The 56,674-nt window shown below is 56.4% G+C and carries 55 protein-coding genes (1 of these 55 running past the window's edge); 29 read left to right on the top strand and 26 right to left on the bottom strand.

Going from position 1 to position 56,674, the window contains the following annotated elements; translation table 11 throughout:
• The 6 genes from CPH65_RS22900 to CPH65_RS22875 form a co-directional block, all read right to left on the bottom strand.
• Positions 1–235, bottom strand: a protein-coding gene (locus CPH65_RS22900) for an IS630 family transposase (protein ID WP_096171592.1) (it extends 832 nt beyond the left edge of the window). Within the gene, positions 1–235 belong to an annotated coding region that runs on past the window's edge; the region does not span the whole gene.
• Between the two features lie 255 nt (positions 236–490).
• A complete protein-coding gene (locus CPH65_RS22895; protein ID WP_096176007.1) occupies positions 491–871 on the bottom strand; it encodes a hypothetical protein in 381 nt (126 codons plus the stop codon).
• Between the two features lie 162 nt (positions 872–1,033).
• Positions 1,034–2,998, bottom strand: a complete 1,965-nt coding sequence (locus CPH65_RS22890; RefSeq protein WP_096176006.1) for a lipopolysaccharide assembly protein LapB — start codon at positions 2,996–2,998, stop codon at positions 1,034–1,036.
• 82 nt (positions 2,999–3,080) lie between these two features.
• On the bottom strand, positions 3,081–3,584 hold the full coding sequence (locus CPH65_RS22885) for a hypothetical protein (RefSeq protein ID WP_096176005.1): 504 nt from the start codon (positions 3,582–3,584) through the stop codon (positions 3,081–3,083).
• Positions 3,585–3,588: 4 nt separating this feature from the next.
• Positions 3,589–3,894, bottom strand: coding sequence for a rod-binding protein (locus CPH65_RS22880; RefSeq protein WP_096176004.1), 306 nt, complete (start codon positions 3,892–3,894; stop codon positions 3,589–3,591).
• Positions 3,894–5,003: a flagellar basal body P-ring protein FlgI gene (locus CPH65_RS22875; RefSeq protein ID WP_172891568.1), complete on the bottom strand. Its 1,110-nt coding sequence runs from the start codon at positions 5,001–5,003 to the stop codon at positions 3,894–3,896. Before CPH65_RS22875 ends, CPH65_RS22880 begins: the two co-directional genes overlap by 1 nt.
• 327 nt (positions 5,004–5,330) lie before the next feature.
• Here CPH65_RS22875 and CPH65_RS22870 point away from each other — a divergent pair, with 327 nt between their 5' ends.
• Entirely contained in the window at positions 5,331–5,765 is a 435-nt protein-coding gene (locus CPH65_RS22870; RefSeq protein WP_096176003.1) for a flagellar assembly protein FliX, read from the top strand.
• Positions 5,766–5,909: 144 nt separating this feature from the next.
• Positions 5,910–6,326 (top strand): RNA polymerase-binding protein DksA, encoded by a 417-nt coding sequence (gene dksA, locus CPH65_RS22865; protein WP_096176002.1) that lies wholly within the window; start codon positions 5,910–5,912, stop codon positions 6,324–6,326.
• Positions 6,327–6,598: 272 nt separating this feature from the next.
• Here dksA and flgH read toward each other — a convergent pair whose 3' ends face one another.
• The 4 genes from flgH to CPH65_RS22845 are packed head-to-tail and all read right to left on the bottom strand — an operon-like array spanning position 6,599 to position 9,931.
• Positions 6,599–7,333 (bottom strand): flagellar basal body L-ring protein FlgH, encoded by a 735-nt coding sequence (flgH, locus tag CPH65_RS22860; RefSeq protein WP_371359469.1) that lies wholly within the window; start codon positions 7,331–7,333, stop codon positions 6,599–6,601.
• 17 nt (positions 7,334–7,350) lie between these two features.
• Positions 7,351–8,367: a flagellar basal body P-ring formation chaperone FlgA gene (flgA, locus tag CPH65_RS22855; RefSeq protein WP_096176000.1), complete on the bottom strand. Its 1,017-nt coding sequence runs from the start codon at positions 8,365–8,367 to the stop codon at positions 7,351–7,353.
• Positions 8,368–8,377: 10 nt separating this feature from the next.
• Positions 8,378–9,163 (bottom strand): flagellar basal-body rod protein FlgG, encoded by a 786-nt coding sequence (flgG, locus tag CPH65_RS22850; protein ID WP_096175999.1) that lies wholly within the window; start codon positions 9,161–9,163, stop codon positions 8,378–8,380.
• 27 nt (positions 9,164–9,190) lie between these two features.
• The gene (locus CPH65_RS22845; RefSeq protein ID WP_096175998.1) at positions 9,191–9,931 is read right to left on the bottom strand and encodes a flagellar hook-basal body complex protein; all 741 of its coding nucleotides are present in this window, start codon (positions 9,929–9,931) and stop codon (positions 9,191–9,193) included.
• A 293-nt stretch (positions 9,932–10,224) separates the two neighbouring features.
• Here CPH65_RS22845 and CPH65_RS22840 point away from each other — a divergent pair, with 293 nt between their 5' ends.
• From CPH65_RS22840 to CPH65_RS22820, 5 genes are all read left to right on the top strand, one after another.
• Complete coding sequence (locus CPH65_RS22840; RefSeq protein ID WP_096175997.1) at positions 10,225–10,728, top strand: flagellar basal body-associated FliL family protein; 504 nt, start codon at positions 10,225–10,227, stop codon at positions 10,726–10,728.
• Between the two features lie 20 nt (positions 10,729–10,748).
• Positions 10,749–11,912 (top strand): flagellar motor switch protein FliM, encoded by a 1,164-nt coding sequence (gene fliM, locus CPH65_RS22835; RefSeq protein ID WP_096175996.1) that lies wholly within the window; start codon positions 10,749–10,751, stop codon positions 11,910–11,912.
• A gap of 1 nt (position 11,913) precedes the next feature.
• Positions 11,914–12,462, top strand: coding sequence for a DUF6468 domain-containing protein (locus CPH65_RS22830; RefSeq protein WP_197703908.1), 549 nt, complete (start codon positions 11,914–11,916; stop codon positions 12,460–12,462).
• Entirely contained in the window at positions 12,459–13,154 is a 696-nt protein-coding gene (locus CPH65_RS22825; protein ID WP_096175994.1) for a MotE family protein, read from the top strand. The genes CPH65_RS22830 and CPH65_RS22825 overlap by 4 nt, the downstream gene beginning before the upstream one ends.
• A 243-nt stretch (positions 13,155–13,397) precedes the next feature.
• On the top strand, positions 13,398–17,396 hold the full coding sequence (locus CPH65_RS22820; RefSeq protein WP_096175993.1) for a lipopolysaccharide assembly protein LapB: 3,999 nt from the start codon (positions 13,398–13,400) through the stop codon (positions 17,394–17,396).
• A gap of 67 nt (positions 17,397–17,463) precedes the next feature.
• Here CPH65_RS22820 and fliP read toward each other — a convergent pair whose 3' ends face one another.
• Positions 17,464–18,195 carry a flagellar type III secretion system pore protein FliP gene (gene fliP, locus CPH65_RS22815; protein WP_096176585.1) on the bottom strand — a complete coding sequence of 244 codons (732 nt, stop codon included), beginning with the start codon at positions 18,193–18,195 and terminating at the stop codon, positions 17,464–17,466.
• A gap of 137 nt (positions 18,196–18,332) precedes the next feature.
• A complete protein-coding gene (locus CPH65_RS22810) occupies positions 18,333–19,652 on the bottom strand; it encodes a flagellar biosynthetic protein FliO (protein ID WP_096175992.1) in 1,320 nt (439 codons plus the stop codon).
• 258 nt (positions 19,653–19,910) lie between these two features.
• Between CPH65_RS22810 and flgB the strand changes: the two genes are divergently transcribed.
• The 7 genes from flgB to cckA all read left to right on the top strand — a co-directional run bounded on the left by flgB (position 19,911) and on the right by cckA (position 26,214).
• Positions 19,911–20,372, top strand: coding sequence for a flagellar basal body rod protein FlgB (gene flgB / locus CPH65_RS22805; protein ID WP_244574671.1), 462 nt, complete (start codon positions 19,911–19,913; stop codon positions 20,370–20,372).
• A gap of 51 nt (positions 20,373–20,423) precedes the next feature.
• The gene (gene flgC, locus CPH65_RS22800) at positions 20,424–20,834 is read left to right on the top strand and encodes a flagellar basal body rod protein FlgC (protein ID WP_096175991.1); all 411 of its coding nucleotides are present in this window, start codon (positions 20,424–20,426) and stop codon (positions 20,832–20,834) included.
• Between the two features lie 74 nt (positions 20,835–20,908).
• Entirely contained in the window at positions 20,909–21,226 is a 318-nt protein-coding gene (gene fliE / locus CPH65_RS22795; RefSeq protein WP_244574670.1) for a flagellar hook-basal body complex protein FliE, read from the top strand.
• Positions 21,227–21,328: 102 nt separating this feature from the next.
• Positions 21,329–21,592, top strand: coding sequence for a flagellar biosynthesis protein FliQ (fliQ, locus tag CPH65_RS22790; RefSeq protein ID WP_096175989.1), 264 nt, complete (start codon positions 21,329–21,331; stop codon positions 21,590–21,592).
• Positions 21,593–21,628: 36 nt separating this feature from the next.
• Positions 21,629–22,390 carry a flagellar biosynthetic protein FliR gene (gene fliR, locus CPH65_RS22785; protein ID WP_096175988.1) on the top strand — a complete coding sequence of 254 codons (762 nt, stop codon included), beginning with the start codon at positions 21,629–21,631 and terminating at the stop codon, positions 22,388–22,390.
• A 55-nt stretch (positions 22,391–22,445) separates the two neighbouring features.
• The gene (flhB, locus tag CPH65_RS22780) at positions 22,446–23,531 is read left to right on the top strand and encodes a flagellar biosynthesis protein FlhB (RefSeq protein ID WP_096175987.1); all 1,086 of its coding nucleotides are present in this window, start codon (positions 22,446–22,448) and stop codon (positions 23,529–23,531) included.
• Positions 23,532–23,598: 67 nt separating this feature from the next.
• Positions 23,599–26,214: a cell cycle histidine kinase CckA gene (gene cckA / locus CPH65_RS22775; protein ID WP_244574483.1), complete on the top strand. Its 2,616-nt coding sequence runs from the start codon at positions 23,599–23,601 to the stop codon at positions 26,212–26,214.
• A 102-nt stretch (positions 26,215–26,316) separates the two neighbouring features.
• Here cckA and CPH65_RS22770 read toward each other — a convergent pair whose 3' ends face one another.
• The 3 genes from CPH65_RS22770 to CPH65_RS22760 form a co-directional block, all read right to left on the bottom strand.
• The gene (locus CPH65_RS22770) at positions 26,317–27,234 is read right to left on the bottom strand and encodes a pseudouridine-5'-phosphate glycosidase (RefSeq protein WP_096175986.1); all 918 of its coding nucleotides are present in this window, start codon (positions 27,232–27,234) and stop codon (positions 26,317–26,319) included.
• Positions 27,231–28,181 carry a carbohydrate kinase family protein gene (locus CPH65_RS22765; protein ID WP_096175985.1) on the bottom strand — a complete coding sequence of 317 codons (951 nt, stop codon included), beginning with the start codon at positions 28,179–28,181 and terminating at the stop codon, positions 27,231–27,233. Before CPH65_RS22765 ends, CPH65_RS22770 begins: the two co-directional genes overlap by 4 nt.
• A 228-nt stretch (positions 28,182–28,409) precedes the next feature.
• On the bottom strand, positions 28,410–29,909 hold the full coding sequence (locus tag CPH65_RS22760) for a CoA-acylating methylmalonate-semialdehyde dehydrogenase (RefSeq protein WP_096175984.1): 1,500 nt from the start codon (positions 29,907–29,909) through the stop codon (positions 28,410–28,412).
• Positions 29,910–30,061: 152 nt separating this feature from the next.
• On the opposite strand from CPH65_RS22760, the gene CPH65_RS22755 reads away from it, so the two are divergent.
• Positions 30,062–30,943, top strand: coding sequence for a LysR family transcriptional regulator (locus CPH65_RS22755; RefSeq protein ID WP_096175983.1), 882 nt, complete (start codon positions 30,062–30,064; stop codon positions 30,941–30,943).
• On the opposite strand, the gene CPH65_RS22750 is transcribed toward CPH65_RS22755, so the two are convergent.
• Positions 30,930–31,679, bottom strand: coding sequence for an ABC transporter permease (locus CPH65_RS22750; protein WP_096175982.1), 750 nt, complete (start codon positions 31,677–31,679; stop codon positions 30,930–30,932). The genes CPH65_RS22755 and CPH65_RS22750 overlap by 14 nt on opposite strands.
• A 235-nt stretch (positions 31,680–31,914) precedes the next feature.
• On the opposite strand from CPH65_RS22750, the gene CPH65_RS22745 reads away from it, so the two are divergent.
• From CPH65_RS22745 to CPH65_RS22735, 3 genes are all read left to right on the top strand, one after another.
• Positions 31,915–32,445: a CBS domain-containing protein gene (locus tag CPH65_RS22745; RefSeq protein WP_096175981.1), complete on the top strand. Its 531-nt coding sequence runs from the start codon at positions 31,915–31,917 to the stop codon at positions 32,443–32,445.
• A 177-nt stretch (positions 32,446–32,622) separates the two neighbouring features.
• Positions 32,623–33,381 (top strand): SDR family oxidoreductase, encoded by a 759-nt coding sequence (locus tag CPH65_RS22740; RefSeq protein WP_197703906.1) that lies wholly within the window; start codon positions 32,623–32,625, stop codon positions 33,379–33,381.
• Entirely contained in the window at positions 33,378–33,821 is a 444-nt protein-coding gene (locus CPH65_RS22735; protein ID WP_197703905.1) for a nuclear transport factor 2 family protein, read from the top strand. Before CPH65_RS22740 ends, CPH65_RS22735 begins: the two co-directional genes overlap by 4 nt.
• 94 nt (positions 33,822–33,915) lie before the next feature.
• Here CPH65_RS22735 and CPH65_RS22730 read toward each other — a convergent pair whose 3' ends face one another.
• The 3 genes from CPH65_RS22730 to CPH65_RS22720 are packed head-to-tail and all read right to left on the bottom strand — an operon-like array spanning position 33,916 to position 37,405.
• The gene (locus tag CPH65_RS22730) at positions 33,916–35,178 is read right to left on the bottom strand and encodes a cyclopropane-fatty-acyl-phospholipid synthase family protein (RefSeq protein ID WP_096175980.1); all 1,263 of its coding nucleotides are present in this window, start codon (positions 35,176–35,178) and stop codon (positions 33,916–33,918) included.
• The gene (locus tag CPH65_RS22725) at positions 35,175–36,041 is read right to left on the bottom strand and encodes a DUF1365 domain-containing protein (RefSeq protein ID WP_096175979.1); all 867 of its coding nucleotides are present in this window, start codon (positions 36,039–36,041) and stop codon (positions 35,175–35,177) included. The genes CPH65_RS22730 and CPH65_RS22725 overlap by 4 nt, the downstream gene beginning before the upstream one ends.
• Positions 36,038–37,405 carry an NAD(P)/FAD-dependent oxidoreductase gene (locus tag CPH65_RS22720; RefSeq protein WP_096175978.1) on the bottom strand — a complete coding sequence of 456 codons (1,368 nt, stop codon included), beginning with the start codon at positions 37,403–37,405 and terminating at the stop codon, positions 36,038–36,040. The genes CPH65_RS22725 and CPH65_RS22720 overlap by 4 nt, the downstream gene beginning before the upstream one ends.
• A 210-nt stretch (positions 37,406–37,615) precedes the next feature.
• On the opposite strand from CPH65_RS22720, the gene CPH65_RS22715 reads away from it, so the two are divergent.
• The 7 genes from CPH65_RS22715 (at position 37,616) to alaS (ending at position 46,390) form a co-directional block, all read left to right on the top strand.
• Entirely contained in the window at positions 37,616–38,170 is a 555-nt protein-coding gene (locus CPH65_RS22715; protein WP_096175977.1) for a sigma-70 family RNA polymerase sigma factor, read from the top strand.
• Positions 38,167–38,841 (top strand): ChrR family anti-sigma-E factor, encoded by a 675-nt coding sequence (locus CPH65_RS22710; RefSeq protein ID WP_096175976.1) that lies wholly within the window; start codon positions 38,167–38,169, stop codon positions 38,839–38,841. Before CPH65_RS22715 ends, CPH65_RS22710 begins: the two co-directional genes overlap by 4 nt.
• A gap of 10 nt (positions 38,842–38,851) precedes the next feature.
• Positions 38,852–39,586: an SDR family NAD(P)-dependent oxidoreductase gene (locus CPH65_RS22705; RefSeq protein WP_096175975.1), complete on the top strand. Its 735-nt coding sequence runs from the start codon at positions 38,852–38,854 to the stop codon at positions 39,584–39,586.
• Positions 39,583–41,019: a deoxyribodipyrimidine photo-lyase gene (locus CPH65_RS22700; protein ID WP_197703904.1), complete on the top strand. Its 1,437-nt coding sequence runs from the start codon at positions 39,583–39,585 to the stop codon at positions 41,017–41,019. Before CPH65_RS22705 ends, CPH65_RS22700 begins: the two co-directional genes overlap by 4 nt.
• 139 nt (positions 41,020–41,158) lie before the next feature.
• On the top strand, positions 41,159–42,034 hold the full coding sequence (locus tag CPH65_RS22695; protein WP_197703903.1) for an SMP-30/gluconolactonase/LRE family protein: 876 nt from the start codon (positions 41,159–41,161) through the stop codon (positions 42,032–42,034).
• 242 nt (positions 42,035–42,276) lie between these two features.
• A complete protein-coding gene (gene recA / locus CPH65_RS22690) occupies positions 42,277–43,347 on the top strand; it encodes a recombinase RecA (RefSeq protein ID WP_096176578.1) in 1,071 nt (356 codons plus the stop codon).
• Positions 43,348–43,732: 385 nt separating this feature from the next.
• Positions 43,733–46,390, top strand: coding sequence for an alanine--tRNA ligase (alaS, locus tag CPH65_RS22685; protein ID WP_096176577.1), 2,658 nt, complete (start codon positions 43,733–43,735; stop codon positions 46,388–46,390).
• Between the two features lie 560 nt (positions 46,391–46,950).
• Here the strand turns inward: alaS and CPH65_RS22680 are convergent.
• Entirely contained in the window at positions 46,951–48,162 is a 1,212-nt protein-coding gene (locus CPH65_RS22680) for an NADP-dependent isocitrate dehydrogenase (protein WP_096176576.1), read from the bottom strand.
• Positions 48,163–48,582: 420 nt separating this feature from the next.
• Here CPH65_RS22680 and CPH65_RS22675 point away from each other — a divergent pair, with 420 nt between their 5' ends.
• The 4 genes from CPH65_RS22675 (at position 48,583) to ttcA (ending at position 52,184) form a co-directional block, all read left to right on the top strand.
• Positions 48,583–49,314: an RNA methyltransferase gene (locus CPH65_RS22675; RefSeq protein WP_172891567.1), complete on the top strand. Its 732-nt coding sequence runs from the start codon at positions 48,583–48,585 to the stop codon at positions 49,312–49,314.
• Between the two features lie 54 nt (positions 49,315–49,368).
• Positions 49,369–50,244 carry a glutamate racemase gene (gene murI, locus CPH65_RS22670; RefSeq protein WP_096175974.1) on the top strand — a complete coding sequence of 292 codons (876 nt, stop codon included), beginning with the start codon at positions 49,369–49,371 and terminating at the stop codon, positions 50,242–50,244.
• 236 nt (positions 50,245–50,480) lie between these two features.
• Complete coding sequence (rpsD, locus tag CPH65_RS22665; RefSeq protein WP_096175973.1) at positions 50,481–51,098, top strand: 30S ribosomal protein S4; 618 nt, start codon at positions 50,481–50,483, stop codon at positions 51,096–51,098.
• Positions 51,099–51,251: 153 nt separating this feature from the next.
• Positions 51,252–52,184: a tRNA 2-thiocytidine(32) synthetase TtcA gene (gene ttcA, locus CPH65_RS22660; protein ID WP_371359468.1), complete on the top strand. Its 933-nt coding sequence runs from the start codon at positions 51,252–51,254 to the stop codon at positions 52,182–52,184.
• A 93-nt stretch (positions 52,185–52,277) separates the two neighbouring features.
• On the opposite strand, the gene grxD is transcribed toward ttcA, so the two are convergent.
• From grxD to purS, 6 genes are all read right to left on the bottom strand, one after another.
• The gene (grxD, locus tag CPH65_RS22655) at positions 52,278–52,598 is read right to left on the bottom strand and encodes a Grx4 family monothiol glutaredoxin (protein WP_096175971.1); all 321 of its coding nucleotides are present in this window, start codon (positions 52,596–52,598) and stop codon (positions 52,278–52,280) included.
• A gap of 104 nt (positions 52,599–52,702) precedes the next feature.
• The gene (locus tag CPH65_RS22650; RefSeq protein ID WP_096175970.1) at positions 52,703–52,936 is read right to left on the bottom strand and encodes a BolA/IbaG family iron-sulfur metabolism protein; all 234 of its coding nucleotides are present in this window, start codon (positions 52,934–52,936) and stop codon (positions 52,703–52,705) included.
• Between the two features lie 271 nt (positions 52,937–53,207).
• Positions 53,208–55,412: a phosphoribosylformylglycinamidine synthase subunit PurL gene (gene purL, locus CPH65_RS22645; protein ID WP_096175969.1), complete on the bottom strand. Its 2,205-nt coding sequence runs from the start codon at positions 55,410–55,412 to the stop codon at positions 53,208–53,210.
• Positions 55,409–56,098, bottom strand: coding sequence for a phosphoribosylformylglycinamidine synthase subunit PurQ (gene purQ / locus CPH65_RS22640; protein WP_096175968.1), 690 nt, complete (start codon positions 56,096–56,098; stop codon positions 55,409–55,411). Before purQ ends, purL begins: the two co-directional genes overlap by 4 nt.
• 42 nt (positions 56,099–56,140) lie before the next feature.
• Entirely contained in the window at positions 56,141–56,296 is a 156-nt protein-coding gene (locus CPH65_RS24170; protein WP_172891566.1) for a phosphoribosylformylglycinamidine synthase-associated small membrane protein, read from the bottom strand.
• A 71-nt stretch (positions 56,297–56,367) separates the two neighbouring features.
• On the bottom strand, positions 56,368–56,607 hold the full coding sequence (gene purS, locus CPH65_RS22635) for a phosphoribosylformylglycinamidine synthase subunit PurS (protein ID WP_096175967.1): 240 nt from the start codon (positions 56,605–56,607) through the stop codon (positions 56,368–56,370).
• Positions 56,608–56,674: the final 67 nt, after the last annotated feature.

Below are 56,674 nucleotides of genomic sequence, written 5' to 3'. Positions count from 1 at the left end.
TTGCTTTGATGTCGACAAGACCATCGGTGCCTTGCTCATTGAAGCGAAGAACCCAATCTCGCAAAGTCTGGCGGTCCATACCGCCGACTTTGGCGGCATCAGCACGGTTCATGCCGTCATAGACAGCCGCAATGGCCAGTAGGCGGCGGCTCTGTTTGGCATTGCGGCATCCTTTGGCAAGACGGCGCAAACTATCGGCGTCAAAAGCATCGCTAAGAATCAAAGCGGCAGACATGGCAAAATCTCCTTTGCCATGTTGAATCACGCCAGTGCTAAAAATGGAATCCCTAAAGAGTCAGAACTTCACGCCCTTGGTATTATGGTGTGCAGTCGCCAGGCGAGAATTGGGGCAGTCGGGCTGGATTGAAGTTTGGCGCAATGAAGCCGCGCCAGATGGCTAGGCGTTGGATGTAGTCCGTGTCCGGTCGCTGTCTCGCGATCGTCTCGACGTGAGGCGCGTTACAGCTTCTATATAGTGGCTTGCCGGCTTCTAGATATTGACTTCAAAATGAGGGCGTTCTTCCTCATCTTTGTCTTTGGGCTGCGCAGTGTAGGCCCGCAAATGCATCAGGCCATCAGACGTCATCTGGTTTTGCTGCTCCGCTTCGAGAGACTCTGTGAGTTCGGTCAGATCCTCGCGCGATAGCAATTGGCGGTTCTTGCGCCGACGCTCTCGGTCGTCCCCTGACTTTTCGTGTCTTTCGTCGGGATCGGGTTCTTCATAGCCGGCGTTGCCGCGCCCCATATGTACCGTTTGGTCGCGCGAAATCGTTTCCACCGCGTCATCACTGCCGCTTGGATCGGTTTTCTTTGCAGCCGACTTTCCCTTTACAGTGGCCGGTGGCTGCATTTTCTGGACGGATAAATCCATTCAACGCCTCGAACACACCATGATTACCAAGATCAAATATAGCGGATTCGTGCGGGTTTGTCACAATAAGCTAGGTTTTATTACTAAGGCTTTGTAAATGATCGGAGTTTTCGTAAAAAGCAAACGTTGTGCTTAAGAATTGGGTGTTCGGTTGACCTTGGGTCAAGCCTGCCGATTCTTGCTGCGGTGGTCTTTATTTGCTTCGAGCCAGTCCTTCATGTCGGGAATGAAGTCATGGACCGACTTGCCCCAAGGAATTCGAACGCTTTTTTGATCCAGATACCAGGGTACATAGTCCTGTCCCAGGTTGACCGGGCTTTGAACAAGGTGTGTTCGAAAGCATTTTACGCCCATGCCGCCGGCAATATCCGAACTTGTGCTGCCCGGTCCGACGAAAAGGTCCATGCAGGATGCGAAGGCCGCAGTGCCCAGCATGTCGTCGAACAGATCCAGGCCCGGCGCGTGATAGAGAGGAATATCGTGCTTCTCCCGGATCGCGTCGATTTCCGTTTCGCTGACCGAATATTGAAAGTTGAAGAAACGGAACCCCGGCAATGTCAGGATCGGCAGCATTTCTTCAATCGTGAGGAATTTGCGCGCGTCTCCCGGAGACTTGGCGCTGCTCTCCCACGCCAGACCCACACAGGTGATGTCGGGATCGGACAGCAATTCCAGATCCGCATAGGGCTGGATCGCCTCCGCTGGCAGTTTAAACGCCCGTGCCTTGTCCTTGAAGCTTTGCAGGTTCGGTCGCAAATGGCCATAGAGACAGCCCAAGGGGATCTGATAGTCGAAATCCTCCTCGAATGGCTCGAAGGTGACATAGTCACTTGAACTGTTGATGTCGCGGCTCGTCGCTTGCCCCGAGAAATGCTGAATCGGCTTCTTTTTCTTGATGCGACGAGGCAGCGGGCGCGCCTCGATGCCCAGGATGGCGGCTTTTAGAAACTCGACCGTCTTGGGTTGGCTCATGACGATGACGTCGCAGTCATCCGGCAGTTCTTCAAGCTGCAGACCAAACTTGAAGACATCACCGACACCCTCGTCAGACCAGATGAACAGGCGTTTGCCCGAGAGCGGTTCTCCCGTCCAGAGCGGCTTCTGAAAATGATAGACCGGCGTGCTGCCATAGAGTTCGAAACGGTAGAATTCGTCCTTGGCCGCATCGGTCACATTGCCCAGCCCCTGATGGGCCAAGCGGCGGTTGTTGCCATGGCTGGCCACTTGCGGTTCATGTGCAAGGGCGTATTCGAGATCTTTCAGGGCCTCGCCGAAATCGCCCATATGGATCAGAAGGCGTCCTCTTGCACCGATATATTCCGGGCTGTTGGGGCGCAGATCAATGGCTCTTTGAAGAAAGGCGAGGGCGGTTCCATCGTCGCCGAGGTTTTCATAGGCTGCGGCAACCACCCTCTGGCACAGCGCGTTGTTGCGGATCGCCTCTTCGTGCTGCTTGTGATAGTCGATCACGTCCTGATATTTTTCGGCCTCGTGCTTGATCTGCAGCCAATTGTGGTGGGCGGAAAAAAGTGCCGGGCGGGCTGAGAGAGACCGCTCGAAGCACAGCTCGGCGGCATCGGTCTGGCCAGCTGCCAGATAGATTTCGCCGACAAGCGAAACCAGTTCATGATTGTCCGAAAAGGTCTGCAGGGCCTTGGTTGCCAGTTGCACCACCTGATCGGGAATGACGGGCGGGGCGGCCCCAAGCGCAATGGATATGCCTTGGGTGCTGTTGTTGCCGGTTTCTCGCTCTGCGGCTTTCAGTCTGGCGCTGGTCAGCATATTGGCCAGCATCTTGCGCCATAGAGCCGGATCGTGCGGGCGGGAGCCCAGCGCGCGCTGAAAGAATGGGGCGGCTTCGTCGTGTCTTGTGAGCCGCTCCAGAATGTCCCCTGCTGCGACCTGCAGCTCGACATTGGATGGATCGAAGTGTGCTGCTTCCTGCGTGAAATGAGCCGCTTCCTCGACCTTGCCCTTTTGGGTCAATGCATTGGCGATGAGAAGGCGGGTCGGCACAAAGAGCTTCTGATTGTCGAGGAGGCCTTCACAAAGGCTCATGGCCTTGTCGAGCCTGCCGGAGTGAAGCTCTTTTTGCGCCTGTTTCAGAATGAGGGCTGGATCCGCCACGTCGATGATCGCCTTTCCAGTTGGGGCTTGTCAGTAAGCCGTTCCGGGTGTCTTCCGAGGGCGCTGGCTAGCTTAGCGGTGATCAGGACGATTTGTTGATCGACAATCCGCGCTTCTGAGTGACGGCCTGAGGCATCCGGCCCTTGTTGCCATAGGTGTTGGCGCGCGCGCCCTTCTGAACCTGCTCGTTGATGCCGTTGACGAGTTCTGCTGAGACTTCCCGCGCAGTGGATACCACGGCGAGGTTGGCTTGCAGGGTGTTCTGGAACATCTGGTGGCGGCGGTTGAGCTGCTCGGTGTCGTTTGGTGACAGATCCTTGATCAGGGAGACGTTCGAGGTGATCGCCTTTTGCAGCAGCATATATTGGATTGAAAGCTGGTTCTTGGCTTCTACCAGTTCAAGGGCTTCTTGCAGTTTGCCCTCTTTGAGAAGCTCTGTTTCGGCACCGAGGACTTCGTCCAGCGCATCCATGATATGTTCGATGCCGCCGATCAGGCGATGGACATCCTCGGGGGAGCCGATGGGGGTTTTTGCCAGAGTTGCGGTCTCTGTGACGGGGTTGGGTGCGGATTGGGGATCAGACATAATACTATTGCTCCATTTCCTGAAGACCGATGAGCTCTCTCATGATCGAGTCGGCGATGCCGATGCCGCCGGCTTTGGTGATTGTGTCGGCATAGGTTTCCGTCATCAAATCGCGATAGGTGTCTTCGGCGTAGGATCCGCCCAACGCATCGTCGTCGCCGACACCCTCGAACATGGCCGAGAGCATCTGGTTGAGGAAAACACCTTCGAACTGCTCTGCGACGGAGCGAGCCTGTTCGGTTTTGCTAAGGTTGCTATTGATGCCCTGACCGGGAGTAATCGAATAGGGTGTTGCGTTGAGAGATGTCATCACATTACCTCGATTTCGGCCTGCAGGGCACCTGAGGCCTTGATTGCCTGAAGGATTGAGATCATGTCACGCGGCCCGATGCCCAAAGCATTCAGGCCAGTCACCAGATCCCGCAGGGGAACACTGCCCTGAAGGTATGCCAATTGTTTGTCCTCGCCCGTGTCCACGCCCACATTGGTTCTGGGCAGAATGGCTGTCTGGCCATTGGCCAGCGGATTGGGCTGAGACGCCTGTGGTGTTTCCGAGACGGTCACGGTCAGATTGCCTTGCGCGATCGCAACGGTACTGACGCGGACTTCCTGTCCCATGACGATGATGCCGGTGGTCTCGTCAATGACGATCTTTGCGGGCAGATCCGGCTCGATGTTGAGCAGTTCGATGTCGGTGATCAGGTCGACCATGTTGCCGTTGAAATCGCTCGGCAAGGTCAGGCGAACGGCGGTCGGGTTGATCGGCTCTGCAACCGGCTGGCCGATGAGATCGTTGACTGACTGAGCGATGCGGCGGGCCGTGGTGAGGTCTGGATTGCGCAGCGAGAGCCGCAAGGTCGTCATGCTGGCGAGCTTGAAGGGCAACTCGCGTTCAACCAGACCACCGTTGGCGATGCGCCCGGAGGTCGGAACCCCTTGGGTTACCGCAGCGGCATCCCCTTGCGCAGAAAAGCCGCCGATGGCGATCGGGCCCTGTGCGATGGCATAGGCTTCGCCGTCCGCGCCGATGAGCGGGGTGACCAGAAGCGTGCCGCCCTGAAGGCTCTCTGCGTCACCCATGGCGCTGATGGTCACATCAATGCGCGTTCCCTGTACGGAGAATGCTGGCAGGTTGGACGTGACCATGACGGCTGCGGTGTTCTTGGTGTTGAAGTTCGTACCGGAAATGTTGACGCCCATGCGTTCCAACATCGCCTGCAAGCTCTGCTTGGTGAAAGGAGAGCCGTTCAGGGAGTCCCCGGTCCCGTTCAATCCGACCACCAGACCGTAACCGATCAACTGGTTGTCTCTTATGCCTTCGAAATCGACGATATCCTTGATCCGCGAAGCCGCATTGGCCTGCAGAACAGAGAGGCAAAGTGCCGTAAGTGTCATAAGAATGGCGGATCGGAGCGACATTGAGGGTTAACCTTTGTGAACCGGCTTGTAGAAAATCAGGTACCTGCTGTTTCAATTTGCAAGGCTTGTGCCAGACGCGGTCTGTTTGGTCCATTGTTATTCAAGCGCCTGAAAATAAAAGAATTATTAAGAAAAATGCCAAAAGTCGCTTTGCTGTGGGTTGGGGAGGGCTGCAAATATTGCCGAGCGAATTAACACTCTGTTAACCCAAGTCGTTAATCTTTTCCTTACCAGAGATATTCTTGGGCAAGGTGCCTCTGTGAGCAAGGATCAAGTGACGTTTCGAGTGACGTAAGGCGTGTCTGAGCGTCGATAGGAGTTTTGAGCATGCGTATTCTGGGTGGCAAGGCGACGAACCAGATCGGCAAAACCGGGGCTGGCAATAAAGCACGTGGAAGCTCGGGCAGCTTTTCTGTACCCGAAGAGACCGGCCATACCGAACAGGCCAGACAAACGGTTCATAGCAGCGCCGTTCATGATGTTTCCTCTTTGATGGCGCTTCAGGGGGTTGAAGATGCCCTTCACGGCAAGCGGCGCAAGGCCGTGCGGCGCGGCCACAAGATGCTCGACCTGCTCGAAGAAATAAGGGCTGCGCTTCTGGGAGGCGGGCTGCCGATGTCGGTTTTGCGACAACTGGAGCGTTTATCCGATGAAAATGAACTCAGCGGAGATGACCGAATCGATGAGCTGCTGATCGAGATCAGCCTGCGGGCCCAGGTCGAAGTTGCCAAGTTTGAACAGGCTAGAGCCGTTGCAACCTGAATTTGCGTAGTTCTAGGCAGATGTGGGACGCTTTGGATTTCGAAATTCATAACGTTTTTTGATTTTTTCCAAAGGATAGTTGTCGAAACGCTAACTCCCATTTATATAACTCTCGTCTTAGTATCGGGAACCAAGGGGTAGCCCATGTCAATCGAGTTAGATGATGACTATCGTCCCTCTGACAGCGAGACCTTTATGAACGAACGGCAGACAGAGTATTTCCGCCGCAAGCTTTATCAGTGGCGCGATGATATTCTGAAAGAAAGCCGCGAGACGTTGCAACACCTTCAAGATGACAGCTCCAACCATCCAGATTTGGTTGATCGGGCCTCATCGGAAACCGACCGGGCCATTGAGCTTCGGGCGCGTGACCGCCAGCGGAAGTTGATTTCCAAAATCGATGCTGCTCTTAAACGGATCGAAGACGGATCTTATGGCTATTGCGAAGATACCGGCGAACCCATTTCGCTGAAACGCCTCGACGCTCGGCCAACTGCAACGCTCTCCATTGAGGCTCAGGAACGCCACGAGCGCAGAGAGAAGGTTTATCGGGACGACTGATGTCTCGGTAAGGGGTTGGACGAAGTGTTTTCGTTTCGCAAGCGCAGGCGCTTCTCCAATTGGCCATCACTTATATGAAAAAGGGCGCAAATCCGGGAGCTGGATTGGCGCCCTTTTTCATTTTGGCAGCGGGTCCCGGTTGGGGAGCTGGGACTGTCGCTGTTGGGGCCGGGAGGTCAAATGGGGAGCAGACCTCTCCGGTTGTCAGTCCCGGTGGTTATCGGGACTGACGGGGAGCTTTGATACAAGGCGGGCAGGGCTCGCCCTGGTTGCTAGAATGGCAGGAGGATATCCATGACCTGCTGGCCATAGCGAGGCTGCTGTACATCGGTGATCTGACCGCGGCCTCCGTAGGCGATGCGCGCTTCAGCAATTTTTTCCGATGCGATCGTGTTGCCCGAAGAAATGTCTTCAGGTCTCACGATGCCCGCGACGATCAATTCCCTGACTTCGAAGTTTACCCGGACTTCCTGGCGGCCTTCGATGACGAGGTTGCCGTTGGGCAGAACCTGTAGCACAACCGCAGCAACGGTGGTTTCGATGGCCTCTGACCGGTCGATGGCACCTTCGCCTTCAGTGGAGGAGTTCGACGTGGCGGCTGTAACAGCGGACGGGTCAACGTTGTTCGATATGTTGCTGGGCAGCACATCGCTGAACAATTTGGTGCCGATACTGCCGTTCAGGCCCATGTTGTCGCTTGCTGTGCGCGAGCGTTTGGTGGAATTGTCGACCTTGGCGCTGTCGGAGATGCGAACCAGCACGGTAAGAATATCACCCACACGGTTGGCGCGTTGATCCTTGAAGAAGGCACGGGAGCCGGTCTGCCACAGGGAGTTGGGGCTGTAGCTTGCCGGTTCTGCCTCGGTGGGCATTGGCATCTGTACTGGTTTGTATCCCGGCTTGACGGTCGGGCTCTCGATGGCCGAAAGGGGCGGCTCCTTGCCAATATTGCGAAGACGTTCACCGGCACCGCAGCCGGTCAGGCCAGTGACCATCAGGCAGAGCATGATGAGATTGAGAGGTTTCATTGAATTGGTACTCCCAGAGATGCGATCTGGTTCGAGATAGGGCCGATCTGAACAATGCCAGGGCCCGTTACTTCGCCGCGGAGAATCTTGTTTGTTTGTGTGTTCTGAACCGAAATAACGTCACCCTTGGAGCCTGAGGCCAGCGCTTTGCCGCGCATGCTCAGGGTCAGCTTTCCAGCCTTGAAGATGATCGAGACGACGTCCGAGCGATTAATGATTTCGGGCTCAGAGAAATAGGCTGCATTGACAATGATGCCAGCACGCAATGTGCGCGTTGCTGATTTGCCGATCACCTCGTCCATCAGGGCCGGGTTGGCCTGCTGGGCTTTGTTCAAGGGAAGCGGCGTCATGATAACGTCGGATTCGGTGACGATCTCGCCGGGCCGCATGTTGCGGGTAAGGACCGGGGTCAAAACCGTTTCAAGGGCCGAGCCGGTGATACGCACGGCGCCAATGTCTGACCGGCCAGCGACGAGCAGGTTGAAGGAAAAACGCCCGGTGGTACGATCAAACCGCAGATTGCGGATATCGAAAGGCTGCATGGTGCCCGGAACCGCATGCTGGTCGACAAGGCGCGTGGTCAGTTCCACATCGACACGACCGTCACCGGAGACAAGGCTCCTTGAGCGCAGAATGCCCTTGAGCTGTTCCACCACATCGTGCTCGGTGACGACCTCCGAGGCGCGCTCCACCTTGACGATCGCAACGTCGGTCGGTGCGATGCGGGTGAGCCCTGCGCGACGGGCGGCATCCAGAACGCGATAGGCGCGAATGGTGCCGCTCTGGCCGAGGGACGGGGCCCGGAAGACCGCCTTGTTGGAGAGATCTCCGGCATTGTGAAACAGATCACCAAGGGTAACCAGCCGGTTTGTGACTTCGACATTGCCCAAAAGACGCGCCGGTTCCGATTGGGTCTTGGGAGAGGATGCCTGGGTTCCAACGCTTGTCGCTGCCAGTGTCAGGCCAGCAACGAATGTGCAAAGGATCAGGGTTCTGATTGCGACAAAGTTCATCTCAGCCCACCTATCTCATGTTGCTCGTGGACGACAGCATTTCATCGGCTGCGGAGATGACCCGTGAGTTCATCTCATATGCCCGCTGGGCTGCGATCAGGTCGGAAATCTCGGTCACAGAATTGACGTTGGAGATTTCCAGATATTTTTGAAGCATTGAACCATACCCATCGGCGTTGGGGGTGGCGACCTGCGGATTGCCGCTTGATGGTGTTTCAAGGAACAGGTTGTCACCCATCGGGTCGAGGCCTGCCTTGTTGACAAAGCGGGCGAGGGTCAACTGGCCCAGGGTGGTGACTTCGGTATTCGTGCCGACTGTGACCTGAACTTCGCCGTCATTGCTGATGGTGATGTCGGTGGAGCCTTCAGGGAAGTTGATGCCCGGCTGAACTTCGTATCCGTCAACCGTGACAAGCTGGCCTTCGGCGTTGATCTCGAAAGAGCCATCGCGGGTATAGGCAGTACGCCCATCGGGCAGGGTGATCTGGTAGAAACCCTCGCCGCGGATCGCGACGTCCAGTTCCTTGCCAGTGCTCTCGACCGAGCCTTGCGACATGACCCGCGAGGTGGCGGACAGGCGTACACCGGACCCCACCTGAATGCCGACAGGCACGGTGGTGCCGGCGGCAGATGTTGCCGAGCCGGTGCGCCGCATGTCTTCGTACAGCAGATCCTGAAACTCGGCGCGATATTTCTTGAAGCCTGTGGTTCGCATGTTGGCGATGTTGTTCGACGTCACTTCGACGTTGCGTTCCTGAGCGAGCATGCCGGTGGACGCGATGTAGAGGGCTCTCATTATTGTTCTCCTTGTCTAGTCCATCGGTCAGGCGGTGAGCCTGCCCAGTGTATCAATTGCGTTGCCGCGAAGATCCGAGGTGTCTTTCAGGGCTCTGGCGAGCGAGGCGTAATTGCGGGTCACTTCGATCATTCGGGAAATTTCGACGACGCCATGCACATTCGACTGTTCGATGCGGCCACCCAGAATGTCCGCGTCTTCAACCGGAATGGGATTTTCGCCATTGAAACGGGAAAGACCCTCTTTTTTGAGGACTTGCAGATTTTCGAATGTCACGACCCGCAGGCGTCCGATTTCGCCTCTGTCCGAGCTGATCTGGCCGTCACGCGAGATGTTGATGTTCGTGTCTTCTGTCGTGAAGATGATGGGGCCGCCGTCGCCCTGAACCTTGTCGCCCGTGGTGGTGACGAGTTCGCCCAGTGCGTTGATGTCAAATTCGCCGTTGCGCGTGTAGCGCTCGCCCTGAGGTGTATCGAGGACGAAGAATGACGTGTCGTCGTTGATTGCGGCATTGAACGGCTTGCCGGTTTGGACAATGGCGCCGGTCGCAAATTCCCGTGCGATGCGATCATCATGAACGTAAGAAACCTTCTGATCCAGAGACCGGAATTCATTCATGCTAGCAACGGGCATCACATATTCTTCAAACAGCAAATTGTCCGACTTGTAGCCGGCCGTATTGATGTTGGCCAGATTGTTGGCAATCACATCCATCTTGCGCCGAAGCGCCATTTGACGCGACAGACCTATGAGTTGTGAGTTTTCCATAACAGTTAACCACTTTGCTCCCAAATGATGCGCACACGAGCTCCCCAGCGTTGGTGCGTTCGTATTTTGTTAAGCATAATGCGTGCCAGACGGATTTTCTCTTATGTTTCAATGGTTGACCGTATTTGTAATATGCGGATCCGGCAAAAATTCAGGGGGGTTTTTGCCGGTGGGAAAAACTTGCCGATAGCCCAATGTGGGACACCTTGGAAAGGGTTTGTTAACTATTTTTACGCTATTTATTAAGGGTCATTAACCATGATTGATGAATCGTAACCGGGCTAGAGATCTGAATGGCCGAAGAACTCGAAAATGATGAAGAAGAGAATGGCGGAGGGAAGCGTTTTGGTGGCAAGACCAAACTGATCGTCATGATCGCGCTTGCACTGGTGCTTGTTTTGGGTGCTGGCGGTGCAGCGTATTATTTTCTGTTTTCGTCCTCGGGTGAGACAATCGAGCCGGAAAATGATCCGAACGCTGAACCAGAAGCCAAGGCTTTCTTCTTTGATTTGCCTGAGATGACGGTTAACCTGAATACAAAGAATCGCCGGGCACAGTATCTTCGTATCAAGGTCTCCCTTGAGGTGCTCAATGAGGCACAGGCGCGCAAGATCGAGCCGTTTTTGCCGCGGGTTCTGGATGCATTTCAGGTGTATCTGCGGGAGCTTAGAACTTCGGATCTTGAAGGATCTGCCGGGCTCTTCCGCCTCAAGCGAGAGCTTTTGAAGCGGATCAACGATGCGATTTATCCAGTTAAAGTGAGTGATATCCTGTTCAAGGAAATTCTAATTCAGTAGGCAGAGCCAGTGGGTGAGTGATGGCTGACGAAGATGAAGGCGTAGACCTGATGGCGGACTGGGGCGCTGCTCTCGAAGAGCAGGGCGCCGGTACTGCCGACGAGATGGCCGCTCAATGGGCTGCCATGATCGATGAGCCGATGGATGGCGACGAGAGCAATGCTCGCGGCGCCGACCGGGTGCTCAATCAGGAAGAAATCGATAACCTGCTGGGCTTCAGTCTGGACGACGGCTTTGCCGGCGAGCGCAGCGGTGTGCGTGCGCTGATCGATTCTGCGATCGTTTCCTATGAACGTCTGCCGATGCTCGAAATCGTCTTCGACCGTCTGGTGCGCATGACGACGACGAGCCTTCGCAATTTCACCTCCGATAACGTTGAGGTGTCCCTTGATTCTATCACGTCGATCCGTTTTGGCGACTATCTCAACTCCATCCCGCTGCCCGCCATTCTGACGGTGTTCAAGGCGGAGGAGTGGGATAACCTCGGTCTCATCACGGTTGACTCCAATCTGATCTATTCGATCATCGATGTGTTGCTGGGTGGTGGACGTGGCACGTCTGCGATACGCGTTGAAGGTCGGCCCTATACCACTATCGAGCTCAACCTCGTGCGCCAGATGATCGAGATCGTTCTGGAGGATGCCGAGGCGGCGTTCCGGCCGCTTTCTCCGGTTCGTTTTTCGCTCGAACGCCTTGAAACAAATCCGCGATTCGCGGCGATTTCGCGCCCTGCCAACGCAGCGATTCTGGTTGAACTCAGGATCGATATGGAGGATCGGGGCGGCAAAATCGAGATGTTACTGCCCTATGCAACGATCGAACCCATTCGAGATCTGCTTTTGCAGATGTTTATGGGTGAAAAGTTCGGTCGTGATCCGATTTGGGAAGGGCATCTGGCAACAGAAGTGTATCATTCGGAAATTCAGCTGGATGCGGTTCTGTTCGAGCGCAAAATGTCGCTCAACGAGATCATGAAACTTGATGTCGGGCAGACATTGATGCTGGAGGCGGGTCCGCAGGATCCGGTCAATATCAAGTGCGGCAACGTGCATCTCACAGAAGGTGTGATGGGCCAGCATAATGGCAATATATCGGTTCAGGTTTCAAATGATCTGGCCAAATCAAAAATGACTTTGACGGCTTTTGAAAAGGCGGCTCAAGGCGGATCCGGAAAGGGTGAGTAGGATGACTGTGGGAATAATGATCGAATTGCTCGTGGCTTTTTTGCTTGTTCTAACGATCGGCTATTGCGTCACTCTTAACGGTCGATTGAAACGTTTGCGCAATGATGAGGAAGCTTTGCGGGCAACTATCGCCGAACTCATCACTGCCACTGAGATTGCCGAACGCGCAATTCTCGGCCTGAAAGCAACGGCTGGTGATTGTGACAAGAACCTGACGCACCGCTTGAAAGAAGCGGAACGGCTGTCCTCCGAGCTGCAGTATTATGTTACTCAGGGAGATGGCGTGGTTGGTCGTCTCGTCAAGATTTCTGATGCGGTTCGCAACGGAACCAACAAGACGGTGGCTGGCGGTGAGCGCACGCATGTTCGACACGAGCCCCGTTTCGATGCCGAGGATGCAGAATATCCGCGCATGTCTTCCAAATATGCCGAGGTTGGCCCGATGCATGCGGCTCCTCAGGTCGAAGCGCCGCGTAGCCTCAAGGATGTTGCTGCTGCCACGTCAGAACGACTGACCGCCATCAGGCAGAAAAGAGGTTATGCAGCATGACACATGTGCGGTTGCTTCCGGCCCTGCTGATCGCAGTGGCCGGGCTGTTTTGCATCAAGATCACGCATCTGGTCGCCAACAGTGACAGTTTTGTGGGGTCTACCATGCCCGTGCAGGCTCAGGAAGTGCAGCCGCCTGCGGATCCGGCTGCGGCCGCGACGGAACAGCCTGCACCGACCAACAGTGATGCGCAAGAGCCGCCGTCCCTCATGGATGGGATGCGCGTCGACCAGAGCAGCACGTCGCGATCCGAACTGGCCATCCTCGAACGACTTGCCCATCGCAGGGAAGAACTCGATGAGCGCTCCAAGAGTCTGGAGATGCGTGAGGCCCTTCTGAAAGCTGCTGAAAAGCGTCTGAATGAGCGGGTTCAGGAGCTGAGAACTCTTGAGGAATCGATCAAGCTGGCGACCAAGGAACGGGACCGGGAACAGCAGGAAGATCTGGTGAAGCTGGTGGCCATGTATCAGTCGATGCGGCCTAAGGCGGCTGCAAAGATATTTGAGTCCCTCGACATCGAAGTGCTGACGGACATGGTTAAGATCATGAAACCGCGCACGGTTGCCAAAATTATGGGGTCCATGAATCCCGATGCGGCAAGCAAGCTCAGCATGGCGATTGCACGCGGGGAAACGCTTGAACAGGAAGTCAACGATCTTGGATCTCAGGAGTTGCCGCAAATCGGTAACTAGGCCCAATGCTTGACGCACTGATGCTGGTCAGGAGAGGCGCAGGTTCTGGTCAGGAGAGTGGCTGGCGACTTTGGCCAAGAGGCGTCAATAACCTGACGAATTGGCCGGTGTTTGTCTCAAATTGCGCCTATCGCGGTAAGTGTGGGTAAATCATTTGGCTTTACGATAGTCTCCAGACCGGCCTGCCAGTGCTTGGCGGGGATTTATGCGTGTGAATCAGGGTCTGCTCGAGTGGAGACGAAGATGTCGAAACAGGTTCGGCTGACAGATATGTTGATCAGATTGGCAAAGGCGAGTTCCCGAACAGGGTGCTTGGCGTTTGTTTGTCTCATCTGTGCCATTTCGGTCATGACGGTTCCCACTCAGTCTCTGGCGCAGTCAACCGAGGTCGTTTCGGACCGCACAAACGAGATCAGCCCAGGCAAGTTGGACGTCCTGATGTCCACCGAAGAGGGCTTTGGCCGACTTGTCCTTAGATTTACCGGACGCAATTTGCTTCCTGAATATTCGATGAAGCAGGAAAACAGCATTTTCGTTGTCCGCTTTGACGAAGGCATGAAGTCGGATAGCGTTTCGTCGATGCCGCGTATTCTCGGGGACTATGTAACCATTGCCAGACAGGACCCGGATGGCAAAGGTGTCCGCATTGCGCTCAAAGAAGGCATTCGGATCAATACGATGGAGGCTGGTGAGCGTCTCTATGTGGATTTTCTGCCCAAGACCTGGGCGGGGCCCCCTCCGGTGTTGCCAGCCGAGGTCGTTACTGAATTGGCCAGACGTGCCGAAGAAGCCCTGCGTCTCGCTCGGTCGCTTGAACAGGCCGAGAGCGCCACGCGCGTTAAGCCCAAGCTCGACATTCGCATCGGTGATCACCCGACTTTTTCGCGCTTTGCCTTCATCTGGAATATTCCGTTCGATTCCACCTTTGAACGGAAGGGTGATGTGGTTGATCTCTATTTCAACCACAAGACGGATGCCGACCTGAGTGATTTGCGCGCAAACCTGCCTGCGCTCGTTCATGACATGCGCATGAGCTATAGCGATGGGCGCACGCAATTCCGTTTGATTATCGACAAGAATTCGGATGTCAGAGCCTTTCGAGAAGACAATGGCTATGTCGTAGACGTGACGGGCGACAAGCAGCTGTTCGAGGCCAAGGGTGTTGAAGATACGATCACGCGCGCGATTTCCAAGCCCGGCGACGACAGCGTTCTGATTGCACGCGGTGTCAATCCGACGACGAATGATGAAGACGGATCCGAAGTGACCGGCGTGGGGGATCGCATTGGTGGCACGCCCGACAGCGCGCAGGATCTGATCCTTGGTCCCAATCCGTCGGGTCGCAATGCCGAGGGCACGTTGTTCACCAACGCACAGCTGACAGAACCGCTATCGCCCAATGGAGAGCCTGTTTCTACGGTTCCCATTCTGCCGATTGAGACGCAGCCTTTGCCTCAGGCCAAGCCCAATGTTTCTGCACCAAACCTTGATCCGACCAATGCGCAGGCCATCATAACCGAAGAGCCGGCAGTTGTGCAGGAATTGCCTGACCCGTCAATTGGCGACAACGCTGCGCAGGTCGTTGCTCAGGTCAACCCAGAAGTTTCTCAACAAACGCCGATCATTCGCAATGAACCGATAACCATCGAGCAAACCGATGTGTCGGTTCCAGCACAAGTCGGGGACATGATGGCCCCGGCATCGAACGAGACGATCCAGCAGCCACCCAATATCACGCAACAGACCCGAGAAGTGGTACCACAGAGGGTTACGCGCGGAAATGCTGAGCAAATGCAGGGCTCCATGCCTGATTTGTCGTCGCAGACACTGCGTGTGGAAGCCAAGACATTCGGACGTTCGGTTCGGCTGTATTTTCCGTTCAACAATCCGACCGGCTCTGCGGTTTTCAAGCGCAATGGTATCATCTGGGCAGTTTTCGACACATCCCTTGATCTTGATGTCGAGACCGCACGCAAACCGCTAGAGGCTGTCGCGGATGATCTGGAGGTTTGGCGCTCGGGCAATACTGCCGTGTTGCGCATTCCGCTTCGCAATTCGCGGCTGGTGACCTTTTCGCCAGAGGGGTATGGCTGGCTGTTGACCATTGGCGACATGGTTGTCGAGCCGACCAAGCCGCTGCACATGGCCCGCACCAAGATCAGTGGCGGCCGATCGGCGATGCGCGTGAAATTCGATGGCTCCTCTTCGGTGCTCAAGCTGCGCGATCCGGGAACGGGCGAGAATCTTCACGTAGTGACCGGCTTTGGCCCGGCGCGCGGTTTCGTCAAGGGTCAGCGGCTGGTTGACTTTACCACCATCATCTCTGCCCATGGCATTGCCCTTGCAGAGCATGTCGACGATTTGCAGGTGGCGCGGGACGAGGGCTATGTCTACATCAGTTCCCGGCGCGGCCTGACACTGTCCAACACCGAGGTGGCTCCGATCGACGTCAGCGGGTTGACGGAGACAAGCAACAAGGCGCGTGAGACTTTTCTGGATCTCGATTCACTCGCGATGGATAGCCCGGTTGCCTTCACGCGCAAGCGTCAGGAACTGGAGCGCAAGCTCTCGCAGTTCAAGGATATGGCGGCCATTCAGAGCGAACTGGAGCTGTCGCGCCTGCTGGTGGCCAATGGGTATTCCATCGAGGCATTGGGGCATTTGCAGATCATAGAGGATGCCGCGCCGGAATTTGCCCGGGGCCGCGGTTTCCGTACCCTCTATGCTGCGGCAGAACTCATGGCGGGGCGTCCTGAAGAAGCCTTCAAGCGGCTCAATCATCCCGAATTCGACAACGACCCCGATGCATCGGTTTGGCGCGGGCTTGCTGCAGCGCGAACGCATCGTTGGCGCGAAGCGGAAGACGCTCTTGATCTGGCCAGCACAGTTGCACCTGACTATAGTGATAGCGTCCGCCAGATGATGCTGCTCGATGGCGTTGAAATCAGTCTCATTGATCAACAGTTCGGTAGTGCATCTGCTGCCCTTGCGGAAGTGAACCCCGCCTTTCTCAATGATGAGAGCATCGCGCGCTACAATCTGCTGCGAGGCCGGATCGCTGTGGCCATGAACAAGCCGCAGGAGGCATTCGAGGCATTCAAGGCCTCGCGAGACACTGGATATTTGCCGATTTCCAATCAAGCCTGGTTGCAGGATATAAAGTTAAGGCAACAGGAAAAAGTCATCGACGTGGATCAGGCCATCGATGAACTCGAGGGCCTTTCTGTTGTTTGGCGGGGTGATGATGTCGAATTGAATGCTCTCAGAACCCTTGCCCATCTCTATGTGGACAAGGGTGAGTATCGTAGTGCCTTTGAGACATTGCATTCAGCCGCGGATTCCGATCCCAATTCCGATGTTGCCCGTGTTTTGCAAGAAGAGATGAACGCGGTTTTTTCCTCGCTGTTCCTCGACGGCAAGGTGAACGAGCTCTCCGCCATCAAGGCGCTGTCGCTATATTATGACTTCCGCGAATTGACCCCGGTGGGGCGTCGCGGCGACGAAATGGTTCGCAGACTGGCTGACAAGCTGGTGGAGGTGGACCTTCTGGACCGGGCGGCCGATCTGCTCAAGCATCAGGTCGACAATCGCCTCAAGGGTGCTGCACGGTCGCAAATTGCCGCAGATCTCGCGATGGTCTATCTGCTCGACAGCAAACCCAATCTGGCTCTCGACACCTTGCGCCGTACGCGTCAGTCTCAGTTGCCGCTGTCTTTAGAGCGGCAACGGCGCCTTGTCGAGGCAAAGGCGTTGGCCGAGCTGAACAAGGTCAATCTTGCGCTTGATATTCTCAAGCCACTTCAGGGGGATGATGTCGAGCAATTGCGGGCTGACATTCTCTGGCGCGCCAAGCGCTGGCAGGACGCGGCCGAACAGATCGAGGTTTTGTTGGGGGACCGCTGGACCGTCGGTGCAGAGCTTGACGAAAACGAGCAGACAAATATCCTGCGGGCCGGGATTGCCTACACGTTGGCCGACGACCGGTTGGGGCTTGATCGCCTGCGCCGGAAATTTGCCGACAAGATGAGCAATTCGCCGGTTGCCGGTGCGTTTGACGTGGTGAGCATGCCGATTGAAAGCAACGGGCAGCAGTTTCAGGCCATTGCTCAAGAGATTGCGGGCATCGACACGATGGAGCGGTTTCTCAAGGAATATCGCACACGCTACATGAATGCCGATGCCAAGCCGGAAACCGCGACCCCTGAAAAGCCCGCAGACACTCCGGACAACCCGCAAGTGTGAGGCCAAGCTTGTTGGCACTCGCCGGATCGTGATTGCTGATCGCGGTCTTGTAGCGGTCAACTGCGTTCTATGTCCCCAAAAAGCTTCTGACCAATGATCCGGTGATCAGGTTCCAGCCGTCCACCAGAACAAAGAATATGAGCTTGAACGGCAGAGAAATCACCACTGGCGGCAGCATCATCATACCCATCGACATGAGTATCGAAGCGACCACAAGGTCGATGATGATGAAGGGCAGGAACACCAGAAAGCCAATTTCGAAAGCCCGACGCAGTTCACTGATCATGAAAGCAGGGATGAGAACCCGAAGGCTTACGTCTTCCGGGGTCGCCGGTGCTTCCTGCTGTGCCATGTCCAGAAACAGAGCGAGATCGTTTTCGCGCACATGCCGGCGCATGAAGGCATGAAACGGCTGCGAGGTGAGGTCAAAGGCTTCTGCGGGCTCAATTTCGCCATCCACGAGGGGTTGAATGCCGATGTTGTAGGCTTCTTCAAAGGTTGGCGCCATGATGAAGGCGGTCAGAAACAGGGCAAGGCTGATCATCACCGTGTTGGGCGGTGCAGTCTGAAGCCCGATTGCCGAGCGCAACAGCGACAGCACCACGACAATCCGGGTGAAGGACGTGACCATGATGAGGATCGACGGTGCCAGAGACAGCACCGTGATCAGGCCGACCAGCTGCACGGCCCGTTCGGTGATCGTGAGATCGTCGCCGAAGCCGATGGTCAATTGTTGCGCGAAGGCTGGATTGAGCCACGCGAACCAGACCATCGTGCAAGCAAAGACAAAACTCAGCATGCTGACAAGGCCGAGTTGTCTCAGCCTCTTGCGCCAACTTGGGCCTTTGCGCGGAGCTGCCAATGCACCGGCCTGCTCTGGCGCGGCTTTGGGTGCAGTCTCCGGCACTTTCGAGAATGATGCCAAGATGGTCGGCCTTATGACTTTTTCGGGTCGCTAGTCAGCTCATTGAGCAGACGGTTGATTTCATCCTCATAGGACTCTTTCGGCTCAGCGGCTTCTGGTGAAGCCCGCGTTTGAGAGGGGTCTGCGTCTTCCTGCCTGACCCCAGCAGGCGGAGCTTCAGCTGATGGCGTCCGTTCCGGTTTTGCCTCAGCATCTTTATTGCTGGATGGCTCTGGGGTGCTGGATGGATCTGGTGCTTGCCGGGGGGCACTTGCAGGGGCGGCTGGCTGGGCGAGGGGCGCACCATCCTCAGCCTGCTCCGCTCTTGGGCTTGCTGCCTTTGCGGGCGTGCTTGCCGGGGTGCTCTCGGCGGCGGTGCGCTGTGTGGTCGGTGTAGACCGAGCGTCAGGGCCTTCATCTGGTTTGTCTTTTTCATAAGAACGCTCAGGCGCTGCGTTCTGCGCCTTATACGTGTCCGCATATTTGTCCGCCGTTTCGTCCGGCGCTTGCGATTGCGGCACTTTGCGGCCCTGCTCACGATTCGCGAGGGGACGATTCAAATCGGTGTTATGTGTCGCGGCGCGCTGTGGTGCAGACCAGCTCTCTTCAGCTTTTGGTGTTGTCGCTGGTGGTGTCTGGTCTCTTGGCGTCTGGCGGTGCTGTGTCTCATTGGGGATGGAGACAGCTGGTGGTTTGGGCGACGTGGCGGGAGGCTGAGCCGTCAACGCGCTTACCGCTTTCTTGATTGACGGGTCGAGAGATGGGGCGGCCGCGTTGCCTTTGGTGCGGTCTGTCGATGGCGTGGACGCGCCCGAAGTGCTGACGCCTGCCTGTGTTGGAGTATGGGTCGAAGCCTGTGACGTAGCCTGTGTCGCTGTCTGGGGTGTATGCGCGGCCGGACGTTGGGGTGCCGGGCGCATGGATGGTCCTGAAGGTGCCTGACTCGCTGGTGCGGGACCTGATGGAGTTGGACCAGTCGGATTTGCACCCGTCGGGGCTTGTCCTGCGGGAGGCGATCCAGCATGGCCCGGGACACCTGCCTGAGCGAACGATCCGGGATGGGCTGCACTTTGAGGCATGGGCGGAATGTGGTGCTCAACGAGCAGATCGTTTTCTCCACCGATCAGCACCAGATGTTCGATATTGTCCCGCCGCAGCAGAACAAGACGCCGCTTGTGGTCAACCTGAATGGCTTCGCGCACCGAGAGGCGCGGATGGGCCCCTTCGCGTCCGACCCTGCTTGAGATGGTGTTCACTTTCTTCAGGATCCATGCAAGCACGAGAATCAGGATCAGGACAATGCCAAGAGCCACCAAAAACTGCAGAAGCAGGCCGCTTTCATCACTAAACATGGAACTTCCAATCTACTTTCTACCAGCCCAGCCGGCATACATTTCAACGCATTACGAACCGTGTTGCAGGTGCGAATCTCTTAACTCAGGATCATTTTAACGCTTTTGAAAGTTTTTGCGCATGCCTTCAGTGCAATTTGCAAAATTTGCCGAGTGCAAGTCCCCGGAAAAGTGACGCTTTTCGGTCAATGCGCGAAAAGAGCGCCTGACGTTAATAACTCATTAACCATATGGTAGGCAAAATTTGCCTTGAGAACTGTGACTGTGCCGCCGGGTTTCTCATCCAATGGCACAAACCGACGAGGCAACCTTTTGGCTCTGAGCGATCTGAAACTCTTTTCCATGCTGCGCGACAAGATGCACTGGCATCAGGCACGTCAGAAAGTGCTGTCAGAGAATGTCGCGAACGCGGATTCGCCGGGCTACAAGGTCAAGGAATTGTCAGAATTCGATTTTGGCAGCGCCCTCAAGCCTTTCAAGGCGGAAGGCCTGCAGACGCGTATGACGAACTCGCACCATCTGCAAGGTCGCGCGATCTTTCCTGACGGCAAACTCGTGGGCGAAAAGGTTGATGGCTTCGAGACGACACCCAGCGGCAACGCCGTGGTGCTCGAAGAACAGATGATGAAGGTGACAACCAACCAGATGGATTTTCAGGCAGTCACCCAGCTCTACAGCAAGGGTCTGAACATGATCCGGATGGCTTCGCAAAGGCGCTAAGAGGCTCTTTGGCCATTTTGAACCGACGGACGACAAGGGAAAGGACACCTGATGGATTTCTTGCGATCAATCATGATTGCGGCTTCCGGCCTTCACGCTCAGAGCGGTCGTATGCGTGTGATCTCAGAGAATATTGCCAACGCCGAGTCGACGGGTCGTCAGCCTGGCGCCGATCCCTACAAGCGCCAGATTCCAACGTTCCGCACCAGTTTCGACCGGGAGCTGGGGGCGAAAACCATCGAGTTGGGGCGTATCCTGCCGGATAAGTCGGACTTTCGCACCCGCTATGAGCCGGGACATCCGGCGGCCGACGAAGACGGCTATGTGAAGCTGCCAAATGTGAACACACTGGTTGAAATCACGGATTTGCAGCAGGCACAGCGCAGCTATCAGGCAAACCTCAATGTGATTTCTGCAACACGCACGATGATCACAAAAACAATCGATATTTTAAAGGCTTAATGCCGGATACCTAATCCGGGCAAGACGGCTTTCAGCACACATTGCTCCGATAGGGCAAGACGAGAGGCACCATGCTGAACACATCTTTGACTGCAGCAAATGCATATAATCTGGCCCAAAAGCTGACGAATCAGACAAACTCTACTCCGACACTTCAGCAGGCCGCCGACAACAAACCCGACTTTGGCGCAATGGTAAAGGACGGGGTGAGCGGTGTTCTCGACAAGGGACAGGTTGCGGAAAAAGCCGCAACGGACATGGTGCATGGCAAGGCCGATGTGGTCGATGTCGTCACCGCGGTCGCTGAAACCGAAGTGGCACTGGAAACCATGGTGTCCGTTCGTGACCGCGTGATTTCCGCTTATGAAGAGATCATGCGGATGCCAATCTGATCCGTTGCTGGGTTGGAGGCCTGCCGTTGATCGTGGCGGCATTGGAACGGACGGGGTTGGTGCTATGCACTCTCGCCTGACGAGCGTTCAAGGAGGCCTGAAATGACCGGTCCGGAAGTACTGGATATAGGACGAGAAGGAATATGGGTGCTGATCAAGATATCTGCGCCCATTATGATTGTTGGTCTGGTGGTTGGTGTGATCATTGCGCTGTTTCAGGCGCTCACTCAGATTCAGGAAATGACTCTCGTCTTTGTTCCCAAGATCATCGCCATCTTTCTCATGCTCATGCTGACGATGCCGTTCCTTGGGGCCACGCTTGGCGGCTTCACTCGTTTGTTGATGGAGCGTGCCATTACGGGCTAGGGCTTATGACCGGCCCGGCTAGGTGCGAAACGCGCAATGCTTTTCAACGTTCTTCCGCAAACCGCCTACATCTTTATTCTGATCTTTGCCCGCATCGGGACGCTGTTCATGTTGATGCCGGGTTTCTCGGAAAAGGCGGTTTCCGTGCGGGTGCGCCTGATACTGGCGGTGATGGTCAGCTTGATGCTCTATCCCATGGTATCCGGCAACTATGGTGTGGTACCAGCAACGTTCGCGGGCATTCTGGCTGCCATGGGCAAGGAAATGCTCATCGCGCTGCTGCTGGGCCTGTCCGTCAAGCTGATCATGGCCGCGTTGCAGATCGCCTCGACAACCATTGCCTTTCAGCTTGGTTTGAGCTTTGCGATGGGCCCCGATCCAAGCACCGGACAGCAGACGGTCCAGCTCAACACCTTCCTGTCGACGGTGGCGATCACGCTGATCTTCGTCACCAATCTGCATTATCTGATGATCGGGGCCATGTATGACAGTTACGAGTTATTTCCGGTCAACCAGATGTTGCCGCTTGGCGACATGGCCGATTATGCGACCGAAATTCTGGCCGATTCCTTTGTGGTTGGCCTCAAACTGTCAGCGCCATTCATTGTCTATGGACTGATCTTCTATTTCGGGCTGGGCATACTGTCGCGCCTGATGCCGCAATTGCAGGTGTTTTTCATTGCGATGCCTGCCAACATTCTGATCGGTATGATCCTGTTCATGCTCATGCTCACCACGCTGATGACCTGGTATATGGGGCATATCGAAATGGTTCTGGGCAAATTTATAGCGCGTTAGCTGCGCGTGCGCGCGTCTTGTCGCGGCGGACAGGGGCGTGGTTTAGGAGGCTTGCATGGCCGAAGAAAATGATGATGCAGAAAAGTCGGAAGAGCCCACACAGAAACGGCTCGATGATGCGCATAAAAAAGGCGATGTCGCCAAGAGTCAGGAGGTTTCCGCCTGGTTCTCCATGATGGGCACCGGTCTTGTGGTTGCCGTACTGGGGAGCTATGTCGCCAAGGGCACGGCGAACAACCTCAAGGGCTTTTTCGAGCATTCCTATCAGTTGACCCTTGATGGTGCTCTTCTGACGCAGGTCTGGGGTCAGGTGGGCTATGCCATGCTTGGCGTTCTGATCGCGCCGATGATTGCGCTTTTGGCGATGGCTGTTTTCGGCAACATCATCCAGCACAAGTTCGTCTTTTCGACCGAGCCGCTAAAGCCCAAAATGTCCAAGGTGTCTCCCGCCAGTGGTTTCAAGCGTCTGTTTTCCAAAGAGAGTCTGGTCAATTTCGTCAAGGGGCTTGTGAAGCTTTCCATCGTGTCATTCCTGATGACTGTCATCCTTTATCCGCAAAGGGACAAGCTCGATCTCGTGATGGGGCTGGACCCGATTCAGATCCTGCCCTTCATTCAGGAATTGGCGCTTCAACTGGTGATCGGTGTGATCGTTGTCATGACGGTTCTGGCTGCCATGGACTATCTCTATCAGCGCAATCGCTGGCAGGAGAAGCAAAAGATGTCGATGCGCGAGATCAAGGAAGAATACAAGCAGGCCGAGGGTGATCCGCACATCAAGGCGAAGTTGCGCCAGGTGCGTATGGAACGTAGCCGCAAACGCATGATGGCCGCTGTGCCCGAAGCCACGGTCGTGCTGACCAACCCGACCCACTATTCGGTTGCGCTAAAGTATGAAAGCGGCATGGGCGCCCCGATCTGTGTTGCCAAGGGCGTCGACGAGACGGCCATGCGTATTCGTGAAATCGCCAAAGAGCACAAGATTCCGTTGGTTGAGAACCCACCGCTGACCCGAGCGCTTTATGCAACGGTGGATATCGATGACGAGGTGCCAGAAGAGCATTATAAAGCTGTGGCTGAAGTGATTGGCTATATTATGAAATTGAAGAATCGTACAAGTTGGGCTAGTCGCAACCAATAGAGTTGGATGAACTTCTCATTTGGCGGTGCTGGCTGATGTGCTGTCAGTCTGAGGCAGGGGATACATGATGGGCAGACAATTGAGCCACGAGGATACAGCGCAGGCCATGATTGACCATGTTGATCGGTCTGGAAGTGTCAAGTGGTTGCTGTTACTGGCTGTTTTTCTGGTGGTCGTTGCTGCGGCCCTGGTTTTCTTCAAAGGACAGATCGGTAGCCATTTGCAGTTGGTGTTTCTCAGCGTTCTGGCTGGTATCGGTATCCTGTCGTTGCTCGGGCTTGCGGTTGGGCTGGTCAAGCTTGGCAATGCGGCCGCTCCGCCCCATCTGACGCGACAATTTGTGGATAGCATGAGCGATGGTGTCCTCGTTTGTGACGCCCGCGACCGGATTGTCTATGCAAACGCGGAATATGGGCGCCTGACCGGCGCGCAAAGCGCCGAGGAGATCCGCTCCATCGAACGCAGCTTTGGCGGCGAACCAGATGCCGCGGAGGCCATCTACCGGCTGTCCGAGGCCATCCGCAGCGGACGCCCGGCGCTTGAGGAATTTCGGCTGTTCAAGGGGCCCGTGGGCGTCGTGCCGGATGCAGACGCGCCACAGGCGCGCTGGTTCCGCATCAAGGTGCGTGCGCTCAATGACACCGAAACGGGCGGCGGCAAGGATGCCTTCTCCGTGTGGCAGGTCAGCGACATCACCCGCGATCGCGAGCGGCAGGAGAACATCTTTCAGGAGCTTCAACTCGCCATCAACTATCTCGATCATGCACCTGCCGGATTCTTTTCTGCCGAACCGGATGGCAAGGTCATCTATATGAACGCCACGCTGGCCGATTGGCTGGGGTATGATCTTGCGCAGTTCGAGCCGCGGCATCTCAATCTCAATGAGCTTGTCTCGGGGGATGGCAATGCCTTGCTCGATGCTGTCAGCTCATCGTCTGGCGGACGCCGGACCGACATGATCGACCTTGATCTGGTCAAACGCAACGGGCAGGGGTTGCCGGTTCGTTTGATGCATCGCGTGCCCATCGCCGCTGACGGAACACTGGGCGCATCGCGCACGATTGTGATCAATCGCAGTCCGGGCGAGGATATCTCAGAAGAATTGCGGGCGGCGGAGGTTCGCTTCGCGCGCTTCTTCAACAACACGCCCATTGCCATTGCTGCGCTGACGGGCGAAGGCCGGGTGGTGCGCACCAACGCGCCGTTTGCGCGGTTGTTCTCCGCTGTCATTCCCGATAACAGCCCCTCTGACGAGGAGCCCGCCCCGACGATCCACAATCTGCTGGCAGAGAAAAACCGCGACGAATTATCGGCTGCGATCGACGAAGCGCTGAATGGCAAGAGCAACATTCTGCCGGTGGAATGCGAACTGGCCGAAGACGACAGCCGAACGATCCGTTTCTTCCTTTCAGGGGTCGAAGACGGTGATGCCGACGAAGAACAGGTTATCGTCTATGCGCTGGAAACCACAAAGCAACGAGAACTGGAAGTCCAGTTTACCCAGAGCCAGAAAATGCAGGCCGTCGGTCAGCTCGCAGGCGGGGTCGCGCATGACTTCAACAACGTTCTGACGGCCATCATCGGCTTTTCCGACTTGTTGCTTGCCAGCCACAAGCCAAGCGATCCGGCGTTTCAGGACATCATGAACATCAAGCAGAATGCCAACCGGGCCGCCTCTCTCGTCAGGCAGCTGCTGGCCTTCTCGCGGCGTCAGACACTCAGGCCGCAGATTCTCTCGTTCGGGGATGTGCTTGCCGATCTTTCGATCCTTCTGGATCGCCTGCTTGGAGAAAAAGTCGAACTGGAGCTGGTCTACGGGCGTGACCTTTGGCCGGTGAAGGCCGACCTCAACCAGCTTGAACAGGTCATTGTCAATCTGGCGGTGAATGCCCGCGATGCCATGCCCGAGGGTGGGCAGCTGACCATCCAGACGCGCAATCTGTCTGAAGATGAAACCATGCAGATGCCTTACAAACAGCTTGAGCCGGGCGAATATGTCCTGCTTGAAGTGCTTGATAGTGGCACCGGCATTCCCCCCGATATCCGGGACAAGATCTTCGAGCCCTTCTTCTCCACCAAGGATGTGGGCAAGGGTACGGGGCTTGGCCTTTCAACGGTCTATGGCATTATCAAGCAGACTGGCGGCTTCATCTTCCTTGAAAGTGAAATGGGGCAGGGCACCACGTTCCGCATCTTCCTGCCGCGCCATGTGGCGGAAACAGTTTCGGTTGTCGAAGGCACGGATGTTGGCGAGCATGTCCATGAAAATGAGGCAGAGGGTGTTCCGGCCTCTGCAGCCATCGTCGATCTGACCGGCAGCGCCACGATCCTGTTGGTTGAAGATGAGGAGGCCGTGCGGGCCTTTGCTGCCCGTGCGCTGGCGTCACGCGGCTATACGGTCCATGAGGCGGGCTCAGGTGCCGAAGCACTCGAACTCATTCGCGAGATTGATGAACCAATTGATCTTGTGGTCTCGGATGTGGTCATGCCTGAAATGGACGGACCAACAATGTTGGGTGAATTGCGCAAGATCCGGCCCGAGTTGAAGATCATCTTCATGTCTGGCTATGCGGAAGAAGCCTTCGCCAAGAACCTGCCGGAGAATGAAGAATTCGGCTTCCTGCCCAAGCCCTTCTCGCTCAAGCAGTTGGCGACCAAGATCAAGGAAGTGCTGGGCGAATAGGCCGGGTATCTCAATCAGCGAATGATCATAAAAAGGCGGCGCGTTTCATGGCCCATGAGACGCGCCGCCTTGTTTGTTTTGGGATCCGTTCTTTGAGACAGACTAGACCGCAGCTGCAATCTTGGCCGCCAGACGGGCGTTGTTTTTCACGAGGGCGATGTTGGTCACCAGGCTGTCTCCGTCGGTCAGATGCTTAATGCGGTCCAGAACGAACGGGGTGACATCCTTGCCCGTCACGTTGAGCCGGTTGGCCTCAGAAATGGCTTCGATGATGTCGGTTTCCATTTCGGCTCGCGGGATTTCATCAGCTTCTGGGACCGGATTGGCGACGATCATGCCGCCTTCGAGACCAAGGGTCTTGCGCATGGTGTAAAGGGCTGCAATCTCATCGGCGTCATCCATCCGCAAGGGACAGGTGTGGCCGCTTTCCCGGCTCCAGAAGGCCGGGAATTCATCGGTCTTGAAGCCAACAACCGGTACGCCGAGTGTTTCGAGCACCTCCAGGGTCTTGGCAATGTCGAGCAGCGCCTTGACGCCTGCCGAGACCACCATCACGGGAGTTTTGGCCAGCTCCTGCAGGTCGGCGGATATGTCAAAGCTTTCCTCTGCGCCGCGATGTACACCGCCGATGCCGCCGGTAGCAAAGGTGGCTATACCAGCTTGGGCTGCACAGATCATAGTTGCGGCGACAGTTGTCGAGCCGCTTTTGCCAGCCACCAGCGCATAGGCAAGGTCGGCGCGGGAGAGCTTCATGATATCGTCGCGCTCTGCAAGCGCCTCGATGTCCTCACGCGACAGGCCGACATGGATGGTGCCGTCGAGGATGGCGATGGTTGCCGGGCAAGCGCCTTCATCACGGATGATCTGTTCTACTTCCAGAGCCGTGGCGACATTTTCCGGGAAGGGCATGCCGTGGGTGATGATCGTGGATTCAAGGGCGACAATGGGTTTGCCTTCCTTGCGGGCGGCGTCAACTTCTGAGCCGAAGACAATGGGCAGTATGTTGGGGGACGCGGTCATGAGGTTTGGCTTTCTTTGTCAGCTTGCGGAATCTCTGCGAGGCAGGCTTCCAGCATTTGTCTGTTGAGCATGTCAGGGACAGATTGCTCGCTCATCAAGGCAAGGTTTGCGCCCGCCATACCATAGGCCAGAGACTCTCCAAAAGAGCGGCCGAGCAAGCGGGCGTGAAGGACACAGGCGCAGAGGCAATCGCCTGCGCCATTGGTTGATCGGACTTTGACAGGCGGGGCCGGGAGCTTCCACACCTTGTCACCCTGCCATGCGGTGAGGCCCGCATCGCCGCGGGTGATGATGCCGGACTTGACGCCCTCTTCCATCAGGATTTCCGGCAAGGCTTCGGGATCGGCGAATTCCTGCGCCAAAATCGCTGCTTCCTCTTCGTTGCAAAACAGAAGGTCAAGCGCAGAGAGGCACTCACCTGCGCGGTTGGCTTTGGGACCAGAAACAGCGCTGATGGCTAGGGTATGCTCGCCCTTGCCTTTGACAAGCTGATCGAGCACATCCGCAGACAGATTGGTGTCGGTGAGAATCAGGGTCGGTCTTTCAAGACCGGCAAGACAGTCCGCGATTTGTTCGGCAGGAAAGCTGTCATAGATGTCCATGTCGGCAATTGCCGCATTGAGTGATCCATTGCGATCCTCGATGGCGGTGTAGCTGGCGCTCGGCTTGTCGGGATTGATTGTGATCCGGTCGGTGTTGATGCCTTCGCGTGCCAGCTCGCGCTTCAGAAAATGGGCATCGTCATCAGCACCGCTGATGGTGCTGAGTGCCACCTGCCATTCGAGCCGGGCAAGTCCGCGCGCAACATTGCCGGCAACCCCGCCAACGGAGCGGCTGAGATGGCCGGGGTTTGATTGCCCGGGCTCCAGTCGCGCATGGGAGCGAGCGATGCGGTCGACGTGCGCGCCGCCAAAAACAAGAATATCGGGTTGGGAAGGAGGAGCCATGAGCTGTCTTTGCGCGTTTGGTGCGCTCGTCTGGTGTTGATCAGGAGGCGACCATACAGACGGGAATGTGGCTTTTCCAGCATAAAGCGAAGGACCGCGCCGCTGACGGTTAACACTTGTGAAGAAGAAACACCGCTGCCCGTGTGCAGGCAGCGGTGTCTCACCATCTCAGTGTCGTGGGGACTTCATTTCTGAGATTTGGGTATTTGCCAAAACCGGATGGGCCGATCAGTCCATGGCCTTGAAGTTGAATTCGCCCCCTTCCTTGATGCCTGAAGGCCAGCGGGCCGTGACGGTCTTCGTGCGGGTGTAGAAGCGGAAGGCGTCCGGGCCATGCTGATTGAGGTCGCCGAAGCCGGATTTCTTCCAGCCGCCGAAGGTGTGATAGGCAAGGGGAACCGGGATCGGCACATTGATACCCACCATGCCGATGTTGATCCGGTTGGCAAAGTTGCGGGCGGTGTCTCCGTCGCGGGTGTAGATCGCTGTGCCGTTGCCATATTCATGGTCCATGGCGTAGCCAAGGGCGTCCTCATAGGTTTGGGCGCGCACGCAGGACAGGACCGGGCCAAAAATCTCTTTTTTGTAGATGTCCATGTCGGTGGTGACATGGTCGAACAGGTGCGGGCCGACAAAGAAGCCGTTTTCATAGCCCTGAAGCTGGAAATCACGACCATCGACCACGAGTTTGGCGCCTTGCTCCACACCGGTTTCAATCAGCCGCAGGATGTTTTCCTTGGCGGCCTTGGTGACAACCGGGCCATAATCAACATCCTTGCCTGCGGTGTAGGGGCCGACTTTGAGTTTTTCGATGCGCGGGACCAGCTTTTCGATCAGGCGGTCTGCGGTAGCCTCACCAACGGGCACGGCGACCGAGATGGCCATGCAGCGCTCACCAGCCGCGCCATAGCCTGCGCCGACAAGGGCGTCCGCTGCCTGATCCATATCAGCATCGGGCATGATGATCATGTGGTTCTTGGCTCCACCAAAGCACTGGCAGCGTTTGCCGTTCGCCGTGGCGCGGGAATAAATATAATGCGCGATCGGGGTCGAGCCGACAAAGCCGACAGCCTGAACGGTCTCATTGTCGAGAATGGCGTCTACGCTCTCTTTGTCGCCGTTGATGACCTGCAGGATGCCGTCGGGAAGGCCCGCTTCCTTGAGCAGTTCGGCCAGCATCAGCGGCACGGATGGATCCCGTTCGGAAGGCTTGAGGATCATGGCGTTGCCGCAAGCCAGCGCTGGTCCGAGCTTCCACAAAGGAATCATGGCCGGGAAGTTGAACGGCGTGATGCCAGCAACGACGCCCAGAGCCTGACGCATGGAATACATGTCGATGCCGGTTCCGGCGCTGTCTGTATATTCCCCTTTCAAGAGATGGGGCGCTCCAATGCAGAATTCGATGACTTCCAGTCCGCGCTGGACGTCCCCCTTGGCGTCGACAAAGGTCTTGCCATGCTCGGAGGAGAGGGCGTCGGCCAGCTTGTCCATGTCGCGGTTGATGAGATCGACAAAGCGCATCATGACACGGGCGCGGCGCTGGGGATTGGTCGCCGCCCACGCTGGCTGTGCCTTGTCAGCGGCGTCAACTGCGGCATCAAGTTCGGCGGTGGTGGCAAGGGCGACCTGCGCCTGAACTTCACCGGTTGCCGGATTGTAGACATCAGCGAAGCGGCCCGATGAGCCCGCCACGATCTCGCCGTTGATGAAATGGCCGATTTCCCGCATGCTGTGTTTCTCCCTTGCGTCGAATATCCAACGTCAATTGTTTGATTGTGATTGGCTGCTATTTTGCTTGCGCAATTATAAATATCAATGCTCGATAAATCGCATCCGTTGTGCAAATATTATAGTAGTGGAGCTGATATAGGGGCCGACTGATGAACTGGGATGATGTCAGGATCTTTCTGGCGGTGGCGCGCGCAGGGCAATTCCTCCAGGCAGCCAACCGGCTTGGGGTCAATCACGCCACGGTCGCGCGGCGGGTGAGCGCGCTAGAGGATGCGCTCAAGGCCAAGTTGATGGACCGGCGCACGACAGGCTGCGTCTTGACGCCGGAGGGTGAGGCGTTTGTGCTCGCTGCCGAGCGGATGGAAGCGGAGATGCTGGCAGCGCACACCAGCATTGGCGAGACCAATGTCGATGTTGCAGGCGTGGTTCGCATAGGCGCGCCTGACGGCTTTGGGGTGGCCTATCTTGCGCCGCGCCTTGGCCCGCTTCTAGATCGCTATCCGGACCTGCGGGTTCAGCTCGTGCCAGTGCCGCGCACCTTTTCCATTGATCGGCGCGAGGCGGACATCGTGATCACGGTGCATCGGCCGGAAAACGGGCGGCTGGTGGCGCGCAAGCTGGTCGACTACAAGCTGGGGCTTTATGCGTCCCGCGCCTATTTGGAGCAGCATGGGATGCCTTTGACCCATGCCGATCTTGGCCAGCACAGGCTGATCGGGCTTGTGGAGGATCTGATCTACAGTCCGTCGCTGCATTATTCGGACGAAATGATGCGCGGTCATCAGCGCCAGTTTGAGTGTGCCAGCTCGCTTGGTCAGACGGAAGCCGTGCGGGCTGGGTTGGGGATTGGTATCCTGCATGGCTATCTGGCCAAGAATGATCCGGATTTTGTCGAGGTGCTCCCCGATCACGCCATCCAGAGAGCCTATTGGGCGATCTATCACGAAAGCACGCGCAACCTCGGTCGCATCAAGGCGGTGTCCGATTATATTTACCAGCTGATGGACGAGGAGAAGGCTATTTTCCGCTGATCGGGGGGATGGGGTCTCGTTGCTTTCTGCCCTCGAAATGGCTGCGAGACAAAGAGAGGAAAATAAAGGTCGACAGACCGTTGCCGATGAAGCCCATGAGCATGACAACGATTTGATATCTAACGGCGATCAGCGGATCGACGCCGGAGAGGATCTGTCCTGTCATCATGCCCGGAAGCGAGACAAGGCCAACTGCCAGTAGCGAGTTGATGATAGGAATGAGCGCCGCATTTGCAGCCGCTTTTCGGGCGTCTTCGTATGATGCCTGTTTTTCCAATTCGGATATCAAGCGCTCTGCGGACAGGCTGATGGCATTCATGCTGACCACATAGACCATGCCGGACAGCGGTATGATAAGGCGTGGTTGGTACCACGGGTCTGCCTGCAGAACGAAAACGGTCACCGTGACGAGCGTAATCGATCCTGCGGTGAAGACAGCCGCAAAGGCGTATAGATAGAGAATTTTTGAGGGTGATTTCAGGGGATTAAGGCTGATCCATGTTGCGGCCAGCATCATGACGCCGATCACCATCAAGACCAGATAGCTATGCGCTGCTGTAAACAGGTAGGTGAGCACGAAACCGATCGTGATGAGCTGCACCAGCATCCGCCCGATTGCATAGACACTCTTGCCCAAGTTCAGTTTCCATCGGTAGAGCATAAAGAGCACTGGTAGCGTGGGAATTGCCATCAGCAACAGACGCAGCGCTGAAATGTTCGTGATCGTATCCTTCATGCCGCTTGCCCCTGTTGCCGCACCAGTTCATAATGCCCTCAGATGACACGGTTTTTCAGGTCTTTTCAAGCTTGTATTGACGATAGGATCCTGAAGAAAGCAGACCCCCGTCTAGGCTAAGGAGGGATTGTCATGAAACCTTTTCCTTTGCTACGCTTTTATAAATAAGAACAGTCGTTGATTGGTGGCGAGTGACAATCAGGGACAATCAGGGACCGCTCGAAGGAGAGAGACCATGACACCGAAAACCTATCAGGGACCGCGTGCCAGCGACGAAACCCAGCAGAATAGCACGTCGCAAGATGCGCGTTTGGCATTCGAGAAGACCTATTCCGAAACCAAGGTCAGGGACATTCTCAAGGGAAAGAGCGCCGACCTTTTCACAGTCACCCGCACAATGACCATTGCTGCGGCGACAGCAGAACTGGCCGCGCGACGCGTCGGCAACTTGCCTGTCGTCGATCACAACCTTGGTCTGGTCGGCGTGATCTCCGAGCGCGATATTGTTGCTGCCGTTTGCGAAGTTGGCGAAGAGGCCATGGGGCGCTCCGTCGAACAGCACATGACCATGGATCCTGCGACCTGCAAGGGCGAGGATCTGATTGTTGATGTCATGCAGATCATGACGGATGGTCATTTTCGCCACATGCCGGTCATGGACGGTCCGGTGCTGGTCGGGGTAATCTCGATCCGCGACATCGTCATGCACCGGGTGCAGGAAGTCGAATATGAAACCCTCCGCCTCAAGCAGTTGATGGTCGGCTGAGGCCTGTGTTCCAGAAGAACTGTTCAAGCAATCAATTGAGCCCCTTTTCGGGGCTCTTTTTTGTTGGGGGCTTTGCACGCCTTTTCGCCTCATTCAGCAATTTGTCCGGCCCGATTGGCACTTTGCAGTAAACCACCTGTGCCTTTGGTCCGTAAAAAACCAAAAAGGACGGTATTTATGTCAGAATCAATTGAAGAAAAGTGGAAACGGGTCTGGATTGTCGGAGCCAGTTCGGGGATAGGCAGGGAGCTTTGCTCCCGTTTTGCCGAGCGCGGCATGGATGTGTTTGCAAGCGCGCGCAGCGAGGAAGCGCTCAATGAACTGGCTGCGACCTCTGAGCATATCTCGGCGATGCCCCTTGATGTGACCGATCCGTCGGCCACACAGGCGGCAATTCAGACTATGCAGGATCAGGACGGCTTGCCGGATCTTACGATTTATTGTGCTGCAATCTATGAGCCCGGCGGGATTGATGCCTTGAGCCATGACGCCGCGAGCAAGCATATGATGGTCAACTATCTGGGCGCGGTGGGCGTGATTTCGGGTCTTGTGCCGTTCCTCAAACAAAGAGGCAGGGGCGACATTGCCATTATCAGTTCGCTGACCTCTTACTGCGGCCTTCCGCTCGCTTCGCTATACGGGCCGACAAAGGCCGCGCTGGCCAGCCTTTGCGAAACCTTGCGTCCAGAGTTTGACCGGGACGGTCTTGGCCTGAGGTTGATCAATCCCGGTTTTGTCGACACAGGTTTGACTGAGAAGAACACCTTCAAGATGCCGTTTTTGATCAGCCCGGATGAGGCGGCCAGCCGGATCGTCAAGGGTCTTGAGGGCCGCGGCTTTGAAATCGCCTTTCCATTCCGCATGGCGATTTCACTCAGGATCCTGCGCCTCCTGCCCTATGGGCTCTATTTCCGACTGATGAGAAGGTTGGTATGATGAGGCAAGCATCAGAGGCCATGCGCGACGTGGCAACGCGCTATGCAGATTATTTTGGACACCTTTCTCCCGACCGGGTCGGCGAGGTTATGCCGCTCCTCAGCGACGATATCCATTTCATCGATCCGTTCAACGATGTCAGAGGACGCGACAATTACCGTGCCGTGATTGCCAAGATGTTCGAGGATGTCAAGGATCCCCGGTTCGAGATTCTCGATCTTGCGTGGTCAGGGGAGATCTGCCTGATGCGTTGGGATTTCTCCTGCTCGGTGGCCTATATCGGTGATTGGACCGTGCGGGGGATTACTGAGTTGCAGTTCGACAGCGATGGTCGCATCTCGGCCCACTATGATTATTGGGATTCAGGGCGGCATTTCTTCGGTAGGTTGCCGGTGATCGGTGCTGTTATTCGCTGGATCAGGAAAAAGGCCCAAGTCTAGAGTGTTTCTTCGCGTATCCCCGTAAACATGTTTCGGGGATACGCTTCAGGGCCTATTTGGGTGTTGCGAGCTTCGGGCGCTGAGATGGCTCCCTTTAGCTGGCCGGACGCTCATAGACATAATGGCCGACATCGATTGTGCCGTTCGAGAATCCCGCCTCGCAGTAGCTCAGGTAATATTCCCACATACGCCGGAAACGCTCGTCATAATCGCCCAATTGGGTGATTTCCGACCATTGAGCGAGAAAGCGGTCGCGCCAAGTCGCCAGAGTTCTGGCGTAATCGAGAGCGAAGCCTTCTGCATGGGTGGCTACAAGCCCGGCCTTTTCGGCCTGATGATGCAACAGTTTCACGCTAGGCAGCATTCCTCCGGGGAAAATGAAGGTTTGGATGAAATCAGCGCTGCGGCGATAGCGTTCATAGTTGGCTTCATCAATTGTGATCGCCTGCAGGACCGCCCGGCCGCCGGGACGCAGGTTCTCGAACAGGGTCTTGAAATAGGTCGGCCAATGTTCTTCCCCAACGGCCTCAATCATCTCGATGGAGATGATGGCATCATAGGTCCCGGTCTCATGGCGGTAGTCGCGCAGGTGGAAGCGGGCCTTGTCATCGAACCCCTTGGTCTTTGCACGCTCGTTGGCGTACTCAAGCTGTTCTGTTGACAGGGTAAGACCATCAAGGTCTATGCCGCGCAGCGCCGCCCGCTCGGCAAGGGCACCCCAGCCGCACCCGATCTCAAGCATATGATCGCCTTGCTTGAGGCCACTGAGGTCCAGAGCCTTGTCCAGCTTGCGGATCTGGGCTTCTTCGAGCGTGTCCGTTTCGCCATAGCGATAGGCCGAGGAGTAGGTCATCGTCGGGTCCAGCCAGAGGCTGTAGAAATCATTGCCGAGGTCATAGTGATAGGCAATGTTGCGGCGGCTTCCCTTCACACTATTGGCCCGTCTGAGATGCTTGAGGCGTGCAACCCAATGGGCAAGGCTTCCGCGGGTTCGCAAAGCATCGAAGACGGCGGGATTTTTCAAGAACAGGTCGAACAGGGTGGTGAGGTCCTCGCAGGACCAGTCCCCGTCCATATAACTTTCGGCAACGCCAAGCGGTCCGCGCATAAGGATGCGCCAGAGGGCTCGGTGGCGATGGACCGTCATTCTGGCTATGGGGCCGCTCTGGTCGTCGCCGCCAAAAACGAGATGCCCGCCCGATGGCACGGTGATGTCAAGTCGACCGCTTTTGAGATGTGACAAGAACGGGCTCAACAACTTGTACCAGAGGCGGCATTGCCATGTCGGCAGATCGCCGTGGCCCCTCTGGTCCGTGTGGCTGTGCACCTGGTCCGATCTTTCGTTTTGAATCGTCATGTTGGCGTTCCTTTCCCATCAAGCGGTCGCGACAAGGTCGAGACCGAGCGGGAAGGCAGGGGCGGACGCCTGTGATAGGGGGCACCTTTGAGCCACAAGCGGAGGGCTTCAAGATGGATGGCGACCAGGATTTTCCATCCCGTTTGCCACAGCTTCCCAAACAACCAGAGTAAATTCGTGTTCGACAGTGTCAAGCGTTGCGCAGCAAAGGAGGCGGTCAATGACGAAGGCTGATTGCCCGACATTGTGATTCTGTAGATCGCTTTTTCATCTGGAAGTTGTATTGAGAAATCATATCGTCCATCCATGGCCAAAAAGGGTGAAACGTAGAAATTCTTTTCTCCACTGTGACGAAAGCTCTCGCCTTTGGCCGTCTCTGTGTCCTCTTGATCAAGACGATATAGATAGTGATGTCTCTCACCGAAGGTGTTGCTGACCTGATAAAGGATGGCCACGGGCTGGTTGGCGTCATCGCAGCAAAAAAGGATCGAAATCGGGTTGAAGGCATGGCCGAGCATGCGCGGAAAACACAGGATCGATATGCGTCTGGGCAAAGGTTCGCCGGGGCCAAACTGGCCTGACTGCTCAAGACGGTTGGTCACAAAGTCTTCAAGAGTTTCAAAGCCTTCATCCATGTGGTCGGACTCGTGAAAACTCATGAGATTGAAGCGGTTGACCGAGAAGAAGCGGCTCATCCGGGCTGCCTGTTGCTTTTTGTACAGCGGTAGGAGAAGTGCGCCAACGCGGTAGCTCAAGCGGTGCTCGACTTCGCCCTGTCGCGCATGAACCACCTTGCCGTCATAGAGGCAAGGGTCCGGGTCGAAAGGAGCCTGATTCAAAGGGGCTGGGGAAGATAGGGTCATTCTGCAGCCACCGTGCTGGCGTATGGCGCCATCCGTGGTTGATCCGGCGACAGCATGATCCGGCCTGAAGGCGCTTCAACGCTCCATGGGCGGCTGACGCCGCCGAGCTGTTCGGCAACGGCGAGACCGGCCTGAATGCCGTCCTCATGGAAGCCATAGCCGAAATAGGCACCGCAGAACCATGTACGCCGGTGGCCCTGCAATCCCCACAGATGGCGTTGGGCCTCCATCGCCTCAATGGAGAAGACCGGATGGTGGTAAAGGCACGAGCGCAGCACGGTGCCTTCTTCCGGCATTTTTGTCGGGTTGAGCGTAACGAACAGATTGTCCTTGCACGCTAGATTTTGCAGACGGTTCATCCAGTAGGTCACACAAAGGGAGCTGCCGCTTTCCTCATTCGTCGGAGCGCTGGTCTGCATGTAGTTCCAGCTTGCCCATGCGGCGCGACGTTTGGGCATCAGGGCAGGATCCTTGTGCAGAATCGCGAGGTTGCGCTGATAGGGAATGGCCGTGAGCAGATTTCGCTCTTCCTCGGATATGTCGCTGGATCCCGCTGTCAGGATTTGGAGTGCCTGGTCGGAATGGCAGGCGAGCACCACATGATCGTAGCGGGCTTCGATGCCCTGACGGGTCTTGATGGTCACCGAGCCGGGGCGGCGAACCATGTCCGAGACGGACTGGTTGAGATGGATCTCTCCGGATATGCCGTCCTTGAGCTTTTCCACGTATCGGCGCGATCCGCCGGGGATGGACCGCCATTGCGGTCTATCACGGAATTGCACCAGTCCGTGGTTGATCGAAAAGCGCATGAAAGCGAGGAAGGGAAAGGCCAGCATCTGTTCGGACGGGATGCACCAGATGGCGGCACCCATCGGCACCAGATGCTCCTTGATGAAGGTTTTTGAGTAGTTGCGTGACGTCAGATAGTCGCCAAGGGTCATGCGCTCCACATTTGGATCCATGACATCACGCTGGGCTTCTGTGTAGAAGCGCCGCACCTCGTAGAGCATCTTCAGAAATCGCGGATTGGCGAGGTTGCTCGGCTTGGCAAACAGGCTATTGAGCCCTTGTGGGCTGTATTCCTGTCTACCATCATCAAGGGAAGCGGCGAACGACATATCCGATGAAGCTGTTTCAAGGCCGATATGGTCGAAAAGTGCGGTGAGATTGGGATAGGTCCGCTCGTTGTAGACAATGAACCCCGTGTCGACATCCAAAGGCCCGCTGTCGGTTTCGACCAGCTGGCTGTTGGCGTGACCACCCAAACGATCATCTTTTTCATAGATGTCGACCTGATGGGATTTCGAGAGCAGCCAGGCCGCTGAAAGGCCTGCAATACCAGATCCAATGACTGCAATATGCATTTGTATCTCCGATGTTTTTCTTTTATTCGACCTGATATGGGGTTCAGATCACCGGTTGTTGCAAATTATCGGGTTGAAGTGCTTTTTTGCAAATCGATGTGAACCGCACGGGACGCACCATCGTAGGACAGGTAACAATCACTTTTTCGGGTAGATTTGACTATGACATTGGTGCAAGCTCTCGTCAAAAGATCAGGGGGAGGCGGGGATATGACCGCTGGCCAGCTTAGCGCCCTTCTTGTTTCCTTGGGCGATCAGCGTGATCGATTGGCGTTCAGACAGCTTTTCGATCACTTCGCACCAAGGCTCAAGAGCTATTACATGAAAGCGGGAACCAACCCGCAGATGTCTGAAGAACTGGTGCAGGAGACCTTTGCGCAAATCTGGCGCAAGGCCCATCTGTATGATCCGGCCAAGGCTGCCGCATCGACCTGGATCTTCACAATCGCCCGAAATCAGCGAATCGATCGCTTGCGGTCGGAGAAGAGTTTTGTCTTCAAGGATCAGGACTATTTCGCGTCAAAGCTGGTTACCGAGGAAGAGCAGTCGCGCGATGTGTATCGCAATGAACTGGCAGACAGGGTCTCCAAGGCTCTGACGCTCTTGCCGTCGAATCAGGCCGAAATCGTCAACATGGCCTTTTTCGAAGATGCAACCCATGCCGACATTGCCCAGCGTTTGAAACTGCCCTTGGGGACCGTGAAGTCGCGGATGCGGCTTGCATTCGGACGGTTGAGGAAACTTTTGGCTGAGGTAGAAGCATGATTCACCATCACCTCAATGATGAAATGATTTTGGCCTATGCTGCAGGTGCGCTGTCCGTGGGACATGCGCTGGTGGTTGCCAGTCACCTTGAGATTTGTCCCCATTGCGCGGCACGGCTTGCGGACGCGGAAGCCATCGGCGGTGCCATGCTCGATGACTGCGATGAGAGCGCGGTCTCTGATGATCTGTTCGCAACCATGATGCGATCGCTCGATGATCCGGACATGGAATACACTGAAGCGTCGGTTCCGGCGGACCGGTCTATGGTCAAGACCGCTGGGAAAGTGCATGTTCCGGCCTTGTTGGCATCGGTCATCGGGGATGATTTTGATGCCATCCGATGGCGTACTGCAGGTCCCGGGATCAAGCAGTTTGTTCTGCCTCTCGAAGGCACAGAAGGCGAAACCGTGCGCCTTCTTAAGCTGTCGCCGGGTTTTGTGACCCCCGAACACAGCCATCACGGGTCGGAAATGACCCTTGTGCTCAAGGGCTCCTTCTCTGACGATACGGGGCGATACAGGGTTGGCGATATTCAGGATGCCGATGATGACGTGCATCACCAGCCCATTGCTGATACCGATGAAGAATGCATCTGTCTGGCTGTGACGGATGCGCCGCTAGAGTTCAAGGGCGTGATTACGCGCCTGTTGCAACCGATCATCGGAATCTGATCGGGCCGGCATGCATAAAACCATCGCTGTTTTCGGCACGTCGGGTGCCATCGGGCATGCACTGGCCGAAGAGGCCCTGAAGCATCACGACAGTTGCGATCTGATTGCCATCTCAAGGTCTCCTTGCAAGCCGCTCGGGGTGCGTGAAGGCCAGTCGGTTTCCTATCTCTCCGGTTTTGATCTAATCAGCGAAGAGGCAGTTGTCAGCGCTGTCGATGCGATCTTCGAGCGTGGCAACCCTGATCTTGTGTTGATCGCTACCGGCGTGCTGCATGGCGAGGGGGTGACGCCCGAAAGGCGAATGCGTGAGCTGGATCCGGATGCGCTGTCTCAGATGCTGGCGATCAACCTCATTGGTCCAGCCATGATCCTCAAGCATCTTCTGACCCGGTTGCCGCGCAAGCATTCGTGCCGCATCGGTGTGTTGAGTGCACGCGTTGGCTCGACCTCGGACAATCGGCTCGGGGGATGGTACAGCTACCGGGCGTCCAAGGCAGGACTGAACCAGCTCATCAAGACCGCCGCGATTGAACTTGGCCGCAGCAACCCACAAGCGGTGCTGGTCGGGCTTCATCCGGGAACTGTCGACAGTGATCTGTCTGCCCCGTTTCAGGCCAGTGTGCCGAAGGGGCGTTTGTTTTCTCCCGACCATTCCGCTCATCTCTTGATGGATGTTTTGCTGTCCCTCAAGCCGTCCCAATCCGGTCTGTGTTTTGATTGGGCAGGAAAGGAAGTGGCTCCGTGAGTTCAGTTGCAATTCATTGGTTCCGTCAGGATCTGCGCCTCATGGACAATCCCGCCTTGATGAAGGCCGCAAAGTCGGGCGCGCTTCTTCCGATCTATATTCTCGATGACGAGACCGCTGGCGAGGCAGCCATGGGCGGGGCCAGCCGTTGGTGGCTCTATGAAGCACTAAAGGATCTTGATCAACAGCTCGAGGGGCATTTGCGCCTCTACCGAGGGGCTGCCGAGGATATCCTGCCTGAAGTGGCCAAGCTCTATGGGGCCTCAACCATCAGCTGGACGCGTTGCTATGAGCCTTGGCGAACCCGCCGGGATAGGCGTATCTCGGAGACACTGGATCAGATCGGGGTGACGACAATCCGCCTTAATGGCTCCTTGTTGTGGGAACCTTGGGAGGTTCTTAAAAAGGACGGCGAGCCCTATCGGGTGTTCACGCCCTACTATCGCAAGGGCTGTCTTCAGGTCGAAGCTCCGGCGAGACCCATGACCGAGAAGCCGGATTGTCGCTTTTGCAAGGCAAAAGCGGGCGACGGTGCCTTAGCGCTCAATGATCTGGCGCTCGTGTCTCCCGTCGGCTGGCATGACATGCTCGAGCCCCATTGGGATGTGAGCGAACAGGGCGCTCAAAAGGCACTGTCGGTCTTTCTGGAGCATGGGCTTGATGGCTACAAGGCGGGGCGGGACTTTCCTGCGCGCACCAACACATCGCGCCTGTCTCCTTATCTCCATTGGGGACAGATTTCACCCAATCAGATTTGGTATGCGCTGGAAGGTGACGCTCAGATGGAGACTTGTGATGCGCCGGATGCGGATATTGATCACTTCCGCAGCGAGCTTGCATGGCGGGAATTTTCCTACAATCTCCTTTATCACAATCCAGAGCTGCCCCGCGTTGCCTTGCAGTCAAAGTTCGATGGGTTTGAATGGGTGGATGATGAGGCTCAGCTTGAGCGCTGGCAGAAGGGCGCGACCGGCATTCCCATTGTCGACGCTGGCATGCGCGAGCTGTGGCAGACCGGATACATGCACAATCGGGTTCGGATGATTGTGGCGTCATTTCTCATCAAGAACCTGCGCATCGACTGGCGCAAGGGCGAGGCCTGGTTCTGGGATACGCTGGTCGACGCGGATCTGGCGAGCAACAGCGCCAGCTGGCAGTGGGTGGCGGGCTGTGGTGCCGATGCTGCTCCCTATTTCCGGGTGTTCAACCCGGCCCTGCAGGCGGAGAAGTTCGATCCGAAGGGCGATTATATCCGCCAGTATGTTCCCGAATTGGCGCGTTTGCCCCAAAAGCACCTTGCCAAACCATGGGAGGCACCCGAGGCTGTTCTCAGCGAGGCCGGGGTCGCGCTGGGCAAGGACTATCCGTTGCCAATGGTGGACCTCAAGAAAAGTCGAGCGGCGGCGCTTGAGGCCTATCAAGCCCTTTCCTGAGAGCCGTTTTTCGCTCTTTCTGTTTCATCCATTCTCCTGCGATCATGGGCGTCTTGCCTTGTCGATTTGCGAACGGTATGGCTAGGGGCCAACACGCCGTGCAGCGGCACAGAATTCCATTGTAAAGAGGATATTGCTGATGACCCCTACACAGGTCGAGATGGTGCCCTATGATGATCGTCGGTGCCAATTGGGGGAGGGGCCGCTCTGGCATCCTTTGCGCCATCAGCTCTTCTGGTTCGATATCATCGGCAAAAAGTTGTTGAGCCGACAGGGGGATAAGCCTCAGAGTTGGTCCTTTGACGAGCAAGTCAGCGCGGCCGGATGGGTCGACAGGGACCGTTTGGTGATCGCCAGCGAGACTGCATTGTTGCTCTTTAATCTGGAGACCGGCGAGACCTCGCGCCTGTGCCATCTGGAGGCGGACGATCCAAGCACCCGCAGCAACGACGGTCGCGCCGACCCCCTTGGTGGCTTCTGGATCGGAACCATGTCCAAGTCTGAAAAGAAGCCCGATGGCAGCGTTTACCGGTGGTATAAAGGTGAATTGCGCCAGCTCTATACCGGGATTCTTGTGACCAATGCGACCTGTTTCGCCCCCGGCGGGCGGGTGGCCTATTTCACGGATACGCCGACAAAGCTGGTCAAGCGCGTTGCCTTGGATGCGGATGGCTGGCCGAGCGGAGAACCGGAGGTGTTTCTGGATCTGCGCGAGGCCAATCTCTATGCTGACGGTGCCGTGGTTGATGCTTTGGGCAATGTCTGGATTGCCTTTTGGGGCGGCTACAAGGTCGCAGCCTTTCGTCCCGACGGCAGTTTGATGCGAGAGATTTCGGTGCCTGCCAAGCAGGTGACCTGCCCGGCCTTTGGCGGGAAAGATCTCAAAACGCTTTTTGCCACATCGGCCGCGACCAACATTTCAGAAGATCTCATGGCCCAAGAACCACACAATGGATGTGTTTTCTCTCTTGCACTGGATATCGAGGGGCAACCGGACAATCAGGTGTTCGTTTGACAATGGCGGGAGACCGTACCCCGGCCATTTTGATCAAACCTGTCGCTCGAATCATGAAAAGCTGAGTTCAGTTCGAAATGGTGGCAAAATAGGGATAAGTTTCCCCCGTCGGAACATGTTGAGAACAAATCAAATTTTCATACTATTTTCAGAATTTTAAGAGAAGTATTGCTAATGAGAACAAAATATGTACATTAATCATAGTTGCAAGAACGTGTCTGCTATGAAGAATGGAACACAAAATGATTCAAAACAGCCTCAGACTGGTTGAAGGAAGCAGCATGGACAAGACAAAGGCATTGGAAGCGGCCCTGTCGCAGATTGATCGCGCATTTGGTAAGGGATCAGTGATGAAACTGGGCCAGCGCGAAGTGGTCGAGATCGAGTCCATTCCCACCGGATCGCTCGGGCTCGATATAGCATTGGGTATCGGTGGCCTCCCCAAAGGACGTATCATCGAAATCTACGGGCCGGAATCCTCGGGCAAGACAACATTGGCGCTTCATGTGGTTGCAGAATCGCAAAAGCGCGGTGGCATATGCGCCTTTGTGGATGCCGAGCATGCGCTGGATCCTCTTTATGCACGCAAGTTGGGCGTGGATATCGACAATCTGCTGATCTCGCAGCCGGATGCTGGCGAGCAGGCGCTTGAGATCGCTGATACGCTGGTGCGCTCTGGTGCTGTCGATGTTCTGGTTGTCGATTCCGTTGCTGCTCTGACCCCGAGGGCCGAGCTCGAAGGTGAAATGGGCGACTCCCTTCCCGGATTGCAGGCACGTTTGATGAGCCAGGCAATGCGGAAACTGGCCGGATCCATTTCCCGAACCAACTGCATGGTCATCTTCATCAACCAGATCCGTATGAAGATCGGTGTGATGTTCGGTAGCCCCGAGACGACGACCGGCGGTAATGCGCTGAAATTCTACGCTTCCGTCCGGCTTGACATTCGCCGGATCGGCTCGATCAAGGACCGCGATGAAGTGGTCGGCAACCAGACCCGCGTCAAGGTGGTCAAGAACAAGGTGGCCGCGCCGTTCAAGCAGGTTGAATTCGACATCATGTATGGCGAAGGGGTGTCCAAGCTTGGCGAGTTGCTCGATCTGGGCGTCAAGGCCGGCGTCGTTGACAAGTCAGGGGCCTGGTTCTCCTATGACAGCCAGCGTCTGGGGCAGGGGCGTGAGAATTCCAAGACCTTCTTGCGCGAAAATCCGAAGATCGCCAACGAGATTGAAGCGGCCATCCGTCAAAGCGCAGGGCTGGCCGAAAGCCTGATGGCGCCGCCTGAAGCTGATGAAAAGGACGACGACGCATAGTCGGATCGTTCCTGACGAACCGCTGTTCGCCTGTTCGATGGACAACACGGAATTTGGAAGGGCTGCCGTTACGGTAGCCCTTTTCGCGTTCTGATTTCCTTTTCTGATGATTGCCCCCGCAATCGGGCCGAATTGCATGACAGGGCCCTTATTGAGCGCCAAATAGAGCAAATTCGGCAAAGAAGCTGATGAAAGGTCCGGCCTGTGCCCCCAAAGTGATAGACAGAGGCACGATGGCTCGTTAAAACCGCGAAGTGACAATTTGGAGACAATTCCAGGTCTGTTGCTGCGTTCGACCCCGGCATTCGAAACCGGACGGCAGGCGCCGGGCAACGTCCTGACAAGGTCAATCTGCTTTCGGGCAGTCAAATATGATTGGTGCAGTATGAGCGGTGTAAATGAAATTCGGTCCACATTCCTGAACTATTTCGGCGATCATGGTCATTCCATTGTCGAGTCAGGTCCTCTGGTCCCTCGCAATGATCCAACGCTGATGTTCACCAACGCAGGCATGGTGCAGTTCAAGAACGTTTTCACCGGGCTTGAGACGCGCGACTATTCGCGCGCAACCACATCGCAGAAATGCGTGCGTGCCGGCGGCAAGCACAACGATCTGGACAATGTCGGCTATACCGCCCGGCACCATACCTTCTTTGAAATGCTCGGCAACTTTTCGTTCGGCGATTACTTCAAGGATGACGCGATTGAGCTGTCCTGGAATCTTATCACCAAGGAATTCGGATTGCCGAAGGACAAACTTCTCGTCACGGTCTATTCCGAAGACGAGGAAGCATTCAATCTGTGGCGCAAGATTGCCGGCTTGTCCGAAGACAAGATCATCCGCATTCCGACGAGCGATAACTTCTGGTCCATGGGCGAAACCGGACCTTGCGGCCCGTGCTCTGAAATCTTCTATGATCACGGCGATCACATCTGGGGTGGCCCTCCGGGGTCGCCTGAGGAAGATGGAGACCGTTTCATCGAGATCTGGAACCTCGTCTTCATGCAGTATGAGCAGCTCTCCAAGGACAAGCGCGTCGACCTGCCAAAGCCGTCTATTGATACAGGCATGGGATTGGAGCGCATCGCGGCCGTGCTGCAGGGCACCCATGACAACTACGAGACCGATCTTTTCCGCGCCCTCATTCACAACAGTGTGGATTTGACCGGCGTCGATGAAATTGGAGAGGCGGCGGCGAGCCATCGCGTGATCGCGGACCATCTTCGCTCGACCAGCTTTCTGATTGCAGATGGCGTTCTGCCCTCTTCTGACGGACGCGGCTATGTTCTTCGCCGAATCATGCGCCGGGCGATGCGCCATGCCCGTCTTCTGGGGTCTCAGGATCCTGTGATCTACAAGATGGTGCCAACGCTTATTCGCGAAATGGGACAGGCCTTCCCGGAACTTGTGCGGGCTGAAGCCCTTATCACCGAAACGCTCAAGCTTGAGGAAGCCCGGTTCGGCAAGACCTTGAGCCGGGGCCTGCAGCTGCTCGATGATGCAACGGATGGCCTTGGCGAAGGCGATCGCCTTGATGGTGAAACCGCATTCAAACTTTACGATACCTTTGGCTTCCCGCTCGATCTGACGCAGGATGCGCTGCGCAGTCGCGACATCGAAGTCGACACCGATGGCTTTGACACAGCCATGGAACGTCAGAAAGCGGAAGCTCGGGCCAACTGGGCCGGTTCCGGTGAAGCGGCAACCGAGGCTGTCTGGTTCGATGTAGCCGAAAAAGTTGGTGCAACGGATTTCCTCGGCTATGAAACCGAAAGCGCCGAAGGCGCGGTTGTTGCCCTGATCAAGGATGGCGCAGAAACCGATGGACTCAAGGCCGGAGACGAAGGCGCGATCATTCTCAATCAGACACCATTCTATGGGGAATCCGGTGGTCAGGTTGGCGACACGGGCGCGATGATTGCCGATGGGGTGCGCTTCGAGGTCAGCGATACGGTCAAGAAGGCTGGCGGCATGTTCGTGCACATGGGCAAGATGATCGAAGGCAGCACGAAGATCGGCGATGCGCTTGAGCTCAAGGTTGCCAGTGAGCGCCGGGGGGCGATCCGCGCCAACCATTCGGCAACTCACCTGTTGCATGAGGCCCTGCGCGAAACGCTGGGCGCCCATGTTGCACAGAAGGGGTCGCTCGTAACGCCGGAGCGTTTGCGGTTTGACTTCTCGCACCAGAAGCCTGTCAGCGAAGACGAAATGAAGCACATCGAAGACATGGTCAACGAGATCGTGCTGCAGAACGGTGCTGTCGAAACGCGCATCATGGCGGTTGATGATGCCATCGAGGCCGGAGCCATGGCACTGTTTGGTGAGAAATATGGTGATGAGGTCCGCGTGGTCTCTATGGGCGAAGCGGTGCGCGGTGAGAAGTCTGGCAAGACCTATTCGGTGGAGCTTTGTGGTGGTACGCATGTCAAACGCACCGGCGATATCGGGCTTTTGACGGTTGTCGCCGAAAGCGCAGTGGCGGCCGGTGTCAGGCGCATTGAGGCCCTGACTGGCAGCGAGGCACGCCGTTATCTGCAGCAGCAAGATGAGCGCACCAAGGATGCTGCCGCGCTGCTTAAAGTCTCCCCCAATGATCTTCTGGAGCGTCTCGAAGCACTCGTTGCAGAGCGTCGCAAGCTGGAGAAGGATCTGGGAGATGTGCGGCGCAAGCTGGCCATGGGTGGCGGTTCTGATGGTGATGCCATCGAGGAGGTCGCTGGTGTCAAGTTCATGGCGCGTGTGGCGGAAGGCGTTTCACCCAAAGACCTCAAAGGTCTTGTCGATCAGGGTAAAGACAGCGTCGGCAGTGGTGTCGTGATGATGATCGCGGTGGGCGATGACGGCAAGGTCGGCGTGGTTGTGGGGGTCACCGATGACCTGACAGAACGCTTTAATGCTGTCGACATGGTCAAGAAAGCCGCCGAGCTTCTGGGTGGTCGTGGCGGCGGTGGTCGTCCTGACATGGCGCAGGCTGGCGGCAAGGATGCGGCTCAGGCTGATGCGGCCATTGATGCCGTGCGCGGTCTGATCTCCGGGGCCTGAAACCTGAATTATTTTTCAGGGCATGCGCTATCAAAGTTTGAAAGGCCGGGTGAAAATCCCGGCCTTTTTTGCGTTGGCCGTCAACGCAAATCAACTGTCCCAAGCGCTTTGGGGCTAAATGATAAAATTCAGGGAAACGTGGATTTGGTGGAAAAAAACAAGGGTGACTGCCCGATCATACGAGGTGGTGGGCAAGCGGGTGATCAGACAGTCACCGGCTATTGCTAGCCGCCTAATTGGTAACTCAACTGTCAGACGTGGTAAACATGTTTTGGTACAATATATCCAAGTATTATCTTGCAGATAGGTGAGTAGGGCTTTGCGAAAATTATGTTTCGCGCCGCAAAGATAGTAAATTATTGATTTGTATCCAATTTTTGATTTCGTTTGTTCTGTCTGGCTCCGAATGAAATGTGTGTCTGATTATTTCTCTTCGGGATAACCTTGCGTCATAATCGGAAAAATTGACGATCCTTTTCATTCAAATCGTTTTGAAAAGATGTTTTCTCTTGTTTTTCGTCAAGGAAGCCGGTGGACCGGTTGGGGCCCACCGGGTCACCTTACGACATGGTTTTCTGCAAATTGCGATCCACGGCATCCAGAAAGCCGGTCGTCGAGAGCCACTTCTGATCCGGGCCAACAAGGAGGGCCAGATCTTTCGTCATCTGGCCACTTTCGACCGTTTCGACGATGACTTTCTCCAACGTGGAGGCAAAGGCGGCAAGACCCATGTTCTCATCGAGCTTGGCGCGGTGCTTCAATCCGCCGGTCCAGGCAAAGATGGAGGCAATCGAGTTGGTCGAGGTCGCTTCGCCCTTCTGATGCTGGCGATAGTGGCGGGTAACGGTGCCATGGGCTGCTTCTGCTTCAACGATCTTGCCGTCAGGTGTCATCAGCTGTGAGGTCATCAGCCCAAGAGAGCCGAAGCCCTGAGCAACCGTATCGGACTGCACATCCCCGTCGTAGTTCTTGCAGGCCCAGACGAAGCCGCCGTTCCACTTCATGCAACAAGCCACCATGTCATCGATCAGGCGATGCTCATAGTGAATGCCCTTTTTCTTGAAGTCGGCTTCGAACTCCTCTTCATAGACCTTCTGGAAGAGATCCTTGAAACGTCCGTCGTAGGCTTTCAGGATTGTATTCTTGGTGGACAGGAAAACAGGCCAGCCGAGCGACAGGCCATAGTTGAAGGAGGCACGGGCAAAATCGATGATGGAGGCGTCCAGATTGTACATTGCCTGAGCCACGCCAGCACCGGGGGCGTCGTAGACTTCACGCTCGATGACGGTTCCGTCTTCACCGACGAATTTCATGGTCAGCTTTCCCTTGCAGGGGAAGTGGAAATCTGTCGCGCGATACTGATCGCCAAAGGCGTGGCGGCCGATGACGATGGGCTGGGTCCAGCCGGGAACAAGGCGCGGTACGTTGCGGCAGATGATGGGCTGGCGGAAAACCACGCCGCCCAGAATGTTGCGGATGGTGCCGTTGGGCGAGCGATACATGCGTTTGAGGCCAAATTCCTCGACCCGCTGCTCGTCGGGGGTGATGGTGGCGCACTTGATGCCGACGCCGTACTGTTTGATGGCTTCGGCGGCATCCACCGTGATCTTATCGTCTGTGCGATCCCGTTCCTCGATGCCCAGGTCGTAATACTTCAGGTCGATATCCAGATAGGGCAGGATCAGCTTCTGTTTGATGAAATCCCAGATGATGCGGGTCATTTCATCGCCGTCGAGTTCGACGACCGGATTATCAACCTTGATCTTGGACATGTATGTGACCTCGTTATGCATGGTTCTGACCTTGACGACAGCGTCACCATTCGGATTTCCTATAGGTCATCATGTCGGTCGGTCAGTGAGTAAAGAGAATATGTCGCCCGTATAGCATCCAAGTGGATTTGGGCATAGGGCACGCAGGGTCACCCTTAGTCTTACGCGGCGGCACGCATGGGCCTGTCTTGATGACCTTGAGGGCGAAATCGCTCGGTCGCCGACAATGAACCGCATTTTTGCTCCCGGTGGGCTGTTGTTGGCAGAAGGGGTTGAAAAATTGCCATGATTGGGTCACTACAGACGCCGTCCCGGAATTTCACCAACGCCGCTTTTTTTGCAGCCATGTTCAAGTGGCATGTCGGCAGGGTTGATCCCTTTTTCGGGCTGATTTGAATTGGACAAAAGAAAGACAAGAAAATGGATCCGGTGATCATTCTGGTGGAGCCGCAACTGGGCGAGAATATCGGTACGGCTGCACGTGCCATGGCGAATTTCGGGGTGACGGACCTGCGCCTTGTCCGGCCGCGTGATGGCTGGCCGAGCGAGAAGGCGCGCAATGCGGCGAGCCGGGCCGATCATGTGATCGAAAAGACCGGTATTTTCGAAACGCTGGAAGAGGCGCTGGCCGATCTCGATTTCGTCTATGCGACCACAGCCCGCCAGCGGGACATGCTCAAGACCGTGCGGCATCCGGTCGAGGCGGCGCAAGTGATGCGCAAGACCGTGTCCGCAGGGGGCAAGGTGGGGGTTCTGTTCGGGCGCGAACGCTGGGGCCTCAACAATGATGAGGTGGCGCTGGCCAACGAGATCCTGACCCTGCCGGTCGATCCTGACTTTGCTTCGCTGAATATTGCTCAGGCCGTGCTGATCATTTGCTACGAGTGGCGCATGTCGGGCAATGATCGTGAAGCCGCCTTGCCATTTGAAACCCCTGATGTGCCACGCGCCAGCAAGCAGGACATGGTCAACCTGTTCGAGCATCTCGAGCAAGCGCTCGATGAAGCTGGCTTCTTCCGCCCGCCTGAAAAGCGTGAGCATATGGTGCGCAATCTCAAGACCATCCTGCAAAAGGGCGATTGGGCCGAACAGGAAGTGCGCACGTTACGCGGCGTTGTCGCCGCGCTGCAGCGTCGCCATGAACGCCATTAGCGCTGACATCATGAGCCGCTGACTTTATAAACCCAAAGTGTGCCACCGGACCTGATGCAGGGTCATCCGGCCACTTTGCTCTTGAAGGATCTTGACATGCTGCGCGAGAAGGATCCTCGCATTCTGGTGTTCGATTCCGGCCTTGGCGGATTGTCCGTTCTGTCCGCTCTCGGCGAAACCTTGCCGCAAACCGACTATATCTATCTGGCGGACAATGCCCGTTTTCCCTATGGCGATCTTGACGACGATGTATTGACCTCGGGCCTCGTGACGCTTTTGGCCGAGGCCTGCAAGACCTATGCCCCAGACCTCATTGTAATCGCCTGCAATACGGCCTCCACGGTTGCGCTGGGCGCCTTGCGTGAGGCCTTTAGCATTCCAATCGTCGGGATCGTGCCTGCAATCAAGCCGGCGGCTCAGGCGACCCAGAGCGGCCATGTGGCGGTGCTGGCAACGCCGGGCACCATCCGGCGGGCGTATACGCAGGATCTCATTCGCGATTTTGCCGAAGGGGTGAAGGTGGATCTGATCGCCTGTCCCGGTCTGGCAGGACTTGCCGAGGCCTTTGTGGTGGACGACAAGCGCGATGATGCGGCGGTGAGGGCCGTTCTGTCGCCGCTTCTGGACGGTCCGGCCTTTGACAGCGTTGATGTTGTCGTTCTGGGATGTACCCATTATCCTCTGCTGTTGCCGGTTCTGGAGGATCTGGTCGTGCGTCCGCTCTTCTTCATTGATCCCGCGCCAGCGGTGGCGCGACGGGTGATGCACCTTCTGGGGCAGGAATGGCAGGACTGCCTTGTTGGTTCCCCCAATTATCGCGAGACGCTGAAATCGCGGGTCCGGTTCGTTGCGACCGGTGGCGGTGAGGAACGCTTGCAGCAGGGGTGGCTGAGGCTTTTGCATCGCTCGGATGCCGTTCGGCACATTTGAGGTGGGAATTGCGCAAATTTCTGCCGGTTTGAACGCAAACTGGTTTGACTCCTGAGGTCAAACCTTCTAAACACCACTCAATCGTCGCGGGGCTGGTCATACTGGCCCCCTTTGATTTCGACGCACCCGTGAGGCTTGAGGGGCGCAACCTTGAGCTTCTGTCGGATCCGGTTTCGGCCAATGATCCTAGGAGGGGCGCGTTTTCTCGATAATATGAAAACAAGGAAAACTCGCGAATGACTAAGCGCCATTCTCAGAAATACAAAATTGACCGCCGTATGGGCGAAAACATCTGGGGTCGTCCGAAGTCCCCGGTGAACCGCCGCGAATATGCTCCGGGTCAGCATGGCCAGCGCCGTAAAGGCAAGCTGTCTGACTTCGGTATTCAGCTGCGCGCCAAGCAGAAGCTCAAAGGCTACTACGGCAACATCTCCGAGAAACACTTCCTGCGTATCTACAAGGAAGCAAACCGTCTTAAAGGCGATACCTCGGAAAACCTGATCGGTCTGCTCGAATCCCGTCTGGACGCCATCGTATACCGCTCCAAATTCGTGGCTACCGTGTTCGCTGCTCGTCAGTTCGTGAACCACGGTCATGTCAAAGTGAACGGCCAGCGCGTCAACATCCCGTCCTACCGCCTTAAAGCGGGTGACGTGGTTGAAGTGCGTGATCGTTCCAAGCAGCTCGCCTTTGTTCTGGAAGCAACCCAGCTGGCTGAGCGCGATGTGCCTGATTACATCGAAGCTGACCACAGCAAGATGACCGCAACCTACAAAGCTGTTCCGCAGCTGGCTGATGTGCCGTATCCGGTTGTGATGGAACCGAACCTCGTGGTCGAATTCTACTCCCGCTAACGGGACGCGATCAGAGATCTGGATTTTGCAAAAGGCTGCCATTGGCAGCCTTTTGTGTTTGTTGCTGTTGAGCCCTTCCGCCGCTTTTGATACATCTGCGGGGCATATTCCCAACCGGAAAGAGACCTGATGAGTGATAGTGCCGCCTCCCTGATCGCCGCGTCTGAGCCCGTTCAGGATGAGGATGATCTGTGCCATCCGATGTTCCGCAAGGCGCCGAGCAGTGTTGCCTTCAAGAAGCTGCGCAAGCGGCTGTTGCGCAATGTTCGGTCGGCCATGGACGACTTCAACATGAGCACCAAAAAGCAGAAGTGGCTGGTCTGCCTGTCTGGCGGCAAGGACAGCTATGGTCTTCTGGCGATCCTGTTGGACCTCAAATGGCGCGGTCTGCTCGATGCGGAGCTTCTGGCCTGCAACCTCGATCAGGCGCAGCCGGGGTTTCCATCTGACGTCTTGCCGCGCTATTTTGAAGAAAATGACATTCCCTATCATATTGAGCGGCAGGATACCTATTCCATCGTCAAGGAGAAGATCCCCGAAGGAAACACCTATTGCTCGCTCTGCTCGCGCTTGCGGCGCGGCAATCTCTATCGGGTGGCGAGAGAACACGGCTGTGACGCGGTTCTTCTGGGTCATCACAGGGATGACATCCTCGAGACCTTTTTCCTCAATCTGATGCATGGTGGTCGTCTTGCGACGATGCCGCCAAAGCTAAAGAACGAGGAGGGGGACCTGATGCTGTTCCGGCCGCTGGCCTATTGCGAGGAGAAGGACTTGCAGAAGTTTGCCGAAGCAATGCAGTTCCCGATCATCCCATGCGATCTGTGCGGTTCGCAGGATGGATTACAGCGTCAGCAGGTCAAGGCCATGCTGCAGGGCTTTGAAGCCCAGCACAAGGGCCGCACGCAGGTGATGTTCCGCGCGCTCTCCAACATCCGCCCCTCGCACATGCTCGATACCAAGCTGTTCGATTTTACCGGCCTCTCTATTGACGACGACCGGGCCGGGGATGACAGCGACGATACCGATGGTTGCGCCGCCGTGTCAGCGCTCACGGATGGTTTCCTGACCATGCATGAAAATTAAGGCCTCAACGGCGTGTTTATGCTCTGATCATACAAAAAGCCCGGATCATTGATCCGGGCTTTTTTTCTAGTTCAGTGTGGTGCGGATCGCCAATCAGGCGGTGACCTTGGAATTTACCAGGGTCTGGAGTTCCTGACTCTGGAACATCTCGCGGATAATGTCACAACCGCCGACGAATTCACCCTTCACATAAAGCTGTGGGATGGTTGGCCAGTTGGAATAATCCTTGATGCCCTGACGCAGATCGTCGTTTTCCAGCACGTTGATGCCCTTGTAGGGCACGTCAAGGTAATCCATGATCTGGACAACCTGACCGGAGAAGCCGCATTGCGGGAAGGTTGGCGTGCCTTTCATGAAAAGCACAACGTCGTTGGATTTGACCTCGTTTTCGATCCAGGCCTTGATATCGCTCATGTAAACGTCCTCGTTTCGTCTTTGCTTTTATCTGCGTTGTATCGGCTGTTGTCCGGGACGCCGCTAGAGGGAACGCAGATCCGGCAAGTGCCGGTGCGATGGGTTTAATCCGGGATGGATGTTTGCAGAGCCAGAGCATGCAGCTCGCCGCCCATGTTGCCTTTCAGGGCTTCATAGACCATCTGGTGCTGTTGCACGCGGGACTTTTCGCGGAAGCTTTCCGAGACCACTTCGGCGGCAAAGTGGTCGCCGTCGCCGGCAAGATCGCGAATGACGACCTTGGCGTCTGGTAGGGCTTCCTTGATCAGGGTTTCGATTTCTCGGGCGTCCATTGGCATGCTGCTGCTCTCCTCGGTACAAAGTGTGGCAGGAAAGTTGGACAGACGCAAATAGCAGATCAGTGAATGGAGTCTGCTTCCGCGTGTTTGCCGGTTCTGCCTTTCTTGGCCATCTTCCCCTTGTATCACCAATTTTCAGGTGAGCCGATAGGGAAAGATGCTGTTTGCGCTAGCGTCTCCTTTGAGACAGGTCTGGGTCAAGCTGAAAAATCAGACAATCACCAGTCTAGACCCGGACTAGACATTGTGCAGTTTGTCCGCGCCCTGTTCCTCAGATTTCCTTGGCCATATAGGCGGGGAACCAGGTCTCGTGTGCCTTGACAAGATCTGCAACCGGGACCGAGCCGTGGCCGGCGAGGCTGAGGGCTTCACCTTCAACAACACCAATGACCTCGGCTAGGACACCGCTCTTGCCGGCCTGAGCCAGAAGGGCATTGGCTGCCTCCTTGTTACAGGTGACCACGTAGCGTGCCTGATCCTCCGCGTAGAGGGCAATATGGGGATCGTTCGAGGGCAGTTCAATGGTGCATCCGAGGCCGGAACGCATGGCCATTTCGGCAACGGCAACACCTAGTCCGCCGTCGGAAATGTCGTGCGCTGCATTGATTGCGCCGGAGCGGATCGCGTCGCGAACAAAGGCACCATAGATTTTTTCAATCTCGAGATTGACCGGCGGTGGAGCCCCTTCCTCACGCCCGAGCATTTCGGCGAGATAGAGGCTCTGGCCCATTTCGCTGCCATGGCAACCGATGAGGATGATCACATCGTCTTCGGCCACGAAACCATTGCCGACAGAGACGGTGACGTCGGGCAGCAGGCCAACGGCACCAATGGCCGGGGTAGGCAGGATTGCTTCGCCGGAGGTCTCGTTATAGAGCGAGACGTTGCCCGAGACGATTGGCATGTCGAGGGTTTGGCAAGCCTCGCCGATCCCTTTGATGCAGCCGACGAACTGGCCCATGATTTCGGGCTTTTCAGGATTGCCGAAGTTGAGGTTGTCGGTGGTGGCAAGAGGCTCTGCGCCAACCGAGTTGAGGTTGCGCCAGCTTTCGGCGACAGCCTGCTTGCCGCCTTCGAACGGGTCTGCCCTGCAGTAGCGCGGGGTGACATCAACGGTGAAGGCAAGGCCCTTGCCGGTGCCATCGACACGGATGACGCCTGCATCGCCACCGGGGCGCTGCTGGGTGTTGCCCTGAATCATCGTGTCATATTGCTCCCAGACCCAGCGACGTGAGCTCAGGTTCGGGCTGCCGACCATCTTGACAAGGCTTGCCAGAAGATCGTTGGGCGCGGGGATGGTCCCATTGTCGAGCTTGGCGAGTTTTTCACTCTCGATCCATGGGCGATCATATTCGGGGGCTTCGTCACCCAGTTCCTTGATCGGCAGATCAGCAACCAGCTCGCCATCAAAATAGATGCGGAAGCGCAGATTGTCGGTGGTCTCGCCGACTTCGGCAAAGTCCAGTTCCCATTTGCGGAACACCGCTTCGGCGGCTTCGCGTTTTTCCGGGTGCAGCACCATGAGCATGCGTTCCTGGGATTCGGACAGCATCATCTCATATGGGGTCATGTTTTCTTCGCGCACTGGAACCTTGTTGAGGTCCAGATCGATGCCGAGGTTGCCCTTCGCGCCCATTTCAACGGCGGAGCAGGTGAGGCCTGCCGCGCCCATGTCCTGAATGGCAATGACGGCACCGGTCTGCATCAGCTCGATGGTGGCTTCCATCAGGCGTTTTTCGCTGAAGGGGTCGCCGACCTGAACAGTAGGACGCTTTTCCTCGCTGTCATCGTCGAACTCGGCCGAGGCCATGGTGGCTCCGCCGACGCCGTCGCGGCCGGTTTTGGCACCAAGATAGACAACCGGCATGCCGACGCCCTTGGCCTCAGAGAGGAAGATCTTGTCCGCATCTGCAAGGCCCGCCGCAAAGGCATTGACGAGGCAGTTGCCGTTATAAGAAGGATGGAAGTTGACTTCGCCGCCAACGGTGGGCACGCCAAAGCTGTTGCCATAGCCGCCAACGCCAGCCACGACGCCGGATACAACGTGCCGGGTGCGCTCATGCTCAGGTTCGCCAAAGCGCAGGGAGTTCATGGCCGCAACGGGACGGGCACCCATGGTGAAGACATCGCGCAGGATACCGCCAACGCCGGTGGCCGCGCCCTGATAGGGCTCGATATAGGAGGGATGGTTGTGGCTTTCCATCTTGAAGACGACCGTCTGGCCATCGTCAATGTCGACCACACCGGCGTTCTCGCCGGGCCCCTGCAGCACGCGCGGGCCTTTGGTTGGCAGGGTGCGGAGCCACTTCTTGGAGGACTTGTAAGAACAGTGCTCGTTCCACATGGCCGAGAAGATGCCAAACTCGGTGAAGGTCGGCTCACGTCCGATCAGTTCGAGAATGTGGGCATATTCTTCAGGTTTGAGGCCATGGGAGGCGATCAGTTCGGGAGTGATCTTTGGTTCGTTCTGGATCATGCCACCTTCTCCAACAGGCTTTCAAACAGGCCGCGGCCATCAAGGCCGCCGTGCAGGTCTTCAATCAGATTTTCGGGATGCGGCATCATGCCCAGAATGGTGCCACGGGCATTCATGATGCCTGCGATGTTGTTGCGCGAGCCGTTGATGTTGGCCTCTGGGGTTGTTTCGCCTTTCACATCGGAATAGCGGAACAGCACGCGGCCTTCATCTTCGAGCATCTTCAGCGTTTCATCGTCGGCAAAGAAGTTGCCGTCGTGATGGGCGACCGGGCAGCGCATGACCTGACCAGCTTGATAACTACTGGTAAAGATCGTGTCCGTGCGTTCAACGCGCAGCAGGGTTTCCTTGCAGATGAAGTTAAGGCCCGCATTGCGCATCAGCGCGCCGGGCAGGATGCCGGTTTCTGTCAGGATCTGGAAGCCGTTGCAGACGCCGAGAATGCGGACGCCCTGTTTGGCCTTCTCCAGAAGGTCGGCAACAATCGGCGACCGGGCTGCAATCGCTCCGGAGCGAAGATAGTCACCATAGGAGAAGCCACCGGGAAGGATGATCAGATCAGCCTCGGGGATTTCGGTCTCGGCGTGCCAGACCATCATCGGGTCGGCACCGGAAACGGAGCGCACGGCTGCTGCCATGTCGCGCTCACGATTGGTTCCGGGGAAAACGAGGATCGCAGTTTTCATGAAGTCCTGCTCCGTCAGTTGAATGGCCGGGATCCGGCCGGATTACAGAAGAAAGAAGATGGCGAGCGCCGAGGCGATGACCGGGATCAGAATGAAGATGGCAGCCTTGATCAGCATGAAGCGGATGGCCTTGGCGGCCTCCTCGCGCTGGTCGATGCGGGCAGGCTGCGTCAATTGATCTTCGTTCTGGTCGGTCATGGCCGGGGTCCAACCTCTTACCTTGTGGTCACATGCTGCCCGGCACGATGGCGGGCGCGTGTCCTACTGCGTCAGAGAATGTCGATGTGGTAATTCTCGATAACGGTGTTGGCGAGGAGTTTTTCGCACATGTCAGTCAGCTTGGCTTCGGCCGCAGCCTTGTCGCCTTCGCTCAGTTCAATGTCGATCACCTTGCCCTGACGCACAGACTCGACGCCGTCAAAGCCCAGCGAGCCCAGAGCGCCTTCGATGGCCTTGCCCTGAGGGTCCAGAACGCCGTTTTTCAATGTTACGGTGATACGTGCCTTCATCTTACTGCTTTCCCTGTGTGTCGCCCCGTGGTTGGAAATCAGGGAGGTCCCTGACAAGACCCGTTGA

Source organism: Cohaesibacter sp. ES.047, assembly GCF_900215505.1.
Taxonomy (GTDB): domain Bacteria; phylum Pseudomonadota; class Alphaproteobacteria; order Rhizobiales; family Cohaesibacteraceae; genus Cohaesibacter.
The sequence above is the reverse complement of the archived record's forward strand: the minus strand, read 5'-3'. Positions and strand labels throughout refer to the sequence as shown.

Bases quoted from the DNA above. Each gene is read 5' to 3' on its own strand.
- CPH65_RS22870 (WP_096176003.1), top strand. From the start codon at position 5,331: ATGCGTATTCTGGGTGGCAAGGCGACGAACCAGATCGGCAAAACCGGG.
- flgG (WP_096175999.1), bottom strand. From the start codon at position 9,163: ATGAGAGCCCTCTACATCGCGTCCACCGGCATGCTCGCTCAGGAACGC.
- CPH65_RS22830 (WP_197703908.1), top strand. From the start codon at position 11,914: ATGACTGTGGGAATAATGATCGAATTGCTCGTGGCTTTTTTGCTTGTT.
- CPH65_RS24170 (WP_172891566.1), bottom strand. From the start codon at position 56,296: ATGACCGACCAGAACGAAGATCAATTGACGCAGCCTGCCCGCATCGAC.
- CPH65_RS22730 (WP_096175980.1), bottom strand. From the start codon at position 35,178: ATGACGATTCAAAACGAAAGATCGGACCAGGTGCACAGCCACACGGAC.
- fliM (WP_096175996.1), top strand. From the start codon at position 10,749: ATGGCTGACGAAGATGAAGGCGTAGACCTGATGGCGGACTGGGGCGCT.
- CPH65_RS22745 (WP_096175981.1), top strand. From the start codon at position 31,915: ATGACACCGAAAACCTATCAGGGACCGCGTGCCAGCGACGAAACCCAG.
- CPH65_RS22755 (WP_096175983.1), top strand. From the start codon at position 30,062: ATGAACTGGGATGATGTCAGGATCTTTCTGGCGGTGGCGCGCGCAGGG.
- recA (WP_096176578.1), top strand. From the start codon at position 42,277: ATGATTCAAAACAGCCTCAGACTGGTTGAAGGAAGCAGCATGGACAAG.
- CPH65_RS22735 (WP_197703905.1), top strand. From the start codon at position 33,378: ATGATGAGGCAAGCATCAGAGGCCATGCGCGACGTGGCAACGCGCTAT.
- purS (WP_096175967.1), bottom strand. From the start codon at position 56,607: ATGAAGGCACGTATCACCGTAACATTGAAAAACGGCGTTCTGGACCCT.
- CPH65_RS22825 (WP_096175994.1), top strand. From the start codon at position 12,459: ATGACACATGTGCGGTTGCTTCCGGCCCTGCTGATCGCAGTGGCCGGG.
- rpsD (WP_096175973.1), top strand. From the start codon at position 50,481: ATGACTAAGCGCCATTCTCAGAAATACAAAATTGACCGCCGTATGGGC.
- fliQ (WP_096175989.1), top strand. From the start codon at position 21,329: ATGACCGGTCCGGAAGTACTGGATATAGGACGAGAAGGAATATGGGTG.
- CPH65_RS22715 (WP_096175977.1), top strand. From the start codon at position 37,616: ATGACCGCTGGCCAGCTTAGCGCCCTTCTTGTTTCCTTGGGCGATCAG.
- flgH (WP_371359469.1), bottom strand. From the start codon at position 7,333: ATGCTCTGCCTGATGGTCACTGGCCTGACCGGCTGCGGTGCCGGTGAA.
- CPH65_RS22770 (WP_096175986.1), bottom strand. From the start codon at position 27,234: ATGACCGCGTCCCCCAACATACTGCCCATTGTCTTCGGCTCAGAAGTT.
- CPH65_RS22840 (WP_096175997.1), top strand. From the start codon at position 10,225: ATGGCCGAAGAACTCGAAAATGATGAAGAAGAGAATGGCGGAGGGAAG.
- CPH65_RS22810 (WP_096175992.1), bottom strand. From the start codon at position 19,652: ATGTTTAGTGATGAAAGCGGCCTGCTTCTGCAGTTTTTGGTGGCTCTT.
- flgA (WP_096176000.1), bottom strand. From the start codon at position 8,367: ATGAACTTTGTCGCAATCAGAACCCTGATCCTTTGCACATTCGTTGCT.
- CPH65_RS22895 (WP_096176007.1), bottom strand. From the start codon at position 871: ATGGATTTATCCGTCCAGAAAATGCAGCCACCGGCCACTGTAAAGGGA.
- fliR (WP_096175988.1), top strand. From the start codon at position 21,629: ATGCTTTTCAACGTTCTTCCGCAAACCGCCTACATCTTTATTCTGATC.
- grxD (WP_096175971.1), bottom strand. From the start codon at position 52,598: ATGAGCGATATCAAGGCCTGGATCGAAAACGAGGTCAAATCCAACGAC.
- CPH65_RS22705 (WP_096175975.1), top strand. From the start codon at position 38,852: ATGCATAAAACCATCGCTGTTTTCGGCACGTCGGGTGCCATCGGGCAT.
- flgC (WP_096175991.1), top strand. From the start codon at position 20,424: ATGGATTTCTTGCGATCAATCATGATTGCGGCTTCCGGCCTTCACGCT.
- alaS (WP_096176577.1), top strand. From the start codon at position 43,733: ATGAGCGGTGTAAATGAAATTCGGTCCACATTCCTGAACTATTTCGGC.
- CPH65_RS22875 (WP_172891568.1), bottom strand. From the start codon at position 5,003: ATGTCGCTCCGATCCGCCATTCTTATGACACTTACGGCACTTTGCCTC.
- CPH65_RS22675 (WP_172891567.1), top strand. From the start codon at position 48,583: ATGGATCCGGTGATCATTCTGGTGGAGCCGCAACTGGGCGAGAATATC.
- CPH65_RS22695 (WP_197703903.1), top strand. From the start codon at position 41,159: ATGACCCCTACACAGGTCGAGATGGTGCCCTATGATGATCGTCGGTGC.
- CPH65_RS22820 (WP_096175993.1), top strand. From the start codon at position 13,398: ATGTCGAAACAGGTTCGGCTGACAGATATGTTGATCAGATTGGCAAAG.
- CPH65_RS22760 (WP_096175984.1), bottom strand. From the start codon at position 29,909: ATGCGGGAAATCGGCCATTTCATCAACGGCGAGATCGTGGCGGGCTCA.
- CPH65_RS22710 (WP_096175976.1), top strand. From the start codon at position 38,167: ATGATTCACCATCACCTCAATGATGAAATGATTTTGGCCTATGCTGCA.
- CPH65_RS22845 (WP_096175998.1), bottom strand. From the start codon at position 9,931: ATGGAAAACTCACAACTCATAGGTCTGTCGCGTCAAATGGCGCTTCGG.
- murI (WP_096175974.1), top strand. From the start codon at position 49,369: ATGCAGGGTCATCCGGCCACTTTGCTCTTGAAGGATCTTGACATGCTG.
- dksA (WP_096176002.1), top strand. From the start codon at position 5,910: ATGTCAATCGAGTTAGATGATGACTATCGTCCCTCTGACAGCGAGACC.
- cckA (WP_244574483.1), top strand. From the start codon at position 23,599: ATGGGCAGACAATTGAGCCACGAGGATACAGCGCAGGCCATGATTGAC.
- CPH65_RS22680 (WP_096176576.1), bottom strand. From the start codon at position 48,162: ATGTCCAAGATCAAGGTTGATAATCCGGTCGTCGAACTCGACGGCGAT.
- CPH65_RS22765 (WP_096175985.1), bottom strand. From the start codon at position 28,181: ATGGCTCCTCCTTCCCAACCCGATATTCTTGTTTTTGGCGGCGCGCAC.
- CPH65_RS22650 (WP_096175970.1), bottom strand. From the start codon at position 52,936: ATGCCAATGGACGCCCGAGAAATCGAAACCCTGATCAAGGAAGCCCTA.
- CPH65_RS22885 (WP_096176005.1), bottom strand. From the start codon at position 3,584: ATGTCTGATCCCCAATCCGCACCCAACCCCGTCACAGAGACCGCAACT.
- purL (WP_096175969.1), bottom strand. From the start codon at position 55,412: ATGATCCAGAACGAACCAAAGATCACTCCCGAACTGATCGCCTCCCAT.
- fliP (WP_096176585.1), bottom strand. From the start codon at position 18,195: ATGCTGAGTTTTGTCTTTGCTTGCACGATGGTCTGGTTCGCGTGGCTC.
- purQ (WP_096175968.1), bottom strand. From the start codon at position 56,098: ATGAAAACTGCGATCCTCGTTTTCCCCGGAACCAATCGTGAGCGCGAC.
- CPH65_RS22740 (WP_197703906.1), top strand. From the start codon at position 32,623: ATGTCAGAATCAATTGAAGAAAAGTGGAAACGGGTCTGGATTGTCGGA.
- CPH65_RS22725 (WP_096175979.1), bottom strand. From the start codon at position 36,041: ATGACCCTATCTTCCCCAGCCCCTTTGAATCAGGCTCCTTTCGACCCG.
- CPH65_RS22720 (WP_096175978.1), bottom strand. From the start codon at position 37,405: ATGCATATTGCAGTCATTGGATCTGGTATTGCAGGCCTTTCAGCGGCC.
- CPH65_RS22750 (WP_096175982.1), bottom strand. From the start codon at position 31,679: ATGAAGGATACGATCACGAACATTTCAGCGCTGCGTCTGTTGCTGATG.
- CPH65_RS22880 (WP_096176004.1), bottom strand. From the start codon at position 3,894: ATGACATCTCTCAACGCAACACCCTATTCGATTACTCCCGGTCAGGGC.
- flhB (WP_096175987.1), top strand. From the start codon at position 22,446: ATGGCCGAAGAAAATGATGATGCAGAAAAGTCGGAAGAGCCCACACAG.